The organism is Polynucleobacter sp. 78F-HAINBA (genome assembly GCF_018882325.1).
Classification (GTDB): domain Bacteria; phylum Pseudomonadota; class Gammaproteobacteria; order Burkholderiales; family Burkholderiaceae; genus Polynucleobacter.
In genome coordinates this window covers 1-54,998 of sequence record NZ_JACVOQ010000010.1, presented here as the reverse complement: position 1 = coordinate 54,998, position 54,998 = coordinate 1, and the positions used below count along the sequence as shown (strand labels likewise).

Genomic DNA, 54,998 nt, shown 5'->3' with positions numbered 1-54,998 from the left:
GAATACATCCACTACTACAACCACGATCGAATCAAACAAAAACTAAAGGGATTGAGCCCGGTGCAATACCGAACTCAATCCCTCGTGCTAACCTAACTAAACCGTCCAACTACTGGGGGTCAGTTCACATGAGGCGGGATTTTTTATGTTCTGACGCAGCTTAAATATTCTTAGCTAGCTTTGGGATTCAATCTGAAATGGGTGATTGACTGAGTGATCAGCACCAAACCAAAACCTACAAATCCAATGATGTCAGCCTCGGTTGAAGGGTAGGCAAGTGCCACGCCTGCGATCACCATAATGATGCGTTCAAAGACTTTGGTCTTCTCAATAAACCATCCTTGAAGTCCGCCAGCCAAGCAGATGATGCCAACTACTGCGGTAAATGAAACCCAGGCAATCTGAGCCCAATCCGCTTGTTCTAAAGCAGTAGTGGAGCCCATTAGCAATAAGCTCACGCCTGACTTATCGAGCACAAACATGAATGGCACCAAGATTGCTGGTGCAACGTACTTCCAAGTTTGCAGGGTGGTCTTGTATGGATTGCCTTTGCAAATAGCCGCAGCTGCAAAAGGGGAGAGTGCTGTTGGAGGGGATACCTCAGAAAGCACGGCGTAGTAAAAAATAAACATGTGCGCTGCAAATTCTGGAACGCCGAGGTTAATCAGCGCAGGTGCTGCGATCACGGCGCAAATAATGTATGACGCAGTTACTGGAACGGCAAGTCCGACAACCCAAACTACGAGGCCTGTGAAGATGGCGGTAAGCAAGAGTGAGCCGCCTGCATACTGAATCACAATAGAGCTGAATTTCAAGCCTAAACCGGTCAATGTAACAGTGCCAACAATTAAGCCGGCACCAGCACAGGTCACTGCAATCGCTAGAACGCCAGTCGAGCCAGATGCCAGAGCTTTGGTAAGGTTAGAGTTGTAGAGACCAGAGAAAATCTTCTCTTTGCCTTGGAACCACTCCCAAGGAATGATGGCAGTGTCACGACGCAGCATGCTCGAGAGCGCGGATACCACGGTCGCCCAGAACACGGACATGACTGGCGAGAAGCCAAACATCATGAAGACCACAATCGAGACTAGTGAGAAAAAGTGGAACCAATATTTCTTGGTTAACTGCCAGGCAGATTCTGCTGCTTTGAACTGGATGTTCTTCATTCCATACTTGCGTACATCAATTTCCACCATGACCAATAAGCCAAGGTAAAACAGGATGGTTGGAATGGTTGCCATTAGCAACACGTCTAAGTAAGAAATTTTCAAAAAGTCAGCGATCAAGAATGCCGCTGCTCCAAGTACAGGCGGGGAGATGATTGCACCTAAACCACCGGCAGCCAGCAAACCACCAGCCGCATTTTTTTCGTAACCGACTTTATCGAGCATCGGGGCTGCTACTGAACCAACGGTAACAGTAGTGGCTACGCCAGAACCTGATGGGCCGCCCAACAAGAATGAGGAGAGAACAATCGTTCTACCAACACCAGAAGATTTACCGCCCATAGCAGCAAAAGAGAAGTCGATAAAGAATTTGCCTGCACCAGTAAATTGGAGGAAGGCGCCAAAAATGGTGAACAGAATAATGAGGGTGGCTGATACGTCCACCGCAGTGCCATAAATACCCTCAAGCGTCATGAACATGTAGCCCACTAGACGATCAAGGTCATAGCCTTTGTGTGTCCAAGGGGCTGGTAAGTAGTTGCCAAAGAGGGCGTACGCCAAGAAAAGAGAGGTCACTACTACCAAGACCATGCCATTGGTTCTTCGGACGCTCTCTAGGATTAGCGCAATCAGGAAGACGCCAAACATGACGTCAGTTGAATTCGGGGCAGTATTGCGATCAAACAGATCATCTCCACCGCTGAGGATGTAATAGGCGACAGCTATCGACCCGACAGCAAATAGGATGTCCCACCACATGAGGCGGTTCTTAAAGCGCGCCGCAATCGGAAAGCTTAGGAAAACTAAAAACAGTACTAAGGCTACGTGGATAACACGCAGTTGCTGGGTTGGAACAATGGAGTAAGCGGCGTATAGGTGAAAGAGTGACATGCCAACCGCCACCAAGGTGATGAACTTGGCCAAGAGACCTTTGTAGTCATTGGAATCACCTTCCTCTTGCTTAATGAAGGCATCTAATTTTTCTTGTGTTTCGTTATCAATTACAGCTTGTGTCATGTCTCTACCTATTTTTTTGTATACAGCTTTTTTGTCTTGCTAATGCGGAACTATCAAAAAATTCAGGAGTGCTTGTGGGCACTCCTGATATCAGTGTGAAATTAAATTAATTTAATTTAATGTTCTTTTCTTTGAAATACTTCGCTGCACCTGGGTGATATGCGATTGGTGAGGAGCTTTGTTTTTGATTCTCAAGGGTTACGTTGATGTACTCCTTGTGAGTACGAACCAATTCAAGCTTGTTATCAAAGACAGCCTTCACAATTTTGTAGGCCTCATCATCAGGCATATTGGCGTTAACTACGAGGATGTTAGCTACACCAGCAACCTTATTGTCTTTGCCCATGCCGCTATAGGTTTCTTTTGGAATATTGGCAGCGAAATACAAATTGCCATATTTCTTGTTCATGGCGGCGACTTCAGCAGCATTATCAATCATGACGATTTTCATGCCAGGGCTATTAGCGAGGTCGGTTACAGCGGCAGTTGGCAAACCACCAACCCAGAAGAACGCATCAATTTTGCGGTCTTTTACTGCGTTGACAGATTCGGCTACGCTCAAACGCTCGCGCTTGACATCCTTATCTTTATCTAAGCCAGCAGCCTCGAGGAGGCGGAAAGCCATTACTTCAGTTGCACTACCAGGGGCGCCTGTACTAATACGCTTGCCTTTGAGATCCTTCATGGACTTAATGCCAGTGGAGTCTACTGTTACAACGTGCATGAGGTTTGGATAGAGCACCAAGAGAGTACGCAAATCGATTTTCTTGTTGGTGAATTTGCCTTCACCATCTTTGGCGTCTTTAGCAGCATCAGCCATAGAGAAGCCAACGTAAGGCTTGCCTGTGCCGATGAGGTTTAGGTTATCTACTGAGCCGCCAGTCACTTCAGCAGTTGCAGACATTCCAGGTACCTTGCTAGATAGTACTGAGGCAAGGCCACCACCCATTGGGTAATAAACACCACCAGTACCGCCGGTTGCTACTGAAATATTTTGTGCTTGCGCTGCACTAAACAACAAAGTGAGCGATAGAGCAATTACTTTAATAAGCTTCATTTTTGTCTCCTGTTATCTGTCTATTGAATTAAAGGCCTGGCATGCTGAAATTAATTTTTTGTAGCTCGCTCAACAACTTCGCTTGCTGATCTGCACTCAGTTGCATGAGTGGTGGGCGTACGCGTAACCACTCTGAATCTTTGCTGAAGTGTGCAACTGCAGTTTTCATACCGGCAATCATTTGATATTGAGCAAATACTGAGCGTACTTGATCTAGGGCGGCTTGGCGTTGATCTGCGTCAGATTCTCTCCAATGGGCCGCCAATTCAGCGATGGCCCTAGGGTTTACGTTAGCAGTAGCGGAGATGCAGCCAACGCCACCTGCACGCAGGGCACGCATTAAGAAGACTTCGCTACCGGCATATACGCGGAAACCTGATGGTGCCAAGAGTTTGATTACGGACTCTGTATAAGCCCAATCACCAGAACTATCTTTCATGCCAACAACAGTTTTTGGGTATTCCTTAGCCAGGCGCTCTAGCAGAGAAAGACTGAGGTTAATTTTGGTGACCGGTGGAATGTTGTAGATATAAATTTGCAATGCTGCATTGCCAACCTTTTGAATCACTTCGGAAAAGTAAGCAAAGAGGCCATCATCAGTAATATCTTTGTAGTAGAAAGGCGGTAGCATCAATACACCCGCGCACTTGTGGTCAATGGCATGGCGAGTCATGCTAACTGTCGCATCAATGGACGTGGCGCCCGTACCAGGCATCATGTGTGCTGGATTTAAGCCACCTTCAACCAATGCGGTTAATGTGGCCATCTTTTGACGGGCAGACATGGAATTGGCTTCTGAGTTTGTACCGAAGATCGCTTGGCCAACACCATTAGCTTCGAGCCATTGACATTGCTTTAGTAGCTTTTGCGCATCTGGGGTGCCGTCTTCTTTAAATGGAGTCAGTACAGGTGAGAGCACTGCGGGCAGCGTGGAAGGGTGTAGGGAAATGGTCACTACTTACTCCGTTTTAATTTTTTACTTCAGTCAGAAGTGGTTTTTTATTATAGAAAGCTTCTAAATTATCTATTGCTAGGTTCGTCATCAATTGTCGCGTTTCAGAAGTGGCGCTTCCAATATGCGGTGTTAGTAAGACATTATCAATATTTAAGAAGCCGACGTTTGGATTTGGTTCATTTTCAAATACATCGAGAGCTGCACCAGCAATGATTTTTTGCTGCAGTGCAACTAAAAGTGCCGCCTCATCTACTACGCTGCCTCGTGCAATATTAATAAGATAAGCTCTCGGCCCCAAGGCTTCCAAGACTTCAGCATTAATCATTTTTTCTGTTTCTGGACTAGCAGGACATGCAAGAATAAGAATGTCTGATGCCTTTGCTAAGGACTTGATATCGCTGAAATACTCGTAAGGGAGTTCTTTTCGAGTGGGGCCGGTGTAGGCTAATTTGACCTTAAATGGCTCTAAGCGTTTTGCTAGATCTTGCCCAATGCGACCCATGCCTGCAATCCCAACGCATTTCCCTGCAAGGGTGGAGGTGATGGTGAAGGGCGCCTTAGACCAAGCGGTGCTTTTGACAAAGTCCTGCGCCTCCGGAATGCGACGCAATAAGCTAAAGAGCATGCCAATGGCCAGCTCACAGACGGCATCATTCAGAACGCCCGGAGTATTGCTGGCTTTGATTCCATGGGCCTTGAGATAGTCCAAGGGGAGGTTGTCATAGCCCACGCCACAAGTCGCAACCATTTGCATGTCTGGTAGTTTCTCCAGTAGCTCTTTTGGGATTTGCGTGTTTGAGCGGGTAAGGATGGCGGTGAAGTTGCCATCGGGAAGTTTGTCCTGAGGGTCGAGTAGTTTGCTTGTGCTCAGTCGCTTATCAATCTCCAATTGCATTATTTCTGGAAATTGCCCGACCTGCAGTACCGAATTGACTGGGATCATGTCTCACTTACTTTTTTATTGGAATAATGAAAACATTGTAAGAGGATTTGTAATTCTTATCTTATCCCCTAAGGAGAAATGAAGATGTTGTTTACCCCATCCGAAACTAAAGTCGTCATTGTTGGCGGCGGCACTATGGGTGCTGATGTGGCAGCCGTTTGCGCACGCGGGGGTTGTGCTGTACAAGTCCTAGAGCCCACTACCGAGCGTCGTGCTCTATTACCAGATTACTTTGCTAACACCATGATTGATCTTGGTTATGAGCATCGCTTACATTTGCTCTCTACCGCCGGATCTTTAGAGGAGATAGATTGGCCTGAGGTGGATTTGGTTATCGAGTGCGTGCCTGAGCGTTTGGATATTAAACAAGAGTTGTTTGCCAAGCTGGAGCAATATGCAAAGCCAGAAGCGGTCTTGGCAAGTAATAGCACGAGCTTCCCGATTAGTGATATCTCAAAAGGCTTGAAAACGGCAGCACGAATGATTGGTTTGCATTTCTTCATGCCTGCGCACTTGGTGCCCTGCGTAGAAGTGGTTTATGGCCAAAAGACTTCTCCCATGGTGGGTGAAAGCCTTTCTCGATTGATGACGGCCTGCGGTATGGTGCCGGTTACTGTTAAAAAAGATTTACCAGGCTTCTTGGCAAATCGCTTGCAGCATGCCTTATCACGTGAAGCCTTTGCCATGGTCGATGCAGGGATTGCTAGCTTAGAAGATATTGATAAGGCGGTACGTTTTGGCTTTGGTTTCCGCTACATCGCTGCTGGACCTGCAATGCAGAGGGATCATGCTGGTCTAGATGTGCATGGTGCTGGTGGAGCAACGATTTATCCCACCCTGAATAACTCTCCAGATATTGCAAAATGTTTGAGCGATCGTATCGCCAGCGGGAAGTTGGGCATGAAAACCGGCGAAGGTTTTTATTCTTGGACTACAGAGACGATGAAGGCGGAGCGAGAGCGTTACCAAGAAGCTTTGCGTGAAGGCTTGAAGATCATTCAGAAGGATCTGCCAGAGATTAAATAAATCGGGAGCAATCCCATGTGGTGATTTATTCTTAAGTTATGAAAAAAATCATTCGTATCTGGGATTTGCCGATTCGCCTCTTTCATTGGTTTTTGGTTCTCGGAATTATTTTGAGTTTCGTGACCGTCAAGATTGGCGGCAATGCGATGGAGTTCCATGCGCGAGTTGGCTACTGTGTTTTGGCTTTGATTGTTTTTAGAATCTGCTGGGGTTTGATTGGCTCGCACCATGCCCGTTTTATCAATTTCGTACCAAGCCCAAAAGGCCTTCTGAATTATCTATCTGGCAAAGCTAAGGCGAGTCTTGGCCACAACCCCTTGGGCGCCTTATCTGTTCTAGCTTTACTGTTTTCGATTGGTCTTCAGGCGGTGACTGGTCTTTTCGCAAATGACGATATCGCTTTTGAGGGGCCGCTCGCAAAACATGTTTCTAATGAAACGGTTGCACTTTTAACCTCTATTCATCATCAGAATGAAAAGGTTCTGATTATTTTGATTGTTGTTCACCTCTGTGCAATTTTTTATTATCAGAAATTCAAGGGTGAGAATTTAATTAAGCCAATGTTGATGGGCGATAAAGAAATCGACCCAAGCGAGGAGGCAAAGTATCTGCCTGCTGACTTGGGTCAGGCCTCCAAGGATGGAGCTTGGCAACGCGGCCTAGCGTTATTACTGCTCAGCCTAATTGCGGTGATTCTGGGTTACTTGATAACGAACTAATTATTTTTTCTTGAAGTCATCATGGCAGCCTTTGCAGGTAGCGCTAGCTGCACCAAATGCCTTCTTAATTGCTTCTTGATCACCTGACTGCGCAGCAGTATTGAGATTCGCTACTGCGACCTGCATTTTTTCTCCAGCAGATTTAAATTTGGCATTGTCTGACCAAACGCCTGGAAGCGCATTGCCACCCTCAGTGCCTGGACCAAATGCTTGCCATGGCAGGGTGGAGAGCATTGCAACAACAGCTGCATTCTTGGCAACTTCATCTTTATTAAATGGTGCTTCGCCTTTAATAACAGCGCCAATTTTTCCAAAAGAATTCGCCATCACATTAAATACGTTCTGCCGATACTTAATTGCGTCCTCAGGTTTTTTAAATTGTGCATAGGCAATTCCACTTAGTAATAGTGTTGGTGCAAGGATGGCTAAAACAAGATGTTTGATTTTCATGAGGACTCCAATGATTTCAATAGATGGAAGATGTGATGCAGTATTGGGTCAGCATACTCTCGAATGCTGATTTTTGCCGATCTGAATTTCCTTAGAAAATCATTCTTAAGGGGCTGGTCAGCAAGAGAATCAACCACTCAAAAAAGGCCATCAAGGGGGTCATCCAAAGGCTGCCAATAATCCCAGTAAATACGAGGCCTAGAACGATAAAAAAGCCCCAAGGCTCTAACTTACCCAAGTCAATAGATTGGCGTGCTGGCAGGAGTCCCGCCAGAATCCGGCCACCATCTAGAGGTGGAAGCGGAAATAGGTTGAAAACTAGCAATCCTAAATTCCAGGTAATGCCAGCCTGTGACATGGAGATGAGGAACTTTTCATTGATGCCAAGTCCAACAAAGCCAATGAGTAGGATTAGCCAAATTAAAGCCTGAATGAAATTCGATCCAGGACCAGCTAAAGCCACCCAAATGGAGTCAATACGGGGATTGCGCAGGCGCCCAAAGTTCACAGGTACCGGTTTGGCATAGCCAACTAAAAAGGGGGACCCTGACAGAATCAACAGCAAGGGAATGAGGATTGTCCCCACGGGGTCTATATGTTTAATGGGGTTGAGGCTTACTCTACCCAGCATATAGGCCGTATTGTCGCCAAATTGACGTGCTGCATAGCCATGGGCAGCTTCATGGATGGTGATGGCAAAAATCAAGGGAATCGCATTAATCGCGACAGCTTGGATAGAATAGTCAGTAATCATGGCAATATGATATCCATAGGAGCAAAAAGTGACTGACGATAAAAAACCTGAATCAAAAACCCCGGCCAAGCCAGTAGCAGCGAAGCCAGTAGCCCGTCCACCAGCCCCAAAAGGCCCGTCCGGACCTGGCGGTAGGCCTCAGGCAGGCTTTGGAGGCGGAAAAGCCATGATGCGTAAGGCTGGCCGCGGCCGATAGTGGATAATTGCGCTACTAATTAATGTGTTTAATGAGGATTTAGCATGAACGAATGGCATAAAGAAACGAAAGACGAAATCAACAAGAAGATCATTACTTTGATCGTGATGTTGGCAGCCGCTACTAGCTTGGCTATTTTGTTTGCATTGGTTGCAGCTCATACTGGTTACGTATTCGGTTAATCTGCATTAATGACTAGCCATCGCCAACCTGCAGTATTTGCTGGCCATGGCAGTCCGATGTACGCCATCGAGCCTAATCGCTATACAGCCGCTTGGGCCAGTCTTGGTAAATCACTCAAACGCCCAGATGCAATCTTAGTCATCTCGGCTCATTGGGTAACCCGTGGAGTGTGGGTTACCGCAATGCCCAAGCCCAAAACGATTCATGACTTTGGCGGATTTCCGCAGGCCTTGTTTGATATTCAGTATCCAGCGCCTGGAAGCCCTGCGTTGGCAGACCGCGTAAAGGAATTGCTAGGTGTTCCTGTGGTGCTTGAAGAGAATGAGTGGGGCATTGATCACGGCGCCTGGTCCGTTCTCAAATATCTTTATCCAGATGCCAATGTTCCCGTAGTTCAATTGAGTCTAGATGGCTCCTTATCTGCAAATGAGCATTACGAGCTGGCTAAAAAATTGCGCCCTTTACGTGATGAGAACATTTTGATTCTGGCAAGCGGTAATGTTGTTCATAACTTGCGGACTATCCAATGGGAGGAGGGCGCGACCCCTTATCCGTGGGCCAAGGAGTTCAACGATTTCTTTGTTTCAGAAATGAAGGCCAATCACCATGAGACTCTGATTCATTGGGAGCAATTTGGTGATGCCGCTCATTTATCTATTCCAACCCCTGAGCATTATTGGCCTGCATTGTATGTGCTTGCTCAGCAAGAGCAGGGTGAGGCGCCTAAGACACAAGTGGATGGAATAGAAATGGGTTCCATTGGCATGCTTACTTTTACAATTCAATAAATATTCCTATGTCGCTATCTATCCTTGCAATCTTCTGCGGCGCAGGCCTTGGTGCATTACTGAGGGCGGGTTTTAATCTTGCTACAGTAGGCGTTACCTCCATGCTTCCTTTGGGAACTTTTATTTCCAATATGGTGGGCGGGTATCTGATTGGTATTGCGGTAGCCTTTTTTGGCAACAACCCAAATCTCTCCCCAGAGTGGAAGTTGTTTGTAATTACGGGCTTCTTGGGTGGACTCACAACCTTTTCCAGCTTTTCTGCTGAGGTTGTAGGGTTTATGCAGCGCGGCGAAGTAACTTGGGCGCTAGGCACTGCGCTTTTGCATTTGATTGGTTCGCTGTGCCTTACTTTCTTGGGTATTTTGACTTACCAAGCGCTGAAGTAAGTTTTTCAGTCAAGCCTATTCAGGCTTGATATTTCCAGCCTTAACTACTGCACTCCATTTCGCAGCCTCAGACTTAATCAGGGTAGCGAAATCAGCAGGGCTTCCGCCGCCAATTTCATTTCCTTGAGAAAGCATTAACTCTCGCAGTTGCGGATCTTTCAAAGCCTCGTTGGCTGCGGCATTCAGTTTGTCAATAATGGGCTTGGGAGTTTTAGCAGGCGCAATAAAACCCTGCCAGTTCAGTACCTCAACCTTGGGGTAGCCAACTTCGGCAAAGCTAGGCACATTCGGAAAGAGTGGCGACCGCTTCTTGCTTGTAATGGCAATGGGTCGTAATTTATCTGCTCTGATGCTGGGTACTGCCGAATACATTTGATCAAACATCATGTCTACGTTGCCTGCCATTAAATCGGTTAGCGCAGCAGAGCCGCTCTTGTATGGGACATGAATCATCTGAATGCCAGCATTCTGCATAAATAGTTCCGCCGATAATTGATGGCTACCTCCAATACCTCCTGAAGAAAAAGTAAGGGTGCCTGGCTTTGCTTTGGCTGCAGCAACAATGTCTTGAATAGATTTGTATTGCGAATTTGGGTTTACTACCAAAATGAGTGGGCCCTTTTCAATCAGAATAATCGGGCTAAGATCTGTTTCGGGGTCATAACGCAGTGTGCCAAACAGGGTTTTATTCACTGCCAGCGGGGCAAAGTTTCCCATGCCAATGGTATATCCATCTGGTGCTGCTCTCGCAACAAACTCAGTACCTATGTTTCCGCCGGCACCAGGTTTGTTATCAATCACGATCGGTTGCTTCAAAATCAAACTCATTTTCTGAGCCAGTTGCCTACTCCGAGAATCTGCGCTTCCACCGGCGCCATAGGGTACGACAACGGTAATGGGTTTATTGGGGTAGTTGATTTGTGCTTGTGGTGCAGAAATTACTATTAAAGATACACAAACAAAGATAGATTTTAAAAAGATAACTACTTTCATATGACCCCCAGGATGCCGAGAATTGCACCCATTGCGATTAAATATAAAGGATGCCAACGAGTAAAAACAGTGATTCCAATAGTTAATAGTGTCAGCGCATAGGCTGCGTAGCTGTGATTGATTTGTAAAGCAATCTGCCATGCTGAAGAGAGCACTAGGCCGATGGCTAGAGCTGCAGCTGCATATTGAATCGACTTCTTTTTATGAGCATCCTGCATGCCGAGTATCAGGCGCTGTAAGTGATAAACCAGAATTGAAGATGGCCATGAAATTGCAACAGTAGCTATTAGCGCTCCTAAAACACCATAAACATGCCAGCCAATTAAGGTGACCGTCATAAAGTTCGGACCTGGTGCAGCTTGTGCAATCGCAAAATAATCAGCAAAAGTTTGAAGGTCTATCCAATGCTCTTGATAAACCGATAATTTCAGCAAGCTTGGAAGTAAAGCATTTACGCCGCCAAAGGCAATCAAAGAAAAGGCAGAGAGTTTTAAGAATAGACTTAGCAATATGCTCATAGCTTGCGAGCCTTCTTCTGCGCCAAAAACCAGGCAAGTGGTGACGCGATGAGCACTACCCAACCAAGTCCTAGCTGGTAATAGCTGGCTGCGATTACTGTAACCAGTACCACCAGTAGCATTGCCGGAAAGCGTAACTCGTCGCGTAACATTTTGATGCCAGTGGAAGCGATTAAGCCAACCCCAACCGCAGAAATTCCTCGCAGCACTCCTTGTATCGACTCCATGTAGCTGTAATGTGTATAAAGAACAGCTAACAGCATCACAATGCAGATGGGTCCCATTGTTAAACCAAGGACTGCTGCCAATGCGCCTCTGGCACCAGCAAAGCGAGAGCCAATACACACCGCAAGATTCACAATGTTCGGGCCTGGAACAATTTGGCAGATGCCTAGAATGGCACTAAATTCTTCCGAACTTAATACCTTGTCACGTTCAACTAGAGTGCGTCGTGCCCATGGCAATACCCCACCAAAACCGGACATGCCGATTTTGCTGAAGCTGATAAATAATTGTAATGGCGTGAGCGTCTTCAAGGTAATTAAGCTTCAAATGGGTACGGCAGAGCGCGCATTTCTAACCACGCCTCTAAGGTATCAATAATTCCTTTAGAGAACTCTGCAAAAACAGGTTCAGCAACAAATCCTAAGTGGGGTGTAGTGAGAAGGTTGGGTGTGTTTCTCAGGGCGTCACTGGTTGGAAGGGGTTCAATATCAAAGACGTCAATCGCTGCTTGACCTGGTCGCCCAGCAACAAGAGCATCCTGCAAAGCATGCATGTTGATGAGGGCAGAGCGAGAGGTATTTACCAGGAGCGCATCTGGCCGCATCATTGCCAGCTCTGCAGCCCCAATCAAGCCCTTAGTGTTAGCTCCCGCTACTAGGTGGAGGCTGACAATCTTGGATGTTGTTAGGAGCTCCTCCAGGCTAACTGATTTGGCATTCTGGGCGGCGGCGCGTTCGGCTGTCATATTGGGGCTCCAGGTGACCAGCTCCATGCCAAAAGCTTTGCCGACGCGGGCAACGGAGCTGCCGATAGATCCCATGCCAATAATGCCAAGTCGCTGACCTGCAAGCATTGGGAGGACAGAGCATTCATCGCGCCAGCTACCAGAGTCCACTAATTTATTTTGACGGACTAAGTGTTTTGAAGCTCCCAAAATTAATGCCCATGTCAATTCGGTAGTAGTTTCTTTGGACGGGCCGCCTGGGGTGCAGGCAATCGGGATATTGCGGGCTATCAGAGCTGAGGCATCGAGAGTGCCATTGCGTTTGCCAGTGAATATGAATAGCTTTAGCTTTGGGAGTCGCGCAATGAGAGCTTCGTTAAAAGGTATGCGGTCTCTCACAAGCACAATCACATCGGCATCTTTCGCTGCTTCATATAACGCTTCCCCATGAAGGGGTTCGTGATAAATGGCGATATGACATCGTTGATCTACCCGAGTCCAATTGGAAAACCGGCGGAGGGCTTGCTCATAGTCGCCAAGAATGACAACGCTAGGTAAATTGGCCATGTCTCTAAAATTGTTATTTATTATTCTGCTTGAGTTTACTATCGATACCTAAGAATCTAAACAAAGGAAATGCCATGATTTTGGAGCACTGCGATATAGAAATTGACCCTAGTAAGGCTGCTGAGTTTGAGGAGGCTATTTTGCGTGGCGTGAATACCGTTATCGCCAAGGCTAAAGGATTCCGAGGGTTTAAGGTTAATCACAGCATTGAAAACCCAGCGCGCTACTTGCTATTGATTTATTGGGATAGCCTTGAGAATCACACGGTGGACTTCAGGGGATCTGATGCCTTTGCTGAATGGCGAGCCATTGTGGGACCATTTTTTGCAAAACCACCTTTTGTTGAGCATATGACTTTGGTGGGTAAATCGAGTTAAGACTTTTGTTATTTATGCAGTTTGTTTTTTTCGGATAGAGCGCTCAAGTGGGATGGAGTCTAGGTTAGGCTCCAGCGCTTCCCGCTCATCAAATACAAAGCAACTGCCGGTGTAGTGTGCAGAACCAACTTCTTCAAAGTACTTGAGGATGCCACCTTCAAGTTGATAACTATGTTGCATACCAATCTCGCGCATATAAAGACCAGATTTTTCACAGCGAATTCCGCCAGTACAAAAGCTCACTAGAGTTTTATCGGCCAACTCATCTTTGTGTGCAGTGATTGCCTCGGGAAATTCTGTAAATTTCTCGATATTGAAATGTAGTGCGTTCTCAAAAGTCCCGTACTCAACTTCGAACGCATTACGTGTATCTACCATGACTACAGGGCGCCCTAAGTCATCGATTCCCCGGTCAAGCCACTCCTGCAATTTTTTTGGCGTAATGAAATTCGCACGACCCTTTTCCGGGCGAATCGCTGGATGATTCATGCGAATGATTTCATTCTTAATTTTGATCAACATCTTTTTGAATGGCTGTGTTTCAGACCAGCTATCTTTGGCCTCGAGGGGTGCAAAGCGCGAATCCAGGCGTAACCAATCTAGAAAGCCACGCAACTCAGATTCACTTCCCGCCAGGAACATATTGATCCCTTCACCCGTCAAGAGGATAGTTCCCTTTAGGTGTCGTGCATTGCACTCATCGAGAATTTTGGTGCGCAATTCGATAAGATTGTCTAGGCTGACAAATAAATAGGCTGCAATGTTCAGAATCGGTTTCATAGCGAATATTTTGTGGCGATATGAGCATTATCGAGGAAGACGGTATTCGAGTGGTAATCTAAGCACTTATTGCTCATTTTGATTAAAACCCCCCATCAAGAGACCCATGTCTGAACGCTTAATTCCTTACCAGCCGATGGATTTGGCTGAGCCTGCTGAGCTCGTAGCGGCTATTCGCAAGAGGCGTGGTGGTCAGTTTATTAATCTAGACCGCATGCTCTTGCATAGCACCCCCATTGCTGAGGGATGGAATCATTTTGTGGGAGAGATTCGTAATAACCTCTCTCTGGATCCAAAGCTCCGCGAACTGGCTATGTGCGGGGTGGCGGTTCTCAATGGCGCGGAATATGAGTTCTTTCATCATGCACCACCATTTATCAAAGCTGGTGGTACTGAAGAGCAGGTCCAGGCATTGCGCTTAATTGGCCAATCTAGCTTCCCGAAGGCTCTTTTCTTAGATGTTGAAAACGATGCTGCAGAGTTGACTTTTCAGATGACGTGCAACATTCAGGTTGATAGCGCTTTGATGAAGCGCTTACAGGCTGCCTTGGGTAATACGGATACCGTGGAGCTGGTGACTGTAGTGGCAGCTTACAACATGGTCTCTCGTTTTTTAATTGCCTTAGATGTCAATCCAGAGGAGCATCCTCCTGAGTAAGTCATGATGCAAGATGTTTCCATTTGTTGGGAAGAGGGCGGTCAAGCCTGTTCTGCAGTTTGGCATTCCGAAAATGGCATTGCAGCCCATAAAAAAGTAGTCGCTGCTGATGACACCTTAACGGCTGATGATGCTTATCATTTAGCTTGCGAAGGCACTGCGATCCTCTGGAAAGGCGATTTCCAGAATGCCCGACAGCTATTACAGGCTTTGGTTCGACGAATAGATAAACCTTCGAAAAAATCTAAGCGTAAGGGCAAGAGGGTAGATAAGTCGGATGATCCTACTCCCAAGAAAACAGCAAAAGATATCTTTAATCAACATCGGCTCATTCAGTCTCAACGAGCCCGAATACTGGGCATGTTGTTAATCCAATGCAACCCAGACCACACGATTTCATTGCGCCGTGCACCAGATATTTCGCGGGCATGTGTAGAAGCCTATGGCGCCGTAAGTCATTCTTATGTAGTTTCTTTGCGTGAACTCTTGGGCGTAGTTAGCGCTCATGAGTGGCGCAAGAATGGATTGCCTATTCTGGCTGATGAACATGGCGATCCGGTGTTTGTTCACCCCCATTACGGCGTTTTCTCACCCGTTCGTGGCGAGTACATTGAACTGGTCTGTAACACTCCATTACCTAAGGCTTTAGATGCTGAATCAATAGCCTTTGATATTGGTGTTGGCACTGGAGTGCTCTCTATTATTTTGGCGATGCGTGACGTGCAGAAGATTGTTGCCACCGATCAAGATGATCGAGCGCTCGCTTGCGCCAAAGAAAATATCGCACAACTAAATCTGGGTTCGCAAATAGAAATTGTGAGAGCCAATTTATTCCCATCAGGAAAAGCCGCCTTGATTGTGTGCAATCCACCTTGGGTACCTGCAAGACCTAGCTCCACTTTAGAGCATGCGGTTTACGATCCAGAGAGTCAAATGCTCAAAGGATTTTTGGCTGGATTAAAAGACCATTTGTTGCCTGAGGGTGAGGCATGGTTGATTCTGTCTGACTTGGCTGAGCATCTGGAGCTGCGAACTCGACAAGAGTTACTCTCGTGGATTGAGGCTGCGGGGCTGATTGTTCTTGGCCGTATCGATACCAAGCCAAAGCATCCAAAGTCAGGGGATGAGACTGATTTAATTTACTTTGCCAGGGCTGCAGAAACTACCTCACTCTGGCGATTGAGCGTCAAGTAAACAGCGCACGAAATCAAAAATTATTTAGCAAATAACTGACTTGGATCTTCAAACGCTTTGAACTCCAAGGCGTTGCCAGCAGGATCTAGGAAGAACATCGTGGCTTGTTCACCAACTTTGCCTTTAAATCGTATCTGTGGCTCGATAATGAATTTGATGCCACTCTTACTTAGGCGGTCTGCTAATGCGTGCCAATCCGGCATTGTCAGAACCACCCCAAAATGTTTTACGGGAACTTGATGTCCGTCAACCTCATTTGAGGCGGTATTGCCGCATTCTTGAGGTGCAAGATGGGCGACCAATTGGTGCCCAAAGAAATCAAAGTCAATCCATTCATCTGAGCTACGACCCTCAGCGCAACCTAAGGTACTGCCGTAAAAGGTACGGGCTGCCTCTAAGTTATCTACGGGAAATGCAAGATGAAAAGGTTGAATAGTTGACATGGTGGTCCTTGGTATTAATGTGGTGCCGAGCTTAGTGCACTCAAATGTGTGCGACAGCAAAGTTTAGTATATTTAAATCATAAAAATAAAGCTGTTTACGGAGACAAAAATGATTACGTATCAATTCGGTAAATTATGCCGTTCCATTGCCCAGGGCGCCCTCATTCTTGGATTTTCTGCTGCAGTGCATGCAGCTTATCCAGATAGACCTATTAAGCTGATTGTTCCTTATCCTCCAGGTGGGGCAACTGATGTGATTGGGCGCATTCTCGCGAAGAATCTTGGCGAATCCTTAGGGCAACAAGTTGTAGTTGAAAATCGCGGCGGTGCTGGTGGCAACATTGGTGCAGAGGCTGTTGCTAAGGCAAATCCAGATGGCTATACCTTATTGATGGGTGCTGTGACATCGCATTCAACTATGGCCACTCTTGAAAAGGGTAAGTTGCGCTACGACCTCCTGAAGGATTTCACTCCAGTCATGATTGTTGGCTCAGTACCTTTGGTGGTGGTTGTTAATCCCAATGTCCCAGTCAGAACTTTGAAGGGTTTGGTTGATTATGCAAAAGCTAATCCAGATAAATTAAATTACGCCTCTTCTGGCGCGGGTGCGCCTCAAAGGATGGGCGCAGAGATTTTCCAAAAAGAGGCTGGCATCAAAATCACGCATGTGCCATATAAGGGTAGTGGCCCAGCCATGACCGATTTGGTAGCGGGCCAGGTCAATATGATGGTGGAAACGGTTCCGGCAGCGTTGCCATTCATTACTGCCGGCCAATTGCGTCCTTTGGCGGTGACAACGGCCAAGCGCATCTCGATGTTGCCAGATGTTCCTACTACTGCTGAGTCGGGTATGCCGGCTTTAGAGGTGAGTTCCACCTTCGGAGTTTTAGCCCCGGTTGGTACACCGACGCCGATCATTGACCAACTCAATAGCGCTATCGCTAAACTCTTGGTAAACCCAGAGGTTAAAGAGGCTTTTTTAAAGCAGGGCGTCTATGCTGCAGCGCCTACAAAACCCAAGCAATCTGCAGAGTTGTTGGCTGGAGAAGTAAAACGCTGGGAAAAAGTGATTAAAGAAGCGGATATCAAAGCTGAGTAGTAATTTCTATTTATTTTTTTTATTTAAAGAATTATTTATGACAAGCAATGCGAACAAAGAGAAAAAGCAGTCCACAGAGAGTGGTTTGCGTAAGGGCTTAACGAGCTACGGCGACAAAGGCTTCTCTTTGTTTTTGCGTAAAGCATTTATCAAGGGTGCAGGCTATACCAATAGTGCATTAGATCGCCCTGTGATTGGCATCATTAATACCGGTAGCGCATATAACCCGTGTCACGGCAATATGCCGCAACTGATTGAGGCTGTAAAGCGTGGCGTGATGCTTGCTGGTGGTTTACCGATGGACTTTCCAACAATCTCTATTCATGAGAGTTTTGCTGCTCCGACCAGCATGTATTTGCGTAACCTGATGTCGATGGATACCGAGGAGATGTTGCGGGCTCAGCCGATGGATGCTGTAGTCATGATTGGTGGTTGCGATAAAACAGTGCCAGCGCAAATGATGGGTGCTGCTTCTGCAGGTCTTCCAGCCATTCAGTTGATCACCGGTTCAATGTTGACCGGCTCTCATCGTAGCGAGCGTGTGGGTGCCTGCACGGACTGCCGCCGCTATTGGGGAAAATTCCGTGCTGGAGAAATTGATGAAGTTGAAAAAGATGAAGTCAACGATCAATTGGTAGCGAGCGTGGGCACTTGCTCAGTGATGGGTACGGCAAGTACGATGGCTTGTATCTCTGAGGCATTAGGCATGACAGTCCCGGGTGGCGCTACTCCACCAGCGGTGACTGCCGATCGTATTCGGATTGCCGAAGAGACTGGTACTCGTGCTGTGCAAATGGCAAAAGACGGCCTAACAATTGACAAGGTATTAACAGCTGATGCTTTTGAAAACGCGATGCGTGTTTTATTGGCGATTGGTGGATCTACAAACGGCATCGTGCATTTAGCTGCTATCGCTGGACGTATGGGTCTAGAGATTGATTTAGATGCGCTCGATAAGATGGGTGATGAGACCCCAGTACTAGTGGACTTGAAGCCTTCTGGTGATCATTACATGGAGAACTTCCATGATGCCGGCGGTATGACGACATTGCTACGTGAGCTTAAGCCTTTACTAAAGCTAGATGCGATGACAGTAACCGGTCGTACTTTAGGCGAAGAGATTGATGCAGCCCCGCCAAGCTTTAAGCAAGATGTCGTGCGCAAGTTTGATAACCCAATTTATCCACGTGGCAGTATTGCGGTTCTGCATGGCAACCTGGCTCCTGGCGGCGCGATCATTAAACAATCTGCTGCTAATGAGAAGCTCATGGAGCATGAGGGTCGCGCTGTTGTCTTTGAAAATAGCGAGGATCTAGCTAATCGTATTGATAGTCCAGACTTAGATGTGACAGCTGATGACATTTTGGTGCTCAAGAATATTAGCCCCAAAGGTGCGCCCGGTATGCCTGAAGCAGGATACATTCCGATTCCGATGAAGCTGGCTCGTGCTGGGGTAAAAGATATTGTGCGGATTTCTGATGGACGTATGAGCGGCACTGCATTTGGAACGATCGTCTTGCATGTGACTCCCGAGGCTGCAGTAGGTGGGCCACTTGCGCATGTGCAGAACGGTGATCGCATTCGCCTCAGTGTGAAGAATCGCGAGATTAGTTTATTAGTTTCAGATGAAGAATTGGCTAAGCGTGCAAAAGACAATCCAGTGATAGAGCCTACTGCAGAGCGCGGTTACCTCAAGCTTTTCTTAGATACAGTGACACAAGCAGATAAAGGTGTCGACTTTGATTTTTTGAGGGCGGTGAAGATGGTTGGTAAAACACCGAAGCGTTGATGCAATCAATGTGAAGTAAGAAATAGACGGAAAGAAAAACGCCACCTCAGAAGGTGGCGTTTGACTGTTACGTACTTCAAAATGGTGGAACCGGCGGGAATCGAACCCGCGTCCGCAAATCCTCTACAACAAGTTCTACATACTTAGTCATATCATTTAATTTAGCTAGCTAGTCACAGACTGACATGTTCCACGCTGGCGATTCACTAAGTTTTCGAACCATTCCCCGTGACATGAAATGATCTTATCTCTTGTAAATGACCCTGATCTAGCTTGCGCTAGCTGACCCAAGAGAGAATCAGTTCAGGGGCAACCGCAATTAAGCGGCTAGTGCGAAACGTTCGTCGTTTGCAGTTATTACATTCCCATTGATTTACGAGATAACGGGTCCTCGGTATGCCCTTGATGCTTTGTAACCCACGTCGAAACCATGTCGGTCCCAGAATGCATGCATTGGAAATTCTATTTTAAGGCTCCTTGCCTTAAATTGCTGAATATCTTGCAGATTGCAAATTAAGCCCTACTGCGGGAAGATGATTTCTAGTAATTCTTGGGGGTGGCGCACAAGATAGTCAGCACCCCAGGCTTCTGGAGGCTCTTCGCAGCCACAATAGCCATAAGCCGCTGCAATCGTCTTCATGCCTGCTGCCTTGCCTGCCACGATGTCTCTGATGTCGTCACCAATGTATACAGAGCTAGCTGGGTCAACATTGGCAAGCCTGGCAGCATGCAAGATGGGTTCTGGATGTGGTTTTGAGTATGGAGTGGTATCACCGGATACAGTCGATGCTGCTCTTTGGCGCAGACCCATCAAATCAGTAAGGGGATTCGTAAAGCGCTCACTCTTGTTGGTCACAATGCCCCAAGGAAGCTTGGCGCCATCCAGTTGGTCCAATAAGTGCTCTACGCCATCAAAAAGCACGCTGTTGACCAGCAAAGCTTTCTCGTAGTTTGTAAAAAACTCATCTCGCAAGGGAATGAAGTCAGGGTGGTCGGGGGCAATTCCAAAAGCTCCGCCAATGAGGCCACGAGCTCCGGCAGAGGCGCAAGGGCGCAAGACCTCATATTGCTTAGGCGCGAGATTTCTGGCGATGAGGAGCTGATTGGCAGCTGCTACGAGGTCTGGGGCAGTATCGGCTAGGGTGCCATCTAGGTCAAAAAAGATACCCTTGTAAGGGCTTGCTAACCCGTTACTCATTTGCGCACAACAATCATGTAGTTCACATCAACATCTTCACCAAGGCTATAGACCTGCGTGATGGGGTTGTAGCTCATACCCTTCATGCTGATCATTTCTAGATCTGCTTGGCGTGTAAATGCGACCAATTCTGAAGGTTTGATGAATTTGGCATATTCATGCGTACCCTTGGGCAGTAATCGCAAGATGTATTCCGCACCAATAATGGCAAATAAGTAGGACTTAGGGCTGCGATTGAGGGTGCTGAAAAAGAGGATGCCGCCCGGCTTACAGAGCTTGGCGCAGGCTCGAACTACTGAGGCAGGGTCTGGAACGTGTTCTAGCATTTCCATGCAGGTCACGACGTCATACTGCTCTGGCTCTTCTTCGGCTAGCGCTTCCGCAGATATAGAGCGGTATTTGAGGGTAGCGCCTACCTCGAGGGCATGCAATTCAGCAACCTTAAGGGCTTTTTCAGATAAATCAATGCCGCAGGTATCGGCGCCAGACTGCGCAATAGATTCCGCCAGGATTCCACCGCCACAACCAACATCTAGAACCTTTTTGCTCTCTAGACCTACAAAGGATTTGATCCAATTAAGGCGCAAAGGGTTGATTGCATGCAAAGGCTTGAATTCGCTATGGGGATCCCACCAGCGATGGGCTAGGGCACTAAATTTGGCGATTTCAGATTGATCGACGTTCATAGAGATAAAGGCGTGAGAGGCTTACTGAGATAGATGAATTACGAATATAGCGGAAATAAAAAAGCCCGGCAGAACCGGGCTTTTTTACAAGTAAAAAGAATTACTTAACTGCAGCTGTACCAACAACTTCGATGTCAGTGCGGCGGTTCTTAGCGCGGCCTTCAGCAGTTGCATTAGATGCAACTGGATTGCTCTTGCCTTTTGATTCTGTGTAAATACGGCTACCGTCAACACCTTTGCTTACCAAGTAAGCTTTAACGGACTGAGCACGACGTTGGCCGAGAGCCATGTTGTAAGCATCAGTACCAACGCTATCAGTGTTACCAACAGCAATAATTACTTCTAATTTGATCTTGCTTAAGTCTTTAGCGATTTTGTCTAAAGTTGCTTTACCTTCTGCCTTCAATGTTGCTTTGTCGAAGTCATAGAGTGTGTCAGCTTGCAAAGTGATCTTGCTTTGGCTTACACCAGAAGCTTTTTTGGCTGTTAAATAACCATCGCAACCAGGAGCTGCAGTTGCAGGTGTCCAGCTGTTGTCACGCCAGCACAATGTGCCGTCGCCGTTTTTCCAATTCAAGCCAGCGCTGTTTTCCCAGTTATCAGAAGCCATTGCTGCAGATGCAGAAACAGTAACAACAGAAGCTAACAACACTTTTAGGGTTTTGTTCATTTTTAGTCCTCAAAAATCTCTTTTTTAATTAAAGTCAAACTTAAATGTAATTCGCCCTACTTTGAAGCAAAAAACCGCAAAGCGACACATCTCAATTTCGTACAAACTGACAGAATCTTAGCATAGGGGCTATCAGTCATCAAAATGATATTATTTCTAAATGGAACAAGCCGCTAAAGAAACACTACCAATATCCCTAGAAGACGAAATGCGGCGGTCCTATTTGGACTACGCAATGAGCGTCATTGTCGGCAGAGCCCTGCCAGACGTACGTGACGGCCTCAAACCGGTTCACCGCCGGGTCTTATTCGCGATGTATGAATTAAACAACGATTGGAACCGTGCTTACAAAAAATCTGCCCGTATAGTTGGCGATGTGATCGGTAAATACCATCCGCATGGCGATTCTGCGGTGTATGACACCATTGTTCGTATGGCCCAGGACTTCTCGCTGCGCTATATGCTGGTTGATGGACAGGGTAACTTTGGCTCCGTAGACGGCGATAACGCTGCTGCAATGCGATATACCGAGATTCGCCTTCGTAAGATCGCCCACGAGCTTTTGGCCGATTTGGACAAGGAAACCGTGGATTTCGGGCCAAACTACGATGGTAGCGAGAAAGAACCCCTGATTCTTCCTGCAAAAGTGCCTAATTTGCTGATTAATGGCAGCTCAGGTATTGCGGTTGGTATGGCTACCAATATCCCTCCCCATAACCTGGATGAGGTGATTACGGCCTGTTTACACGTCTTGCACAACCCAGAATGCACGATTGATGAGCTGATTGAGATCATTCCGGCCCCAGATTTCCCGACCGCCGGCATCATTTACGGGGTTCAAGGGGTTCGCGAAGGCTATCGCACCGGCCGTGGCCGTGTGGTGATGCGTGCCAAGACCCACTTTGAAGACCTTGATAAGGGTGCACGTCAGGCCATCATCGTTGACGAATTGCCATACCAAGTAAATAAAAAGAACTTACTCGAGCGCATTGCTGAGTTGGTGAATGAGAAAAAAGTAGAAGGCATCTCTGATCTGCGTGATGAATCTGATAAGTCAGGCATGCGCGTAGTGATCGAGCTCAAGCGTGGTGAAGTGCCTGAAGTCGTTCTGAATAATTTGTACAAGAGCACTCAACTGCAAGATAACTTCGGTATGAATATGGTGGCATTGGTGGATAACCAGCCGCGCCTATTGAATCTGAAGCAAATGCTCGAGTACTTCTTGCAGCATCGTCGTGAAGTAGTTACACGTCGTACGATTTTTGAATTACGCAAAGCGCGTGAACGTGGTCATGTCTTAGAAGGCTTGGCAGTTGCCTTGGCAAACATTGATGAATTTATTGCCATCATTAAAGCTGCTGCAAACCCAGTGATTGCTAAGTCAGAATTGATGAGCAAGGCATGGGATTCTTCCATGGTTCGCGAGATGTTAGCGCGTGCTGAGACAGATACTCCGGGCGGTCGCAACGCTTATCGCCCTGAAGGTTTATTGCCTGAGTACGGCATGCAGTCTACCGGCCTCTATCGTCTGTCTGATAGCCAAGCGCAAGAAATTTTGCAGATGCGTTTGCAACGTTTGACTGGCCTTGAGCAAGACAAAATCGTCAACGAGTACAAAGATGTCATGGCAGAGATTTCTGACTTGCTCGACTTACTGGCTAAGCCAGAGCGTGTCACTCAAGTCATTGAGTCTGAATTGAAAGAAGTGCAGGCTGAGTTTGGTATTGCCGGTGGTGATACAGGTCGTCGTTCATTCATTGAAATGAATGCAACTGAGTTGTTCACAGAAGATTTGATCACTCCGCAAGATATGGTGGTCACACTTTCTAACACTGGTTATATGAAGAGCCAGCCTCTGAGTGAATACCGCGCGCAAAAACGTGGTGGTCGTGGCAAACAAGCTGCCGCTACGAAAAATGAAGATTGGATTGAAACACTCTTCGTTGCGAATACGCATGACATCATTTTGTGCTTCTCCGATCGTGGCCGTATGTACTGGCTCAAAGTGTGGGAGGTTCCACAAGGTAGCCGCAATTCACGTGGCAAGCCGATCGTCAATATGTTCCCATTGATTGAAGGTGAAAAGATTACTGTGATTCTCCCGATTAAGGGATATCAAGATGATCATTACGTCTTTATGGCTACCAGCTTGGGCACTGTGAAGAAGACGCGCTTGTCTGACTTCTCTAATCCACGTAAGGCCGGAATTATTGCCGTTGATTTGAATGAAAACGACTTCTTAGTTGGCGCAGCCATTACTGACGGTCAGCATGATGTGATGTTGTTCTCTGACGCTGGTAAAGCGGTTCGCTTTGATGAGAACGATGTTCGTCCAATGGGTCGTACAGCACGCGGTGTGCGCGGTATGAACTTGGGTGAAGGTCATCAAGTGATTGCCATGTTAGTTGCCCCGGCTGAAGCTGCCGAGGGTGCTGAAGCGGTTGTCGTTGATGCGAATGGCCTGGCTATTCCAAGTAGCGTATTGACTGCAACAGAAAATGGTTTTGGTAAACGCACTCCGATTGGTGAATACACTCGTCATGGTCGTGGAACTAAAGGCATGATCGCCATTCAGACAACTGAACGAAACGGAAAAGTAGTTGCTGCTGCTTTGGTATCTCCTGAGGATCAAATTATGTTGATCACAACTGGCGGTATCTTGGTTCGCACACGTGTTTCAGAGATTCGTGAGATGGGGCGCGCAACACAAGGCGTCACATTGATCAACGTTGATGAAGGCACACGCTTGTCTGGCTTGCAGCGTATTGCTGAAAGCGATTCTGATGATGAGAATGATTTGGATGACGGTGAAGATGTTGAGGGTGGGGATGTTTCCGCTGACCCAGCAATTGACGCCAATTCTGATGAAGCTGGCGATGCCTAATTGGCATTCATACAAGGTTAATTAATTCATCATGACGTTTGACCGCCGCATTTTCAATTTCGCTGCGGGGCCTGCTACCTTGCCTGAAGAGGTGTTACAGCAGGCTGCTGCGGAGATGTTGAATTGGCAAGGCTTGGGCGCCAGCGTCATGGAAGTAAGTCATCGTGGCAAAGAGTTTATGGCTCTTTATGAGGAAGTGCTGCAAGATTTGCGCACGCTCATGGGTATTCCAGATTCTTATGAAATATTGATGCTTCAAGGTGGTGGCTTAGGTCAAAACGCCGCTATTCCAATGAATCTGATGCCTTTAGCTAAGAATGGTCCCAAGGCAGATTTTTTAGTTACCGGTGTTTGGTCTGAGAAGTCATTTAAAGAAGCTGAAAAATATGGTGTGGCTCATTTAGCTGCATCTTCAGCATCTGAAAAATTCAATACGATTCCAGATCGCTCTACTTGGCAACTATCCGATGATGCTGCTTACGTTCATTACTGTGCCAATGAAACCATTGGCGGTGTGGAGTTTCCGGATGTGCCTGATGTGAATGGCAAAACTTTGGTTGCTGACATCTCTAGCAATATTCTTTCGAAAGAGATGGATGTTAGCAAGTGCGGCGTTTGGTTTGGCGGTGCGCAAAAAAATATTGGACCGTCTGGCGTAACGATTGTGATTGTGCGCAAAGATCTGATGGGTCACAGCATGAAGATCACCCCATCTATTTGGGACTGGTCAAAGCAGGCATCAACTGACTCGATGTTGAATACTCCCCCAACCTTTTCAATCTATATGGCTGGATTAGGGTTTAAGTGGTTGCTAAAACAAGGCGGCGTAAAGGCAATCGAAAAGCGCAATCAAGAAAAAGCGGGTTTGATCTACAACTTCTTGGATCAAAGTAGTTTGTATGAGAATCGCGTTACAAAAGAATATCGCTCCAGAATGAATGTCACCTTCTTCCTGAAGGATGAGAATTTGAATGCTCAGTTTTTAGAGCAATCTAATGCAGCAGGCTTGGTTGCCTTGCGTGGGCATAAGGCGGCCGGTGGTATGCGCGCCAGTATTTATAACGCAATGCCGATTGAAGGCGTTAAGGCCTTAGTGGAATTTATGCGTGACTTTGAAAGGCGTGCCTAATGAGCTCTAAAGATCAGAGTACCGAAGAACAGCGCCTTGCGCCAATCCGCGACAAGATCGATGCACTCGATGCGCAGATTTTGGATTTGTTATCCCAGCGTGCAAAAGCAGCTCAAGAAGTTGGTCATATCAAGGGTGGTTTTTCATCACCGGTATTTAGGCCAGAGCGTGAGCGTCAAGTTGTCGCACGTCTCCAGGAACTCAGCAAGGGCCCGCTATTAGCGGATGGCATCGCCGCAATTTGGCGTGAAGTGATGTCAGCTTGTCGTGCCTTGGAGGCTCGTCAGACGATTGCGTATCTCGGGCCAGTAGGAACATTTTCAGAGCAAGCAGCGCAAACCTATTTTGGTCACTCGATTGCTGGTTTGCCTTGCAATAGTCTTGATGAAGTATTTAAGGCGGTAGAGAAGGGTGCGGCGCAGTTTGGCGTTGTTCCAGTGGAAAATTCTAGCGAGGGTGCTATCTCACGCACTTTAGATTTGCTCTTGGATTCTCCAATGCGCATCAGCGGTGAAGTGGTGCTGCCTATACGTCACCATCTCTTAACCAAGAGTGGAAATTTGGATGGCGTCACAACCGTTTGTGCGCATGCTCAGGCTTTAGCGCAATGTCAGCAATGGTTGAGTGTGCATGCCCCTCAATTAAAGCGTCAGGCAGTCAGTAGCAACGCTGAGGCAGCTCGCATGGCCTCGATTGATCCAACGCTTGCAGCAATTGCTGGTGATCCTGCTCAAGAGGCTTACGGATTGCAGGCAGTAGCCGCGCAGATTCAGGATGATCCACATAACCGTACACGTTTTGTCGTGGTTGGAACTTACGAGTGCCAACCAACTGGCAAAGATCAAACCTCATTGGTGTTATCTGTGGACAACCAGCCAGGTGCAGTGCATCGCTTGCTAGAGCCCTTGGCTAAGCATGGTGTATCCATGAATCGTTTTGAATCCCGCCCAGCTCGTAAAGGCACTTGGGAGTATCACTTCTATATTGATGTTGCTGGTCACGCTGAAGATGCAAAAGTAGCCAAAGCATTAGATGAATTAAAAACAACAGCCGCTTTTTATAAAAATCTCGGTTCTTATCCCCACTCAGCATGAGTTCTAAGTCCAATATTGGTTTAAAGCATATTCATGCGATAGCGCCCTATGTCGGTGGTCGACCTATTAGTGAGGTTGCGCGCGAATACGGCCTTGATGAAAACAAGATTGTGAAGTTGGCCTCCAATGAGAATCCATTGGGCATGCCAAAGTCAGCGCAAGATGCGATGCTTAAGGCGGCGGCAGACTTGGGTCGTTACCCAGACTCCAATGGTTTTGAATTAAAGAATGTTCTATCGGCACGCCTGGGTGTGCCAACGGATTGGATTACCTTGGGTAATGGCAGTAACGATATTTTGGAGTTAGCTGCCCGCGCAGTGGCTCAAGCTGGTGACGAAGTAATTTTTTCTAAACATGCCTTTGCTGTTTATCCATTGGCCACTCAGGCTGTCGGTGCTAAAGCGGTTGAAGTAGCTGCAACTGAAATGTATGGCCATGATTTGCCTGCGATGCTGCAAGCGGTAAAAGCTGCAGGTGATAAAGCCAAGTTGGTATTTGTGGCGAACCCAAATAATCCTACTGGTAGTTACCTGACCGCAAAAGAAATTGAAGATTTCTTAAATGCTGTGCCTGCTCATGTGGTGGTGGTATTGGATGAGGCCTATAACGAATACCTAGCTGCCGATCAACGCTATGATGCGATTGCTTGGGTGAAACGTTTCCCTAATATGATTTTGTCACGCAGCTTTTCTAAAGCATACGGTTTAGCAGGTTTACGTATTGGCTACGGGGTAGCTCAACCCGCTTTGACCGATTTACTGAATCGCATCCGCCAGCCATTTAATGTGAATAGCCTTGCGCAAGCTGCAGCGATCGCAGCGTTTCAGGATTCTGCATTCTTGCAACAAGGCTTTGAACTCAATCGTGCTGGTTTTGCTCAATTAACTCAAGCCTTTGATGCACTGGGCCTGACTTATCTCCCATCGGCCGGAAACTTTGTGCTGGTGAAGGTGGGTGAAGATGATGGCGCTGGCGCTCGCATTAATTTGGAGCTCCTCAAGCGCGGCATTATTGTTCGCCCAGTTGGAAATTATGGCCTGCCACAATGGTTGCGTATTTCAATTGGCTTGCCTGAAGAAAATGCAGCCTTTATTGCTGCACTTAAAGATATTTTGGCAAAGCAGTAATTCAACCGTAAACAGACAAATTTCATCAGGTAATGGCAATCATCAATCCCTCCAGTAATTACGGTACCGTTACCATTGTGGGCGTTGGCTTGATCGGCGCTTCTTTAGGCTTGGCCCTTAAAAAAGCAGGCGTGGTCAATAAGGTCTTGGGCGTTGGTCGTAGTGCTGCAAATTTAGATCAAGCGCTCAAGATGGGCGCAATTGATGCTGTGGTGGATTTAGTCGAAGCAGCAAAACAATCCGATGTGATTGTGTTGTGTGTGCCGGTGGCGCAGATGCGCGCTGCTTTTGAAGTGATTGAGCCGCATTTAGAGCCTCGGACCATGCTGACGGATGCTGGCAGCACTAAAGGTGATGTGATTTTGGCTGCCAAGGAAGTCCTGGGTAAAAAAGCCTGCCAGTTTGTGCCAGCCCATCCGATTGCAGGTGGCGCACAACATGGGGCAAGTGCAGCGAAAGCTGATCTCTTTGAGGGCAAGCAAACCATTCTTTGTCCGCTACAAGAAAACTCTCCGCAAGACACCGATTTAATTGAAGGCTTTTGGCAGTCCGTTGGTTCTATTGTGAAAAAGATTTCTTGTGTGCAACATGATGCGATCTACGCAGCCGTTTCTCATTTGCCGCATATTCTGTCTTACGCTTTGATGGCAAGCGTAGTGAATTCCGAAGATGCTGATCAAAAACTAAGTCATGTTGGTGCTGGCTTTAAGGATTTCACGCGCATCGCTGCCTCGAGTCCAGAGATGTGGCGTGATATTTGCTTGGGTAATCGCACCGCAGTTCTCAAAGAACTTGATCAATATTTATTGATCGTCAATCACATGCGTAAATTGATTGCTGATAATGATGGTGCGGGTTTAGAGAAATTATTTAACAAGGCCAGTAAAGCACGTCAAGATTTGGATGTGCTTTGATGAGTGGTTTGCCTAATATCAACATTGGACCATTCAAGCGAGCGCAAGGCTCGATTGTTTTGCCTGGATCAAAAAGCATTTCCAATCGCGCTTTGTTATTGGCGGCCTTGTCTTCAGGCACGACAACTCTTAAAAATCTACTGGATGCTGACGATACCCAGGTGATGCGTAATGCGCTTCGTCAATTGGGCTTATCGGTAACTGATCAAGCTGACAAAGTTTGTGTAGTTGAGGGTTGTGGTGGTAAGTTCCCAATTCAGAATGCAGACCTCTTCATGGGTAATGCAGGTACAGCGATTCGTCCCTTAACGGCGGCTTTAGCAATGCAGGGCGGTAACTACCGCTTGTCTGGTGTGCCCCGCATGCATGAGCGTCCTATTAGAGATCTAGTGGATGGCTTGCGACAAGTTGGCGCAAAGATCGATTACGAATTGCAAGAAGGTTATCCACCCATCAAGATTCTTGCTGCTGATATTGAAATCAACGATGTTGTAAAGGTGCGCGGCGATGTTTCTAGTCAGTTCTTAACTGCCTTATTGATGGCTTTGCCTTTAGTGGCAAAAGAGCCTGTCAGGATCGAAGTGATTGGTGAATTAATTTCTCGCCCTTACATCGATATCACGCTCAAATTAATGGCTCGCTTCGGTGTCAAAGTTGCTTGCCCTGATGCGCAGTCGTTTGTCATTCCTGCCAAGACTTCTGATGCGGTATATCAAAGTCCTGGTGCCTTATCGGTTGAGGGTGATGCATCCTCCGCTTCTTACTTCTTAGCGCTTGGTGCGATTGGTGGTGGACCGGTGCGCGTCTTAGGTGTGGGTAGTGAGAGTATTCAGGGTGACGTTGCTTTTGCCGATGCACTCGCATTAATGGGCGCAAAGATTTCTTCTGGTGAAGATTGGATTGAAGTTGCCGGCGTGAAGCATGCGAATGGCAAGCTCAAGGGCATCACAATTGATTGCACAGAAATTCCGGATGCAGCGATGACGCTCGCTGTTGCTGCATTGTTTTCTGAGGGCCCGACCCGCTTAAACAATATTGCCAGTTGGCGCGTGAAAGAAACCGATCGTATTGCAGCGATGGCAAAAGAATTGAAGAAAGTTGGCGCTATTGTTGAAGAGGGTGCGGATTACATCGTGGTGCAAGCCCCTCAATCACTTGCTGATTGGAAGTCTCCTGCTGAAGGTATTGATACATACGATGACCATCGCATGGCGATGTGTTTTTCCTTGGCAGCTTTTGGTCCTAATGCGCTTCAGATCAATGATCCCAATTGCGTTGCTAAAACCTTCCCAACTTACTTTGCTGAATTTGCAAAGATCGTTTCCTAAAAGTCTTTTTTGATGAATCTACCTCCAGTCATCGCCATTGATGGACCTACCGCCTCGGGCAAGGGGACGGTTGCCTCCTTGGTAGCTGAAAAGCTGGGTTTTCATTACCTGGATAGTGGAGCCTTGTATCGACTGGTTGCCTTGGGTAGTCAAAAAGCATCCATTGACCCCCAAAATGGCCCAGAACTGGGTATTTTGGCTAAAAAACTGGTGATTTCCTTCAAAAATGGCCAAATTTTGCTCAATTCTGAAGATGTGACTGAGGCCATTCGCACTGAAAGTATCGGTTTGCGTGCTTCAGCAATCGCAGTGCATCCAGAGGTAAGACAGGCTTTAGTGGGTGTTCAGCATGGTTTTAGGGTTGTTCCAGGCTTGGTTGCTGATGGGCGCGATATGGCAAGCGTCATATTTCCGGATGCAGTTCTGAAGGTTTTTCTCACTGCAACAGCTGAAGCTAGGGCCGAGCGTCGGTATAAGCAATTGATAGCTAAGGGAATTTCTGCTAAACTAGGCGACTTGCTGCAGGATTTACAAGAGCGCGATGCCAGAGACAGTAGTCGAGGTGCCGCACCTTTGTTGGTTGCAGACGGCGCCAAAGTGCTTGAAACATCAGAATTATCGATAGATCAAGCAGTTAAGACGGTTTTGGATTGGTATCAATCAAAAATAGCTTAATTTTTGGTGGGCAGTAGAAGTTGTTTTGGCGTCTTAAGAAACTCTACAACGCGATTTTCTAATTTAGCGTGTTTCTTGGGGCTTTTTTAACCTAACCCGTCAGGCCTTCTGGCGGCACAAAGTGAATATATAAATGTCTGAATCATTTGCAGAACTATTTGAAGAATCATTAACCCGATCGAATATGAAGACCGGCCAAGTTATTTCGGCTGAAGTACTTCGCATCGACCATAACTTCGTCGTTGTTAACGCTGGATTGAAATCCGAAGCGTTTATTCCTGTTGAAGAATTCCATAACGACGCTGGCGAGATTGAAGTAGCTCCTGGCGATTTCGTTTCTGTTGCTATTGACGCTCTTGAGAACGGCTATGGCGACACAATCCTTTCCCGTGACAAAGCTAAGCGCTTGGCATCATGGATGAACTTGGAAAAAGCTCTCGAGCAAGCTGAAATCGTTACCGGTACTGTTACTGGTAAGGTTAAAGGCGGCTTGACAGTAATGGTTAACGGTATCCGCGCATTCTTGCCTGGATCACTCGTTGATACACGCCCAATCAAAGACACCAGCCCTTACGAAGGTAAGACGATGGAGTTCAAGGTTATCAAGCTTGACCGTAAGCGTAACAACGTAGTGTTGTCACGTCGTGCTGTTGTTGAAGCTAGCCAAGGTGAAGAGCGCGCGAAGTTGATGTCTAACCTCAAAGAAGGTAGCGTTGTTCAGGGTATCGTTAAGAACATCACTGACTACGGCGCATTCGTGGACCTCGGTGGTATCGATGGCCTCTTGCACATTACCGATTTGGCATGGCGTCGTGTGCGTCACCCAAGCGAGATGTTGACTGTTGGTCAAGAAGTTACAGCAAAGATTTTGAAGTTCGATCAAGAGAAGAACCGTGTTTCACTTGGCGTGAAACAACTTGGTGATGATCCATGGGTTGGTATCGCTCGTCGTTACCCACCAAACACCCGTTTATTCGGTAAGGTAACTAACCTGACTGACTACGGCGCGTTCGTTGAAATCGAATCTGGTATCGAAGGTTTGGTACACGTTTCTGAAATGGACTGGACTAACAAGAACGTTGCTCCAAGCAAGGCTACTGCATTAGGAACCGAAGTTGAAGTAATGGTTCTGGATATTGATGAAGACAAGCGTCGTATTAGCTTGGGCATCAAGCAGTGCAAAGCCAATCCATGGGAAGAGTTCTCACGTGGCCAACAAAAAGGCGACAAGCTGACTGGCGCAATCAAGTCTATTACTGACTTTGGTGTGTTCATTGGTTTGCCTGGCGGTATCGACGGTTTAGTTCACCTCTCAGACCTTTCATGGAATGAGCCAGGAGAAGAAGCTGTTAAGAAATACAAAAAAGGCGACGAAGTTGAAGCTACTGTATTGGCTATTGATGTTGAGAAAGAGCGTATCTCTCTCGGTATCAAGCAATTGTCTGGTGACCCATTCAATAACTACACATCCGTAAGCGACAAGGGTAGCCTTGTAACTGGCACTGTGAAGGCTGTTGATGCTAAGGGCGCAACCATTCACTTGGCTGATGAAGTTGAGGCTTACTTGCGTGCTTCTGAGATCTCAACAGATCGCGTTGAAGATGCACGCAATGTATTGAAAGAAGGTGACACTGTTACTGCAATGATCATTAATATTGATCGCAAGTCCCGTGCAATCAATCTTTCAATCAAAGCTAAAGACAGCTCTGACCAACAAGACGCTATGAGCAAACTCCAGGGTGATGCGCAGTCCGGCACAACCAACTTGGGTGCTTTGTTAAAAGCGAAGTTGGACAATCAAGGCTAAATCAATATCGCCGCTTTCCACTAGGAGAGCGGCGGTTTTTTATTGATAGATCATGTCAGATCAAGAGCAACAAGCAATTACTCGCTCCGAACTCGTGGAGAGCTTGGCGGAACAGTTTCCCCAGCTACTACCTAGAGATGTGGAGTTGGCAGTAAAAACATTGCTAGACACCATGACTCACGCTTTAGCCGAAGGCAAGCGGATTGAGTTACGCGGTGTTGGCAGCTTTGTTTTGCATCACCGTCCTGCGCGTACTGGTCGTAACCCAAAATCTGGTGAGAAAGTATTGATCCCGGAAAAACGGGTGCCCCATTTCAAGCCTGGTAAAGAATTACGTGAGCGCGTGGATTACAAGCCTCTGAAGCAGGTGAGCCCTAAAGAGGGTTCTGGTGCCTAGTCACATAGCGCATATCCAGTGGTCCATTCGGACCATTTTTTTATTGATGTTCTGCTCAGCATGATTCAGATCGCAACCTCCTGGCTACTGTTATTACCAGTCATGTTTGGCATTGGCTGGTTGGCTTCGCGCTGGGATTTGCGTCTTGAGAATCGCATGGATGAGCGCGAGCGTATGCGTCAGCAACGCTCGACATTTAAAGGCTTAAGCCTTTTATTAAATGAACAGCCGGATCAGGCGATTGAAACCTTGGTCAAGATTGCTCAGCTCGATCCCGAAACAATTGAACTTCATTTTGCTTTAGGTAATTTATTCCGTCGCCGTGGTGAGACTGAGCGTGCAATTCGAGTTCACCAGCACCTGGCTAATCGTGATGACTTAAAGCCACGCGATCGAGATCATGCTGCTTATGAGTTGGGCCGTGATTTTCTGCGTGCCGGATTATTGGACCGCGCCGAAGCATCATTAAATCGTGTTGGTGAAGGTAAGTTCGCTGCTCCTGCAAAAGAGAGTTTGCTCGAGATGTATCAGATCGAGCGAGACTGGAAGAAAGCCATCGTTGCCGCAAGCGAGCTTGAGGGCTTGCAAGGAAAATCCCACCATACTGAAATTGCCCAATTTCATTGTGAGTTAGGTCAAGAAGCATTGCGTCGCAAGGATTTGCCAGAGGTAGAGCAATCCGTTCAATTGGCATTGCAAGCAGTTCCGCATCATGCGCGTGCGCTGATTTTGCAAGGGGATTATCTGATTGCAATGGATCGTCCAGCGCAAGCCATTGAGGTATGGGCTGTGATTACTAAAACACATCCTGCTTATATGCATTTACTCGCAGATCGTTGGATGGCGGCGCATGCTACGCTGAATAAAGCGGATGAAGGCTTAAGCGCGCTCTGCGAATTATTAAAAACACAAGCTTCTGGTGAGTTGCTCGATATTGTTCAAAAGCACATGACTCAAATTCGTGGAGCTCAAGCTGCTGAAGTGATGTTAGTTGAAGTGATGCAGCATTCACCAAGCTTGAGCGCGCTTTCTAAGTTGGCTGAGACCCGTTTGGCTTTAGCGGAAAGCAATGGCACGCCTGAGCGAGTATCGGATTTACAGGCAACACTCAGTTTATTGAAGCAGCGCACAACCAGCTTGGCCCGCTATACCTGTGGCAATTGTGGTTTCCGTGCGAGACGTTTTTACTGGCAGTGCCCAGGCTGCAATCATTGGGAGGCATACTCCCCAAGACGCAGTGAGGGAGCCGTTCCTAGCGGCCCTTCAATGTAATCTGAATTACTTGGAGATATTATGAAAGTCACCATCATCGGCAGCGGTTACGTTGGTCTTGTTACCGGCGCCTGTTTAGCGGAGCAGGGTAATAACGTCTTTTGCGTTGACGTAGATCCCAAAAAGATTGAGATTCTCAATTCTGGTGGCGTACCCATTTATGAGCCAGGCCTCAAAGAGATGATTGAGCGCAATCACGCCGCTGGCCGTTTGCAGTTCTCTACCGATATTGCCGCTTCTGTTGCGCATGGCGACATTCAATTTATCGCTGTTGGCACTCCTCCCGATGAAGATGGCTCGGCTGATCTTCAGTACGTTGTAGCGGCTGCTCGTAATATTGGTCGTCATATGACCACCCCTAAAGTCATTGTCGATAAGTCGACTGTGCCAGTGGGCACCGCTGATAAGGTTGGCGCTGCTATTGCTGAAGAACTTCAAAAGAGAGGTCTCTCGCCAGAGCTGTGCTCAGTAGTTTCTAATCCTGAGTTCCTTAAAGAGGGCGCGGCGGTAGAAGACTTTATGCGCCCAGATCGCATTGTGATCGGTACGCAAAACTCACCAGCTGGCTTGCGTGCTAAAGAGCAAATGCGCAAACTCTACGCGCCATTTAATCGGCACCATGAGCGCACCTATTACATGGATGTGAAAAGCGCTGAGTTAACTAAATACGCCGCAAATGCCATGTTGGCCACCCGCATCTCCTTTATGAACGAGCTAGCCAATCTGGCTGACTTGGTTGGGGCTGATATTGAAGCGGTACGCCAGGGTATTGGTTCGGACTCTCGTATTGGTTATGGATTTTTGTACTCCGGTACTGGTTATGGTGGTTCTTGCTTTCCGAAGGATGTTTCCGCTTTATCCAAAACAGCTATTGAACATGGCAGAGATCTAAAGATCCTTGATGCCGTTGAAGCGGTGAACGAAGCCCAAAAATACATCTTGGTAGAAAAGATTGAAAAACGCTTTGGTGCTGACCTTAAGGGCAGGAAGTTCGCCCTTTGGGGTTTAGCCTTCAAGCCGAACACAGACGATATGCGCGAAGCCCCAAGTCGTGTGATTATTCAAGAGCTGGTTAAGCGTGGAGCTCAGATCGTGGCTCACGACCCAGTAGCGATGCCAGAAACCAAACACTGCCTTGAGGCGGACTTCAAAGGTAACCCAGAAGGCCTTAAACAAGTGACTTTGGTAGATGACCCAATGGCAGCAACTCAAGATGCCGATGCCTTAGTGATCGTCACTGAGTGGAAGGCTTTCCGCAGTCCGGATTTTGACCTTCTGAAAGCCAAACTGAAGAACCCCATCATCTTTGATGGCCGTAATCTGTATGAGCCACAAGCTATGCAAGAATTAGGCATTGAGTACCAAGGTATTGGTCGTCATAATTAATTACAAGTAAAAAGTATCAATTAGAGAGATTAGTTACATCGTGGAAAAAGCTAACCGAGAACAATTTTCTAAAGCCCGCTTACTAGTGGTGGGTGATGTCATGCTTGATCGCTATTGGTTTGGTGATACGAATCGGATTTCTCCTGAGGCACCGGTGCCAGTTGTTCAAGTTGGCAAAATTGATGAGCGTTTAGGTGGCGCTGCCAACGTGGCTCGCAACGTAGCGGCTCTCGGTGCCAAGACAACGATCTTGGGTGTGATTGGTGATGATGAGCCGGGTAATCGCGTTAACGAATTGTTGAAGTCAAGTGGGGTCGATAGCCAGCTTGAAATCGATAGAAAAGTTCCGACTACTGTGAAGTTGCGTGTGATTGCAAGACAGCAGCAATTAATTCGTTTGGATTTTGAAGAGGCCCCTAGTGAGGCTGCTTTGGCGCATAAGCTAGAGCGCTATGAGAAGTTGGTAGGCGACGCTGATGTGGTGATTTTGTCTGATTACGGCAAAGGCGCCTTAGGCCAAGTAGCTTTGATGATTGAGCAAGCACGCACTCAAAAGAAAATGATCCTGGTTGACCCTAAGGGTGATGATTACGCTAAATATCGTGGTGCCACTGTGCTCACACCAAACCGTAGTGAGTTGCGTCAGGTAGTTGGTCAGTGGACTAGCGAAGAAGATCTCACAAAGAGGGCGCAGGATCTCAGAAAATCTTTAGACCTTGAGGCACTACTCCTAACGCGCTCTGAAGAGGGTATGAGTTTATTTACCGATGCTGGAGTGAGTCACGTTAAGGCGCAGGCACGTGAAGTGTTTGATGTTTCTGGTGCGGGTGATACGGTTATTGGCACGCTCGCAGTGGCCTTAGCAGCCGGCTGGCCACTTGAAAGAGCGATGGCTTTGGCAAACCGAGCTGGTGGCATAGTGGTAGGTAAGTTAGGTACAGCCACCGTTACTTCTGAGGAATTGCAATGACGATTATCGTAACCGGCGCCGCTGGATTTATTGGCGCCAATATTGTTCAGGCGCTTAATGCGCGTGGTGAGAAAAATATTATTGCGGTCGATGATTTACGTCCCGCTGATAAGTACCGCAATCTTGCGGACTTAGACATCATTGATTACCTTGATAAAGATGAATTTCTAGAAGCATTTAGAAGTGGTCGATTTGGTAAGGTGAGGGCAGTGTTTCATGAAGGCGCTTGCTCCGATACGATGGAAACTGACGGCATCTTCATGATGGCGAATAATTTCCGCTACACCATGGACTTGCTTGATATCTGTACAGAGCAAAAAGTGCAGTTACTCTACGCCTCTTCAGCTGCTACTTATGGTGGTTCTGATGTATTTGTAGAGAGCCGCGAGCATGAGAAGCCGTTAAATATTTATGGTTACTCGAAGTTCTTATTTGATCAAGTAATGCGTAAGCGTTTTGCTGAAAAATCCAATGCTGCTCAAGTGGTCGGATTTAGGTACTTCAATGTCTATGGCCCACGTGAATCCCACAAAGGTCGCATGGCCTCCGTGGCTTTTCATCAATACCACCAGTACAAGGCCAATGGCAAAGTTAAGCTCTTTGGTGAATATGGTGGCTACGGAGCTGGCGAGCAAAGTCGTGACTTTGTCTCAGTAGAAGACGTAGTAAAAGTGAATTTGTATTTCTTGGATCACCCAGAAATCAGCGGTATCTTTAATTTGGGTAGTGGCCGTGCGCAACCATTTAATGATGTTGCTCATGCAGTGGCCAATGCCATGCGTAAAATCGATCATGCCAATCCAGCTAGCCTAGAAGAACTAGTTAAAGAAAAGGCAATTGAATACATTCCGTTCCCAGATGCGCTCAAAGGTAAGTACCAGTGCTTTACGCAAGCAGATTTAACCAAGCTACGCGCCGCTGGATACTCAGAGCCCTTCCTGAATGTGGACCAGGGCGTCAGTCGTTATATTGCCTGGCTATCGGCCAATGCAGATTTCTTGGCAAGCCCGCTATAAGTAGTTGAAAACAGTCAACCGACTGAATCTTTACTCGTTGTAACTGATCCACTTGCACTTTGTGTGAGTGGATTTTTTATTAACCGATGGAGATTAAATGAATCAATTATTAAAGTCTTTGGTATTTTCAGTATTTGTAGCTGTCTCAGGATTGGCTGCCGCTTCACCAATCAACGTCAATACCGCAACTCAGTCTGAGTTAGAGAGTATTAAAGGAATCGGACCATCAAAAGCAAAAACAATTATTGCTGAGCGTTTGGATGGCGGACATTTTCAGGATGCTAATGATTTGCAAAAGCGAGTGCGCGGCATCGGCATGAAATCCGTAGAAAAGATGGTGGATAACGGTTTAACCATTGAGGCACCCAGCTCTTTTCGTGAACCTCACGGCAGGACTAATAAAGAGGGCTCCAAGGCTAGCAGACGTGGCTCACGCAGTCAAAGTGGTTCGCGCCATCCTTCGGATCGTCCGGAACCAAGTCGCCGAAATTAAACCCTTTTACGTCTAAGCTAGCTTATGGCTAAAATGGTTTCATGAGCACACCTTCTTACTTAACTATTTCACAGACTGTGGGTAATACACCCCTGGTTCGTTTGCAACGCATTTCTGGCGCAGAAAATGATTCCAAAAATAATCTGATCTTAGGAAAGTTGGAGGGTAATAATCCAGCGGGGTCGGTGAAAGACCGGCCTGCGCTGTCGATGATCCTGCGCGCCCAAGAGCGTGGCGAAATTCAACCTGGTGACACTCTCATTGAGGCTACCAGCGGCAATACTGGCATTGCTTTGGCGATGACTGCTGCGATGTTGGGCTATAAGATGGTTTTGGTCATGCCTGAGAATCAGAGTATTGAGCGTCGACAAAGTATGGCTGCTTATGGTGCCGAATTAATTTTGACGGCGGCTTCTGGTGGCATGGAATTTGCCCGTGACTATGCGCTGCAATTACAAAAAGAGGGTCGCGGTAGATTGCTTGATCAATTCGCGAATCCGGATAACCCACGCGCTCACATCGAAACTACTGGTCCAGAAATCTGGCGTGATACGGATGGTCAAGTGACCCATTTCATCTCAGCGATGGGAACCACCGGAACAATCACTGGAGTTTCTACCTACCTGAAGTCCATGAATCCCAATATCCAAATTATTGGCGCTCAACCGGAGGAAGGTTCACAAATTCCGGGTATCCGTAAATGGGCTCCAGAGTACCTGCCGAAGATTTATCAAGGTGATAAGGTTGATCGCATTGAGTATGTGAGCCAAGCAGATGCTGAAGAGATGGCTCGTCGCCTTGCTGCTGAAGAGGGTATTTTCTGTGGGATTTCAGCTGGTGGCGCTTTAGTTGTTGCCTTGCGTATCGCTCGCCAGGTAGAGAATGCAACGATTGTATTTATCGTCTGCGACCGTGGTGATCGCTATCTGTCCACCGGAGTGTTTCCGGCGTAAGATATTTAGCTGGAAGTTGATTAAGTCTGCTTTTGTTTTTTCTTGCTAGCAGTCTTCTTGGGCTTGGACTTAACCGCGTCACCTGACTTTACTTCTGGCTTCGCTTTAGTTGAAGCTACAGGCACCACACTTTGGTTCTTGTATCCCAGTGCTTCTGCAAACTCAGCAACACTTTGTGCGTAAAAGTAGCTGCGGTTGTACTGCACAATTGTCAGGAAATTATTTAAACCAACTACATAACGAACCTGATCGTTGCCATCTTTATCGGGGTAGGGAAGGTCGACAATGAGCGCCTTGCTTTGTAGCTCAACTCCACCTGCTTGAAGATCGCCTTGATCTTTGCTCAAGATGCCTTTTGCGATGAGTTCTTGAACTGAGTATTTCAGCTGAGGTTCACCGTCAGCTAGGGCTCTTGCCTCACTAATGGATCCCTCCTGCACAGGGAAGTAAATCGGCATTCCCGGTTGCCATCCATGTTTTCTCATAAAGTTAGCCACACTAGCAATCGCATCCTTAGAGCTCTGCTTGAGGTCAATATGCCCATCGCCATCACCATCTACTGCAAAGCTGCGAATGCTACTTGGCATGAACTGGGGTAAGCCAATGGCGCCCGCATAAGAGCTGTTCTGATTTAAACAGGCATTAAAGCGAGTTTGGTTCAATCCTTGCTTGCTATTGTTGGCGGGCAAGTTGCCGCCACCCTCGGTCCAGCACATGAGGATGAGTTCCTTAAGCTGGTCTTTAAAGAGTTGCTCTCGGCTGGCTTTGTTGGGAGTATCTGGATAGCTGAAGGCCAATGTAGAAAGTACATCCTTTACCCGGAAATTTCCAGTTTGACGGCCATAAATGGTTTCAATCCCAATAATGGATACGATGATTTCGGCTGGAACCCCTGATTCTTGTTCAACCTTGGTCAAGTAGGCCTGGTTTTGCTCCCAAAAGGCCTTGCCGGCCTTGATGCGAACCGGTTCAATGAAACGCTTGCGATAGGCCACCCAATTCTTTTTAAAGGTGCCCGATGGGGGTAACACCAATTTGCGTATGGACGGAATCGTTTTAGCATCTGAGAAGCCTGATTCAAGGCTTGCCTGAGGGATTCCCTGGGTTTGGGCAATTTGAGTGATTAATTGATTGAGGTTTTGGCTAAAACGGGCTTCTATGGCGGCATCCTCAGACTGGTTTACGATAGTCTCTGTAGGGCTAACTTGCTGGATGGGAGTGCTTGAGCAAGCGCCAAGCAGTAGTGCTATGAACAGTATTGAAGCAAGGTAGGAGACGCGAAAATTCATGGATAAAAAAATGGGTTTTTGAAGGGTTGGCAGGTTTTATTAGATTATAAAAATTATAGTTTTGCTATTGAGGATTTCTAGTAATGACAACAGGATACATAACTCATCCAGATTTTTTAAAACATGAGATGGGTAGTCATCATCCCGAGTGCCCAGAGCGCATTCAGGCAATCAATGATCAACTCATTCGTAGTGGCATCGATCGCTTTCTGCACCATCTCGATGCGCCGCTAGCAACTGAAGATCAGTTGGAGTTGGTTCATAGCCCAGATCATATTGCCTTTGTTAAAGAGCGCTCACCAGCGAGTGGTTATTTCATGCTCGATGGCGATACCATTATGAACCCGCACACTTGGAGCGCTGCGCTACGTGCAGCGGGTGCCGCTATCGCAGGTGTTGATGCGGTGATGAAGGGCGAGGTTGAAAATGTGTTTTGTGCAGTTCGCCCTCCTGGTCACCATGCAGAGCCAACCCGCTCTATGGGATTTTGTGTGTTTGATAACGTCGCAGTAGCTGCGCGCTATGCGATGGAGACATACGACATCGAACGTGTAGCCATCATCGATTTTGATGTGCATCACGGTAATGGCACTGAAGCAGCGTTTTTTAATGACCCCAATGTCCTCATGTGTAGCTTCTTCCAGCATCCGTTTTATCCATATAGCGGTTTAGACGGGGCAAACAACATGGTGAATGTCCCTTTGCCAGCTTCAACTCGAGGAGATGTAGTGCGCTCGATAGTAGAAGAGCAATGGTTGCCACGTCTGAGAGATTTTGAGCCAGAGCTCATCATCATCTCTGCAGGCTTTGATGCTCACCGTGAGGATGATTTAGGGCAAATGGGCTTGGTAGAAGACGACTATGCTTGGATTACCAAGCAGCTTAAGGTGATTGCAAACCAATACGCGCAAGGCCGCATTGTCAGCTGCTTGGAGGGTGGTTACAACCTTTCCGCTTTGGGTCGTAGCGTAGTGGCTCATGTCAAGGCGCTTGCTGACATTTAAATGTCATCGAAATTTAGATTAAAAAAAGAGCAATATTCAAGGAACGCATGACTAATATTTTTGAGCAGGGTTTAGATCGTAACCCAGCGAACTTCACTCCGATCACTCCACTATTATTTCTTGAACGATCAGCTGAAGTCTATCCGGATCGCTTGGCAATCATTCATGGCAAATTGCGTCAGACTTGGAGTCAGACTTATGAGCGTTGCCGTCGCTTTGCAAGCGCTTTGCAAAAGCATGGTATTGGCCTAGGCGATACAGTTGCTGTGATGTTGCCCAATACGCCGCCCATGGTTGAGGCGCATTTTGGTATTCCGATGGCAGGGGCGGTATTAAATGCCTTGAATACACGTCTTGATCCGGAGTCAGTTGCTTTTATGTTGAATCACGGCGAAGCAAAAGTCGTGATTGTGGATCCAGAATTTTCTGGGGTGATGAAAAAAGCTCTCGAGATCGCCAAGAAAGAAAGTGGGCGCGAGTTTTTAGTAATTGATGTTGAGGAAAAAGAATTTGATGTTCCTGGCGAAAAGCTTGGCAAGCTTACTTATGAAAAATTCCTATCTGAAGGAGACCCTCAATTTGCATGGCAAGTCCCTGCGGATGAATGGCAAGCGATTTGCCTGAATTACACCTCGGGAACAACCGGCAATCCGAAGGGCGTGGTGTATCACCATCGCGGCGCAGCGATTAATGCTGTTTCTAATATCTTGGATTGGGATATCAACAAGCACCCCATTTATCTTTGGACGCTTCCAATGTTCCATTGCAATGGCTGGTGTTTCCCATGGACAGTGGCTGCACGTGCCGGCATTAACGTCTGCCTACGTCGCGTGGATGCACAACATATTTTTGCTGCTATCAAAGAACACGCTGTCACGCATTACTGCGCCGCCCCGATTGTGCATAACCTATTAGTGAACGCCCCTGATGAATTAAAAGAGGGAGTGCCTGCTGGCGTGAAGGGCTTAATTGCTGGTGCTGCACCGCCAGCTTCGATCATTGAGGGCATGGAAAAGCTTGGATTTGATTTGACACACGTCTACGGCTTAACTGAAGTCTATGGTCCGGCAGCGGTTTGTGTAAAGCAGGATGAGTGGAATGAAGTGGATATTGGTGAGAGAGCTCGCCTTAATGCCCGCCAAGGTGTTCGTTATCACATGCAACAAGCGATCGCCGTTCTCGACCCTGAAACCCTTGAACCCGTTCCCGCTGATGGCGAGACGATGGGTGAGATCATGTTTAAGGGCAATATCGCCATGAAGGGTTACCTCAAGAATGAGAAGGCAACCAAAGAGGCCTTCGAGGGAGGTTGGTTTCATTCAGGCGACTTAGCGGTGATGAACCCTGATGGCTATGTCAAGATGAAAGATCGCAGCAAAGACATCATCATTTCTGGCGGTGAAAATATTTCTTCCGTAGAGGTTGAGGATGTTCTCTATCGCCACCCTGCAGTAATAGCCGCGGCGGTTGTTGCGAAGCCTGATCCTAAGTGGGGTGAAACTCCTTGTGCCTTTTTAGAAATTAAGCCTGGCATGGAAGTGACGCCGGCTGACATCATTGCCCATTGCAAGCAACATTTGGCTGGATTTAAGGTTCCAAGGGCGATTGTTTTCTGCGAGCTGCCAAAGACCTCTACTGGCAAGATTCAGAAGTTTGAATTGCGCAAGCAGGCGGGATCCGCTTCAGCAATCGACGTCTAGCCTTAGTAGGGCTTAGACGGGTATAATAGAAAAGTTACTCAAAAATAGAGAATCCAGCATGAAAATCTTAGTGGCAGTAAAACGCGTTGTTGATTACAACGTCAAAATTCGGGTGAAATCAGATAACTCTGGTGTTGATCTGGCAAACGTCAAAATGAGCATGAACCCATTTGATGAGATTGCAGTTGAGGAAGCAGTTCGACTAAAAGAGGCTGGTGTAGCAACTGAGGTAGTAGTCGTTTCTGCTGGCCCAACGCAATGTCAAGAAACGCTGCGTACTGCATTGGCGATTGGTGCAGATCGCGCTATCTTGGTGGAAACCGATGCTGAATTACAGCCTTTAGCAGTTGCAAAAATTCTTAAGGCGCTCTCTGAAAAAGAACAAGCGCAGATCGTGATCTTGGGTAAACAGGCAATTGATGACGATAGCAATCAGACTGGCCAGATGTTGGCGAGCTTGATGGATATTCCACAAGCAACCTTTGCCTCTAAAGTGGTCGTTGCAGACGGTAAGGCGAGCGTAACTCGCGAGGTAGATGGCGGCTTAGAAACTATTGCCATTACTTTGCCTGCAGTCATTACAACTGACTTGCGTTTGAATGAGCCACGTTATGTGACTTTGCCAAACATCATGAAAGCCAAGAAGAAGACTTTGGAAATTGTGAAGCCTGAAGAGCTGGGTGTTGACATTGCTCCACGCCTTAAAACTATCAAAGTAGAAGAGCCGCCAAAGCGCTCTGCTGGTGTAATGGTGGCTGATGTAGCGGCTTTGGTAGATAAACTTAAAAATGAAGCGAAGGTGATTTAAATGGCCGCACTCGTTATTGCTGAACACGACAATCAATCTTTAAAGGCAGCTACGCTCAATGCGGTAGCTGCAGCCCTCCAATGCTCCCCTGAGGTGGATGTATTGGTAGCTGGTAGTGGTGCTGATGCCGCTGCTTCTGCCGCAGCCCAAATTGCTGGAGTACGCAAAGTAATTCAGGTGGATGCCCCGACCTTAGCTGATCAATTAGCTGAACCACTAGCTGCTCAGATTCTCTCTATTGCTAATGGTTACAGCCACATCTTGGCGCCAGCAACTGCCAATGGTAAGAACGTATTGCCACGTGTTGCCGCTAAGTTAGATGTAGCGCAGTTATCGGATATCACCAAGGTTGTCTCACCTGATACTTTTGAGCGGCCGATTTATGCGGGCAATGCGATTGCTACTGTGCAGTCTGGCGATCCAGTTAAGGTGATTACGGTCCGTACTACTGGATTTGATCCGGTCGCTGCAAGCGGTGGATCAGCTGCAGTAGAAAAGCAAGCGGCTACTGAAGTTTCTGGTAAATCTTCTTTCGTGGGTCGTGAACTTACTAAGTCAGATCGTCCCGAGCTCACTGCTGCCAAAATTATCGTATCCGGTGGTCGTGGTTTAGGTTCTGGCGAGAAGTATCAAGAGATTGTTGTGCCTTTGGCTGACAAACTTGGCGCTGCACTTGGTGCATCACGTGCTGCAGTAGATGCTGGCTATGTTCCGAATGACTATCAGGTCGGCCAGACTGGCAAGATCGTTGCTCCACAGTTATATGTCGCAGTAGGTATCTCTGGTGCGATTCAGCATTTAGCGGGCATGAAAGACTCTAAGGTAATCGTAGCGATTAACAAAGATCCTGAAGCGCCAATCTTTAGTGTTGCTGATTACGGTTTGGTTGCGGATTTAAATACCGCCGTTCCTGAATTGACTAACTTACTCGGTTAAGGCGATTCAAGATATCTTTTTAACCATCTTCACCTCTGATTTATAGGAATACTTATGCCGTATGTAGCCCCAGTTAAAGACATGCTATTTGTGATGAACGAACTAGCGGGGCTATCTGAGGTTGTTTCTTATCCCTCCTACGCTGAGGCCGGTGCTGATGTGGATTTGGCGCCAGCGATTCTGGAGGAGTCTGCCAAATTTAATCAAGACGTTGTAGCACCATTGAACTGGCCTAGCGATCAAAGTCCTAGTTCACTAAAGGATGGAGTTGTAACAACTGCGCCAGGCTTTAAAGGGGCTTTCGAACAATTTGCTGCAGCAGGTTGGCAGGGTGTTGTGCACCCTGCGGAGTTTGGTGGTCAAGGTTTGCCTAAACTCATTGCTACTGCCTGCTTTGAGATGGTGCATTCAGCTAGCTTGTCATTTGCTTTGTGTCCGACGCTGACCGATGGTGCAATTGAGGCCTTATTAACTGCAGCAAGCCCTGAGTTACAAGAGCGCTATGTGCCTAAGATGATCTCTGGGGAGTGGACTGGATCCATGTGCCTCACTGAGCCTCAAGCAGGCTCCGATTTATCGATGGTTCGTTCTCGTGCCGTGCCGGATGCTGATGGCACATACAAAATTTTCGGTACCAAGATCTACATCACCTATGGTGAGCACGACATGGCAAAGAATATTGTCCATCTCGTATTGGCAAGAACGCCAGATGCGCCAGAAGGGGTGAAGGGCATCTCTTTATTCGTAGTGCCGAAGTTCTTGGTGAATGCGGATGGTTCACTAGGCGAGCGTAACGATGTTCATTGTGTTTCAATTGAGCACAAGCTTGGCATTAAGGCCAGCCCAACTGCGGTCTTGCAATTTGGTGATCATGGTGGCGCAGTCGGCTACTTAGTTGGCGAAGAAAATCGCGGCCTTGAATATATGTTCGTCATGATGAACGCAGCTCGATTTGCAGTAGGTATGCAAGGTATTGCGGTTGCAGAGCGCGCATATCAAAAGGCAGTCCAGTATGCGAAAGACCGAGTTCAGAGTCGCGATCTGGCCGGCTCTCCAGGCCCTGTAGCAATCATTCATCAGCCTGATGTAAAGCGCATGCTGATGACTATGCGTGGCTACATTGAAGCTTCTAGAGCTTTGGCGTATTACGCCGCAGCTGCATACGATGCGCAGCATGCATCTCCTGATGAGGCGGCTCGCAAGCAGAACCAAGCGGTATATGAATTCCTGGTCCCGATTGTGAAAGGCTTCTCAACTGAGATGTCGATTGAGGTTGCCAGTTTAGGCGTGCAGGTTCATGGTGGCATGGGCTTCATTGAGGAGACAGGTGCAGCACAACACTATCGTGATGCCCGTATTCTGACAATCTATGAAGGCACCACAGCGATTCAGGCAAATGATCTGATTGGCAGAAAAACAGTACGTGATGGCGGTGCAACTGCAAAGCTGTTCTCAGAAAAAATTCAGCAAACTGAAAAGGATCTCGCAAGCAGTGGGACCGCAGATGCAAAAGCAGTGTTGAAGCAATTAACGCCAGCTCGCTTAGCTTTTGAATCCGCTGTTGTATATATCGTGGCGAATGCTAAGACGGATATCAAAGCAGTCTATGCAGGCAGTTTTGCTTACTTGCGTTTATGTGGTTTGGTATTGGGCGCCTGGCAAATGGCACGCGCTTTATTGGCTGCGCAGGAGTTGCGTGCCGGTGACCCTAATTTCTATGATGCCAAGATTGCTACTGCACGCTTCTTTGCAGAAAATCTATTGCCACAATCGCAAGCTCTGGCAACTTCGATCTTAGAGAGCGGTCATTCCATTAATGCACTAACGGCGGAGCAGTTTTAAGATTTAAAAAACTGCCACCGCCATCCAAAAAGCTATCCGCATTACTGGGATAGCTTTCTTGCTTCTTGGAGTTGGGAAATGAAGAATTGTTCAAATGCAATTGCCAAGAAGGTCATCATGACGCCTGCACCAAATACCAAAGAAAAAATCACTGTCAGCACAACAGGCCAACCAGATTGAGTTGCTCGGCTAGGTTCTAAACCTGGATTAAATTGGGCATCCCATTTTTCATCAGCCCGTAAGCCATAAGCGATGGTGGTTAACCAGCTTGCCTCAAGGGTGATGAAGCCGAAGGTGATGAGAACCCAGCCCGGTGCGGAGTGGAAGTGCGTATCTTTGAGGATCAACCAGCCGGCGATTCCACCAACGAATGAAAATAGTTGGGCCCATCCCCAGAAGGATTTAAATCCTTGTAAATAAAAACAGTTCAAGCCAGTCCCGGGAAAAAATAATCCGAGTGAGCAGAATAGGAGTTTGTATTTTTTCATGCGGACTTTCAGTGATGAACTTGTATTGCAATGGTGAGATATTTTATTTTGATAAATTATTTTTTTGTATGAAGCTTAAAACTTCACGATCCGCGCCAATCATTAAGAGTTGATCACCATTGCGCACAATCGAGCGGTAATCATTTAATTCATAGAGAAAGTCATTCTCTAGCTCCATGCGTTGTGGTGTGCAGGCCATCTTTGTGGCGGCTATTTGATCCAATGTAAAGCCCCGGGCATCTTCAGTAATGCGAGCGGTAAAGCGATTGCAGCCTGTAGATCCGTTCACACGCTCACCATTGGCATCAAAGATGATTTGGATTGGGTTGCTATTGTCGCCCTGAGGGATTTGTCGGGCACGAACCTCACCTTTGGCATTGGGTGCGAGATTCCAGCGTACTAACTCCCATTTGGTATTTCTGAATTCACTGCTTGGAGGGCTAGTTTTGGCATTGCAGGGTGGAATGACATTGGCGCAGGCGGTCAAGAAACCTAAGCCAAGGCAAGAAAGAATGAGAAAAAAGCGCTTTATAGGGCCTCTTGAGGGGCTAAAAATGGCAGTTTTCATGGTGGTATTTCTGTAAGTTATTGTTTTTAATAATTATTTTATGAACTGCTGGATTCTATTCTACTGTTGAAGCTAAAAGGGTGCCCGCTTAAATAGGTGGATCAAGTAGGGGTTTTCGTCTAGAATATGAGGTTTTCCGCTATACCGTGCATTTGTTTTGTTAATTTGCTCAGTTAGTTGGAGCCCAAGATTTTGTAGTAATTTCATTGGGTTGTAATCAACCTGTTTTCATTTTAGATTTTAAGGAATAAGTATGGTCGTCATTCGACTGGCACGCGGCGGTTCAAAGAAGCGCCCTTTTTATAGCATCGTGGCTACAGACAAGCGCAATCGTCGCGACTCGAACTTTATCGAGCGTATTGGTTACTTCAATCCACAGGCAGCAGCGACAGAGCAAGCAATGCGTATTGCTCAAGATCGTTTGACCTATTGGACTGGTGTTGGCGCGCAGATCTCTCCAACAGTAGTTCGTTTGATCAAAAACAATCCTGCGGTCTAAAGACTTCAAATCCAAAGACTTTTTCTTAGCGATGAAGTCTTTGGTAGCAGAATTTACTTGTAGTGTTATTTGGGGAGTTGAGGTGGCTTCAATATGAATACACCTTCCCTAGATGATTTGATTGAGCTCGGTGCAGTTCAGGATGCTCAAGGCTTACAGGGTCAGATTAAGGTTCGCCCTCATTCTTCCGATCCAGTAGCGCTCTTATCTAGCAAAGAACTTTGGTTATCTCTCATTCCTCGTCGGAGTGCGGGTGTCGCTGCGTCTCATGAGCAGGCATCATTAAAGCTGTACAAGGTGAAGCAGGCCAAGATGCATAGCGGTACCGTAGTGATTGCTTTAGATGGCATCACTGATCGTGACCAGGCTGAGGCTTTAAAAGGTGCTCGCATCTTAGTTGCACGCGAAGTATTTCCAAAAGCAGAGAGCGATAGTTATTACTGGGTTGATCTGATTGGTTGCAAGGCAATTAATCTTCAAGGCGAGAGTCTTGGTGAGGTAATTGACATCAACGATAACGGCGCCCACGGAATCATTGCCCTTGGCGATCCAGAAACCAAAATAGTAAAACAGTTGGTGCCTTTCGTAAAAGAAGCGGTCCAAAACGTTGACTTGCCGAACAGGCTCATTACTTTGGATTGGCAAGCCGACTGGTAGTTGGCGCCAAATGCAAAACAGTAATTGATCTTCCATTTCTAATATGCGCTTTGATGTAGTCACCTTATTTCCTGAAATGTTCCCTGCTTTAACGCAGTGGGGTATTACTGGACGCGCTTGTGAGCAAGGTCTTGCCAGTGTCAATCTCTGGAATCCCCGTGACTATTGTTCCGATCCCCGTAAGACTGTAGATGATCGCGCCTATGGCGGTGGCCCTGGTATGGTCATGATGGCAAAACCATTGGAAGACACGGTATCTGCTGTTAAAGCAGCTCATCAAGCCCAAAATGTCGCTTCTGGACCAATTTGTCTACTTGCCCCCCAAGGAGAGGTCTTTTCTCAGAAGATAGCGACAGATATCCTCAATTACGGTAATTTAACCTTTATTTGCGGTCGATATGAGGCTGTTGACCAGCGTTTTATCGATCGAAATGTCGATTTACAACTTTCAATGGGTGATTTTGTGGTTTCTGGGGGTGAATTACCCGCTATGACCATGATGGATGCGGTTATTCGCCTTATTCCAGGGGCCTTAGGCGATGGAGAATCTGCCATCCAGGATAGCTTTATTAATGGTCTTTTGGACTATCCACACTACACCCGCCCTGAAATATATGAAAATTTATCCGTCCCGGACGTGCTTTTGGGCGGACATCACGCTAAAATAGCGGATTGGCGTCGGCAGAAGTCTTTAGAGCTGACGCTAAGGCTTAGACCTGATTTAATTAAATCAGCAAGAGCTAATGGGTTGCTAAGTAAAGAAGATGAGCAATTTCTTCGAACGCTGTAAGTAATTATGGTTTTCAATGAAGTGTTTGTGTTTTGATTTAGTGAAATGGTTTTAACTGCATCCTCTGTCTGGTCCGTTGATGAAAGTCTCGGGATTAAACGCTGACAAGATGTTTAAGGATTAATAATGAATTTGATCGAAAAAATTGAGCAAGAAGAAATTGCTCGCTTAAGTGCTAACAAAGTACTCCCTACTTTCGCTCCTGGCGACACAGTAGTTGTTGGCGTAAACGTAGTTGAAGGTACACGTAAGCGTACCCAGGCCTTTGAAGGCGTTGTGATTGCTAAGCGCAATCGCGGACTGAATTCTAGCTTTATCGTTCGCAAGATTTCATCTGGCGAAGGTGTAGAGCGTACATTCCAAACTTACTCACCATTGATCGCTAGCATTGAAGTGAAACGTCGCGGTGATGTACGTCGTGCCAAGTTGTACTACTTGCGCGATCGTTCAGGTAAGTCTGCACGTATTAAAGAAAAACTTCCTGCACGCAAAGTTAAAGCAGTTGCTGAGACTGTAGCGGAATAAGGTTTGCTTTAATCCAAAAAGAAGGCGGCCTAGGTCGCCTTTTTTATTGCCCTAAAATAAGCAAATGACTCAGAATCAGAAACCCCAAGAGCAAAAATTGAGTGCAGCCACTCCATTGAGCTTTGATGCGCAGGCGATTCCGATTCATGGAGTCTGCGCAGATCAACCCAGGGTAGTTGACCATCATTTGCATCCAGTGAATCTGAAAAGTCGTTTTCAGAATCCACCTGCTTGGCAGCCAGAGATCACCGATGAAAATCGACAGGTCATTGCGGCAGGCATTATTCAAAATCGCCAAGCCGCTGGAAAAATAACTCAGGCAGCAGTGCTCATCCCTTTACTGTTGAAAGCCGATGGACTGTCAGTGCTGCTAACCCAAAGGACCGATCATTTACACGACCATGCTGGTCAAATTAGCTTTCCGGGCGGACGGATGGATCCGGGTGATTCCAGTCCTAATGACACCGCTTTACGAGAAAGTGAAGAGGAAATCGGCTTGGATAGGCAGGGGGTGGAAATCATTGGCCATTTGCCTCAGTATTTAACGGTTTCGGGCTATAGTGTGACGCCAGTTGTTGGATTGGTAAAACCTCAGGCAGAATATGCCTTAGATGCTTTTGAAGTCGCGGATGTTTTTGAAGTGCCTTTACATTTTTTAATGGACCCTGCAAATCATCAAGTGCGAGTCTGGGAGAGTGATCAGGGTAGTCGTCGGTTTTATTCAATGCCCTATGAAAATCGTTTTATCTGGGGTGCTACTGCGGGTATGTTGCGTAACCTTTATCATTTATTAAAAGTATGACTTTCTTTTCTATTCTCTTCGCCCTCATTGCTGAGCAATATCGCCCAGTAACTTCGACTCATTGGATCGCGCGCATGAGCGCTCGATGGTTAGATTGGGTCGCCGGTGAATTCGGTGGCAAGACCGAAGAAGGTGTGAGCCCAGTGGGTGCTCGTATGGCGTGCTTGGTAGCTTTCATTCTGCCAACATTTTTAGTATTTGTACTCTATGTTGTGTTCATGGTGACCTTCCCAATTTTGGGATTCTTGTGGAATGTGTTAATTGCGTATCTATTTTTTGGCTTTCGCCAATTTAGCCACTCTTTCACGCTAGTGCATGAGGCGATTGCAAATCACGATTTGCCGGCAGCACGCTTGGCGCTCGCTGAATGGTATGGTCCTGAATTAGATGCCTCTAATCTCACAGAGACTGAAGTGATTTCTCTTGCACTAGAGCGCGCCATCATTGGTTCGCATCACCATGTATTTGGTGTGCTGTTCTGGTTCTTAATGCCAATGGGTCCAGCGGGCGTGGTCTTGTATCGCCTGGCTGATACAGCTGCTCAGCGCTGGTCAGAAAAAGGCGACTTCAATTTAAGCGAAGCAGCGCGTCATTTCTTCTACGTATTGGATTGGGTTCCTGCACGCATCACAGCGATGGGCTTTGCGATTGTCGGTAATTTTGAGGGCGCTGTTTATGCATGGCGTCACCTCACTGGCAAATGGTCTGACTCTTTATCAGCAGTAATCTTGGCATCCGGTAGTGGCGCCTTAGGTGTTCGATTGGGTGAGCCTATGAGCGAGCCTGATAGCGATGAAGCATTGCGTATGGCTGAAGCTGGTGAGCCCGTTGTTTACGAAGTAGGCCTTGAGCCGAATGAGCGCACGATGCGCTCTGCAATTGGTTTGGTGTGGCGTTTAGTTATCGCTTGGATGGCTTTATTGCTAATGCTGACCATCGCTCTTTGGCTTGGCTAATTCCCTGAATCTGCGTATCGGCAGTTTTTGAGTCGGACCGCAATTGCCTAAATAGCGCCAGTCTTTCTGGCGCTATTTCGTTTCTGTCTACAGCTTCTCGTATCGCGCAATCCGGCTCAGATTGGTGAGCGCAGTTATGAAAACGACACTTACCTAGTAAGTCATGAAACTCCCTAAAGGCATGCTCTAGTTCGCTAACTGACATGTGCGCCAAGCCAAACTCCTGAAAGCCTGGAGAATCGATTAAAGCACCCAATTTGCCATTGGCATCACGTCCCCAAGCCTCAGGTAACTCAAAGTAGCGGCAAGCAGTTGTGGTGTGTTTACCGGTATCTAGGCGAACTGAGTACTCTTGAGTAATCGCCGCTGCGTTTGGAACCCAGGCATTGAGTAGGCTCGATTTGCCCATGCCAGATTGACCTACAAACACCGACACTTTGCCGCAGATAGCGGGGCGTAATGCTTCGATGGAGGCTTCGTCAAACTTGGCGGATACCTCTGTTACGGGATAGCCCATGCGCGCATAGGGCGCAATGATCTTGCGAGCGTGCTCTAAGTTATCTTTGAGATCACATTTGTTCAAGAGGATATGTAAACCAATTTGATTGGTCTCTGCAGCAACAACCGCTCTTCCTAAAAGATCGGGCGAGAAGGCGGGTTGCGTAGCCAGCACAACTAATATTTGATCGACATTTGAGGCGATCAACTTACTCTTAAAAGCATCGGATCGATAGAGTAAATTTTCTCGTGGTTCGATACGAACAATGCGCGCCTGATCCGCCGATGTCATCTCTAACAGCATACGATCACCTACTGCACCAATATGCTGCTTCGCTGGAGTGCTTACCTGAATTAATTCTCCCACAGGGGATTCATTTCCACGCTCATCTTTGACTAAGCGTTGCGCTAAATAATGCCTTCCGTAGGAGGCAGTGAGTAGCGCGTGAAATTGTTCCATTAACTAAATATGTTCCAGGTTACTCAGTTAAAACGTTTGAGATTAGCAATGCGCAATGGAGCAGGAGGATGCGAGCTATAGAACGCGGTGTAGATTGGATCTGGCGTTAAGGTCGATGCGTTGTCTTGATAGAGCTTAACTAGGGCAGAGATCAAATCACTTGCAGAAGATTTATCTGCAGCAAAACCATCTGCTTCATATTCATGTTTACGTGATGCCAAGCTCGACAGCGGAGTCAGGAAAAAGCTAAAGACGGGCGATACCAACATGAAGAGCGCTAAGGCCAGGCCACCGTTATAGCCATTGGGGTTGGGCATCACACCAAGATCACTATAGAACCAAGGCTGAGTGCTGATCCAGCCTAGGAGTGCGAATGTCGCAAAACTCAAGGCAAATGACACTAGTAAGCGTTTGCGGATATGGTTGCACTTGTAGTGACCCAGTTCATGAGCGAGAACAGCTTCTACTTCGCCAGGGTTCAGTTTCTCAATCAAGGTATCAAAAAAGACGATGCGCTTGGCTTTACCCATACCGGCAAAAAATGCATTGCCGTGCGCACTGCGTTTGCTGCCATCCATGACAAAGAGACCTTGGCTTGCAAAATCACAACGCGTCAACAGAGCTTCAATTTGCGTCTTGAGAGCCCCTTCTTCTAGTGCTTCAAACTTATTAAAGATAGGCGCGATAAAGGTCGGAAATATCCACTGCATCAGCAAGCTAAAGGCAGTAAGAACACCCCACGCCCATAGCCACCAGAAGTCACCTGCTTGAGCCATTAAGCTGAGAATGACCCAGAGGAGTGGAACGCCAATTGCGCCACCAACACCTAGGCCCTTAAACATGTCGCTAAAAAAGAGCTTGGCATTCATGCGGTTGAAACCAAAGCGCTCTTCTAGGTAAAACTGTTTGTACCAGGAGAAGGGTAGGTCAATAATTCCGGAGATCAAGACAATGGATATCAATAGGGCCATTTGCTGTGCAATGCCCTCTCCCAATAACTGCAGAAGAGAGAAATTCAAAATCTGTAAGCCGCCCAAGAGTGTGAAGCCGATCAACACAAGTGCGCTGAAGCCATTCTCTAAAATACCGAGGCGTAGTTTGGCAATCGTGTAGTCGGCAGCTTTTTGGTGTTCAGCTAAGGAGATCTGAGAGGCGAACTCAGCGGGCACCACATCACGGTTAAGTGCAACGTGACGAATTTGGCGTTGGGATAACCAGTGGCGTAGACCAAAGCTGGCGATGAAGGCGATTAGAAAAACAATTGTGAATGTCATGAGATGATTATAGATATGAGTGAAAAAACAAGTACCCCTGCACCAAAGGCTGCGCCGGCTAATGAACACCTAATTTGGGTGGATATGGAAATGTCGGGCCTAGACCCTGAAAAAGAGCGTATTTTGGAAATTGCTGTGATCGTGACTGATGCACACCTCAATACGATTGCTACTGCCCCTGTTTGGGTGGTTCACCAAGAGGATGCCTTATTAGATACTATGGATGCCTGGAATAAGGGTACCCATGGACGCTCTGGTCTCATTGACAAGGTCAAGGCATCGACAACTGATGAGGCTACTGCCGAAGCTGAATGCATTGCCTTCCTGAAGAAATACATCAAACCTGGAATTGCGCCAATGTGTGGCAATACGATTGGTCAAGATCGACGCTTCATGGCCAAATACATGCCTAAGCTTGAGGCATTTTTCCATTATCGGAATATCGATGTTTCTACCCTCAAGGAGCTCTGCAAACGTTGGCACCCTGAGTTGGTAAAGGGCTTTACCAAAAAGCAGGCTCATACCGCCTTGGCAGACATTGAGGAATCTATTGAGGAACTCAAGTACTACCGAGAAAAGTTCATCGTACCTTTGCCGGAGTAATTTGGCATTTAAAGGTGAGTAATGAGTAATAAAAAAGGGCCTATTAATTGAACTGACCCACAAAAGTTGGACAGTTTTATTAGGTTAGCACGAGGGATTGAGTTCGGTATTGCACCGGACTTAATCCCTTTAGTTTTTGTTTGATCCGATCATGGTTGTAGTAGTCGATATATTCCTTTAGCTCTGTTTTAAATGATTGAACATCGTCAAACTTCTTTTGATAGAAGAACTCAGTTTTCATAATCCCAAACCAGTTTTCCATGACGGCGTTATCCAGGCAGTTGCCTTTTCTA

At 47.0% G+C, this 54,998-nt stretch carries 59 protein-coding genes, 1 other RNA gene and 1 pseudogene; 39 read left to right on the top strand and 22 right to left on the bottom strand.

Annotated elements, in window-relative coordinates; translation table 11 throughout:
- Positions 1-96, top strand: a 96-nt coding sequence (locus ICN11_RS09565; protein ID WP_216123889.1) for an IS3 family transposase, incomplete at its 5' end; no start/stop codon positions are given.
- 74 nt (positions 97-170) lie between these two features.
- Here the strand turns inward: ICN11_RS09565 and ICN11_RS09560 are convergent.
- From ICN11_RS09560 to ICN11_RS09545, 4 genes are all read right to left on the bottom strand, one after another.
- Entirely contained in the window at positions 171-2,183 is a 2,013-nt protein-coding gene (locus ICN11_RS09560) for a TRAP transporter fused permease subunit (protein ID WP_216230194.1), read from the bottom strand.
- A 106-nt stretch (positions 2,184-2,289) separates the two neighbouring features.
- Positions 2,290-3,240: a TAXI family TRAP transporter solute-binding subunit gene (locus ICN11_RS09555; RefSeq protein ID WP_216230193.1), complete on the bottom strand. Its 951-nt coding sequence runs from the start codon at positions 3,238-3,240 to the stop codon at positions 2,290-2,292.
- Positions 3,241-3,268: 28 nt separating this feature from the next.
- A complete protein-coding gene (locus tag ICN11_RS09550; RefSeq protein WP_216230192.1) occupies positions 3,269-4,195 on the bottom strand; it encodes a dihydrodipicolinate synthase family protein in 927 nt (308 codons plus the stop codon).
- A gap of 13 nt (positions 4,196-4,208) precedes the next feature.
- Complete coding sequence (locus ICN11_RS09545; RefSeq protein ID WP_216230191.1) at positions 4,209-5,138, bottom strand: 2-hydroxyacid dehydrogenase; 930 nt, start codon at positions 5,136-5,138, stop codon at positions 4,209-4,211.
- 84 nt (positions 5,139-5,222) lie between these two features.
- On the opposite strand from ICN11_RS09545, the gene ICN11_RS09540 reads away from it, so the two are divergent.
- Together ICN11_RS09540 and ICN11_RS09535 are read left to right on the top strand one after the other, a co-directional pair.
- Positions 5,223-6,164: a 3-hydroxyacyl-CoA dehydrogenase family protein gene (locus ICN11_RS09540; RefSeq protein ID WP_216230190.1), complete on the top strand. Its 942-nt coding sequence runs from the start codon at positions 5,223-5,225 to the stop codon at positions 6,162-6,164.
- A 38-nt stretch (positions 6,165-6,202) separates the two neighbouring features.
- Entirely contained in the window at positions 6,203-6,883 is a 681-nt protein-coding gene (locus ICN11_RS09535) for a cytochrome b/b6 domain-containing protein (RefSeq protein WP_216230189.1), read from the top strand.
- Here ICN11_RS09535 and ICN11_RS09530 read toward each other — a convergent pair whose 3' ends face one another.
- Positions 6,884-7,333 (bottom strand): cytochrome c, encoded by a 450-nt coding sequence (locus ICN11_RS09530; RefSeq protein WP_216230188.1) that lies wholly within the window; start codon positions 7,331-7,333, stop codon positions 6,884-6,886.
- Between the two features lie 91 nt (positions 7,334-7,424).
- Complete coding sequence (locus tag ICN11_RS09525) at positions 7,425-8,087, bottom strand: site-2 protease family protein (protein WP_216230187.1); 663 nt, start codon at positions 8,085-8,087, stop codon at positions 7,425-7,427.
- Positions 8,088-8,115: 28 nt separating this feature from the next.
- Here ICN11_RS09525 and ICN11_RS09520 point away from each other — a divergent pair, with 28 nt between their 5' ends.
- Genes ICN11_RS09520 through crcB form a run of 4 tightly spaced genes read left to right on the top strand, consistent with a single transcriptional unit; the run spans position 8,116 to position 9,640 of the window.
- Positions 8,116-8,283: a hypothetical protein gene (locus ICN11_RS09520; RefSeq protein WP_015421675.1), complete on the top strand. Its 168-nt coding sequence runs from the start codon at positions 8,116-8,118 to the stop codon at positions 8,281-8,283.
- 44 nt (positions 8,284-8,327) lie between these two features.
- Complete coding sequence (locus ICN11_RS09515) at positions 8,328-8,465, top strand: hypothetical protein (RefSeq protein WP_173960827.1); 138 nt, start codon at positions 8,328-8,330, stop codon at positions 8,463-8,465.
- Positions 8,466-8,474: 9 nt separating this feature from the next.
- On the top strand, positions 8,475-9,254 hold the full coding sequence (gene ygiD, locus ICN11_RS09510) for a 4,5-DOPA dioxygenase extradiol (protein ID WP_216230186.1): 780 nt from the start codon (positions 8,475-8,477) through the stop codon (positions 9,252-9,254).
- A gap of 8 nt (positions 9,255-9,262) precedes the next feature.
- A complete protein-coding gene (gene crcB / locus ICN11_RS09505) occupies positions 9,263-9,640 on the top strand; it encodes a fluoride efflux transporter CrcB (RefSeq protein WP_216230185.1) in 378 nt (125 codons plus the stop codon).
- A 15-nt stretch (positions 9,641-9,655) separates the two neighbouring features.
- On the opposite strand, the gene ICN11_RS09500 is transcribed toward crcB, so the two are convergent.
- From ICN11_RS09500 to ICN11_RS09485, 4 genes are read right to left on the bottom strand one after another with little or no spacing between them, the layout of a single operon-like run.
- The gene (locus ICN11_RS09500; RefSeq protein WP_216230184.1) at positions 9,656-10,633 is read right to left on the bottom strand and encodes a tripartite tricarboxylate transporter substrate binding protein; all 978 of its coding nucleotides are present in this window, start codon (positions 10,631-10,633) and stop codon (positions 9,656-9,658) included.
- Positions 10,630-11,151, bottom strand: a complete 522-nt coding sequence (locus ICN11_RS09495; RefSeq protein ID WP_216230183.1) for a chromate transporter — start codon at positions 11,149-11,151, stop codon at positions 10,630-10,632. The genes ICN11_RS09500 and ICN11_RS09495 overlap by 4 nt, the downstream gene beginning before the upstream one ends.
- Positions 11,148-11,687 carry a chromate transporter gene (locus ICN11_RS09490; protein ID WP_216230182.1) on the bottom strand — a complete coding sequence of 180 codons (540 nt, stop codon included), beginning with the start codon at positions 11,685-11,687 and terminating at the stop codon, positions 11,148-11,150. The genes ICN11_RS09495 and ICN11_RS09490 overlap by 4 nt, the downstream gene beginning before the upstream one ends.
- Positions 11,688-11,692: 5 nt before the next feature.
- A complete protein-coding gene (locus tag ICN11_RS09485; protein ID WP_216230181.1) occupies positions 11,693-12,667 on the bottom strand; it encodes a D-2-hydroxyacid dehydrogenase family protein in 975 nt (324 codons plus the stop codon).
- Positions 12,668-12,741: 74 nt separating this feature from the next.
- Here ICN11_RS09485 and ICN11_RS09480 point away from each other — a divergent pair, with 74 nt between their 5' ends.
- Positions 12,742-13,044 carry an antibiotic biosynthesis monooxygenase gene (locus tag ICN11_RS09480; RefSeq protein ID WP_216230180.1) on the top strand — a complete coding sequence of 101 codons (303 nt, stop codon included), beginning with the start codon at positions 12,742-12,744 and terminating at the stop codon, positions 13,042-13,044.
- 12 nt (positions 13,045-13,056) lie between these two features.
- Here the strand turns inward: ICN11_RS09480 and ICN11_RS09475 are convergent, their stop codons facing one another.
- The gene (locus ICN11_RS09475) at positions 13,057-13,824 is read right to left on the bottom strand and encodes a sulfurtransferase (RefSeq protein ID WP_216230179.1); all 768 of its coding nucleotides are present in this window, start codon (positions 13,822-13,824) and stop codon (positions 13,057-13,059) included.
- Positions 13,825-13,930: 106 nt separating this feature from the next.
- Between ICN11_RS09475 and ICN11_RS09470 the strand changes: the two genes are divergently transcribed.
- Positions 13,931-14,482 (top strand): carboxymuconolactone decarboxylase family protein, encoded by a 552-nt coding sequence (locus ICN11_RS09470; protein ID WP_216230178.1) that lies wholly within the window; start codon positions 13,931-13,933, stop codon positions 14,480-14,482.
- Between the two features lie 3 nt (positions 14,483-14,485).
- Complete coding sequence (locus ICN11_RS09465) at positions 14,486-15,676, top strand: class I SAM-dependent methyltransferase (RefSeq protein WP_216230177.1); 1,191 nt, start codon at positions 14,486-14,488, stop codon at positions 15,674-15,676.
- A gap of 20 nt (positions 15,677-15,696) precedes the next feature.
- Here ICN11_RS09465 and ICN11_RS09460 read toward each other — a convergent pair whose 3' ends face one another.
- The gene (locus tag ICN11_RS09460) at positions 15,697-16,119 is read right to left on the bottom strand and encodes a VOC family protein (protein WP_216230176.1); all 423 of its coding nucleotides are present in this window, start codon (positions 16,117-16,119) and stop codon (positions 15,697-15,699) included.
- Between the two features lie 109 nt (positions 16,120-16,228).
- Here ICN11_RS09460 and ICN11_RS09455 point away from each other — a divergent pair, with 109 nt between their 5' ends.
- Both ICN11_RS09455 and ICN11_RS09450 read left to right on the top strand, forming a co-directional pair.
- Positions 16,229-17,218 carry a tripartite tricarboxylate transporter substrate binding protein gene (locus tag ICN11_RS09455; RefSeq protein WP_216230175.1) on the top strand — a complete coding sequence of 330 codons (990 nt, stop codon included), beginning with the start codon at positions 16,229-16,231 and terminating at the stop codon, positions 17,216-17,218.
- 37 nt (positions 17,219-17,255) lie between these two features.
- The gene (locus ICN11_RS09450) at positions 17,256-19,007 is read left to right on the top strand and encodes an IlvD/Edd family dehydratase (RefSeq protein ID WP_216230174.1); all 1,752 of its coding nucleotides are present in this window, start codon (positions 17,256-17,258) and stop codon (positions 19,005-19,007) included.
- 82 nt (positions 19,008-19,089) lie between these two features.
- On the opposite strand, the gene ssrA is transcribed toward ICN11_RS09450, so the two are convergent.
- The 4 genes from ssrA to ompA all read right to left on the bottom strand — a co-directional run bounded on the left by ssrA (position 19,090) and on the right by ompA (position 21,561).
- Positions 19,090-19,448, bottom strand: a transfer-messenger RNA (tmRNA) gene (gene ssrA, locus ICN11_RS09445).
- Between the two features lie 79 nt (positions 19,449-19,527).
- Positions 19,528-20,205 carry an HAD family hydrolase gene (locus tag ICN11_RS09440; protein ID WP_216230173.1) on the bottom strand — a complete coding sequence of 226 codons (678 nt, stop codon included), beginning with the start codon at positions 20,203-20,205 and terminating at the stop codon, positions 19,528-19,530.
- Positions 20,202-20,891, bottom strand: a complete 690-nt coding sequence (ubiG, locus tag ICN11_RS09435; protein WP_216230172.1) for a bifunctional 2-polyprenyl-6-hydroxyphenol methylase/3-demethylubiquinol 3-O-methyltransferase UbiG — start codon at positions 20,889-20,891, stop codon at positions 20,202-20,204. The genes ICN11_RS09440 and ubiG overlap by 4 nt, the downstream gene beginning before the upstream one ends.
- Positions 20,892-20,991: 100 nt before the next feature.
- Positions 20,992-21,561 (bottom strand): outer membrane protein OmpA, encoded by a 570-nt coding sequence (gene ompA / locus ICN11_RS09430; RefSeq protein WP_216230171.1) that lies wholly within the window; start codon positions 21,559-21,561, stop codon positions 20,992-20,994.
- A gap of 160 nt (positions 21,562-21,721) precedes the next feature.
- Between ompA and gyrA the strand changes: the two genes are divergently transcribed.
- From gyrA to cysM, 15 genes and pseudogenes are all read left to right on the top strand, one after another.
- Positions 21,722-24,445: a DNA gyrase subunit A gene (gene gyrA / locus ICN11_RS09425; protein WP_216230170.1), complete on the top strand. Its 2,724-nt coding sequence runs from the start codon at positions 21,722-21,724 to the stop codon at positions 24,443-24,445.
- Positions 24,446-24,476: 31 nt separating this feature from the next.
- Positions 24,477-25,574, top strand: coding sequence for a 3-phosphoserine/phosphohydroxythreonine transaminase (gene serC / locus ICN11_RS09420; protein WP_216230169.1), 1,098 nt, complete (start codon positions 24,477-24,479; stop codon positions 25,572-25,574).
- On the top strand, positions 25,574-26,668 hold the full coding sequence (pheA, locus tag ICN11_RS09415) for a prephenate dehydratase (RefSeq protein ID WP_216230168.1): 1,095 nt from the start codon (positions 25,574-25,576) through the stop codon (positions 26,666-26,668). Before serC ends, pheA begins: the two co-directional genes overlap by 1 nt.
- A complete protein-coding gene (hisC, locus tag ICN11_RS09410) occupies positions 26,665-27,795 on the top strand; it encodes a histidinol-phosphate transaminase (RefSeq protein ID WP_216230167.1) in 1,131 nt (376 codons plus the stop codon). Before pheA ends, hisC begins: the two co-directional genes overlap by 4 nt.
- Before the next feature lie 32 nt (positions 27,796-27,827).
- Positions 27,828-28,709 (top strand): prephenate dehydrogenase/arogenate dehydrogenase family protein, encoded by an 882-nt coding sequence (locus tag ICN11_RS09405; protein WP_216230166.1) that lies wholly within the window; start codon positions 27,828-27,830, stop codon positions 28,707-28,709.
- A gap of 8 nt (positions 28,710-28,717) precedes the next feature.
- Positions 28,718-30,037, top strand: coding sequence for a 3-phosphoshikimate 1-carboxyvinyltransferase (gene aroA / locus ICN11_RS09400; RefSeq protein ID WP_216230196.1), 1,320 nt, complete (start codon positions 28,718-28,720; stop codon positions 30,035-30,037).
- Positions 30,038-30,049: 12 nt separating this feature from the next.
- Entirely contained in the window at positions 30,050-30,712 is a 663-nt protein-coding gene (cmk, locus tag ICN11_RS09395; protein ID WP_216230165.1) for a (d)CMP kinase, read from the top strand.
- A 133-nt stretch (positions 30,713-30,845) separates the two neighbouring features.
- The gene (rpsA, locus tag ICN11_RS09390) at positions 30,846-32,519 is read left to right on the top strand and encodes a 30S ribosomal protein S1 (protein ID WP_215301598.1); all 1,674 of its coding nucleotides are present in this window, start codon (positions 30,846-30,848) and stop codon (positions 32,517-32,519) included.
- 52 nt (positions 32,520-32,571) lie between these two features.
- Positions 32,572-32,868: pseudogene (locus tag ICN11_RS09385) on the top strand (integration host factor subunit beta); the annotation flags it as partial.
- Positions 32,869-32,976: 108 nt separating this feature from the next.
- Entirely contained in the window at positions 32,977-34,188 is a 1,212-nt protein-coding gene (gene lapB / locus ICN11_RS09380; protein ID WP_216230164.1) for a lipopolysaccharide assembly protein LapB, read from the top strand.
- A 21-nt stretch (positions 34,189-34,209) separates the two neighbouring features.
- Positions 34,210-35,574 carry a UDP-glucose/GDP-mannose dehydrogenase family protein gene (locus ICN11_RS09375; RefSeq protein WP_216230163.1) on the top strand — a complete coding sequence of 455 codons (1,365 nt, stop codon included), beginning with the start codon at positions 34,210-34,212 and terminating at the stop codon, positions 35,572-35,574.
- A gap of 40 nt (positions 35,575-35,614) precedes the next feature.
- The gene (gene rfaE1 / locus ICN11_RS09370) at positions 35,615-36,544 is read left to right on the top strand and encodes a D-glycero-beta-D-manno-heptose-7-phosphate kinase (RefSeq protein ID WP_216230162.1); all 930 of its coding nucleotides are present in this window, start codon (positions 35,615-35,617) and stop codon (positions 36,542-36,544) included.
- Complete coding sequence (gene rfaD / locus ICN11_RS09365) at positions 36,541-37,560, top strand: ADP-glyceromanno-heptose 6-epimerase (RefSeq protein ID WP_216230161.1); 1,020 nt, start codon at positions 36,541-36,543, stop codon at positions 37,558-37,560. Before rfaE1 ends, rfaD begins: the two co-directional genes overlap by 4 nt.
- A 97-nt stretch (positions 37,561-37,657) precedes the next feature.
- Positions 37,658-38,053 carry a helix-hairpin-helix domain-containing protein gene (locus ICN11_RS09360; RefSeq protein WP_216230160.1) on the top strand — a complete coding sequence of 132 codons (396 nt, stop codon included), beginning with the start codon at positions 37,658-37,660 and terminating at the stop codon, positions 38,051-38,053.
- Between the two features lie 41 nt (positions 38,054-38,094).
- Entirely contained in the window at positions 38,095-39,006 is a 912-nt protein-coding gene (gene cysM, locus ICN11_RS09355; RefSeq protein WP_216230159.1) for a cysteine synthase CysM, read from the top strand.
- A 20-nt stretch (positions 39,007-39,026) separates the two neighbouring features.
- Here cysM and mltB read toward each other — a convergent pair whose 3' ends face one another.
- Positions 39,027-40,295: a lytic murein transglycosylase B gene (gene mltB, locus ICN11_RS09350; RefSeq protein ID WP_216230158.1), complete on the bottom strand. Its 1,269-nt coding sequence runs from the start codon at positions 40,293-40,295 to the stop codon at positions 39,027-39,029.
- An 83-nt stretch (positions 40,296-40,378) separates the two neighbouring features.
- Between mltB and ICN11_RS09345 the strand changes: the two genes are divergently transcribed.
- From ICN11_RS09345 to ICN11_RS09325, 5 genes are read left to right on the top strand one after another with little or no spacing between them, the layout of a single operon-like run.
- Positions 40,379-41,299, top strand: coding sequence for a histone deacetylase family protein (locus tag ICN11_RS09345; RefSeq protein WP_216230157.1), 921 nt, complete (start codon positions 40,379-40,381; stop codon positions 41,297-41,299).
- Between the two features lie 47 nt (positions 41,300-41,346).
- Positions 41,347-42,999 carry an acyl-CoA synthetase gene (locus ICN11_RS09340; RefSeq protein WP_216230156.1) on the top strand — a complete coding sequence of 551 codons (1,653 nt, stop codon included), beginning with the start codon at positions 41,347-41,349 and terminating at the stop codon, positions 42,997-42,999.
- Between the two features lie 58 nt (positions 43,000-43,057).
- The gene (locus ICN11_RS09335) at positions 43,058-43,807 is read left to right on the top strand and encodes an electron transfer flavoprotein subunit beta/FixA family protein (protein ID WP_216230155.1); all 750 of its coding nucleotides are present in this window, start codon (positions 43,058-43,060) and stop codon (positions 43,805-43,807) included.
- On the top strand, positions 43,808-44,743 hold the full coding sequence (locus ICN11_RS09330) for an electron transfer flavoprotein subunit alpha/FixB family protein (RefSeq protein WP_216230154.1): 936 nt from the start codon (positions 43,808-43,810) through the stop codon (positions 44,741-44,743).
- Between the two features lie 54 nt (positions 44,744-44,797).
- A complete protein-coding gene (locus tag ICN11_RS09325) occupies positions 44,798-46,585 on the top strand; it encodes an acyl-CoA dehydrogenase (RefSeq protein ID WP_216230153.1) in 1,788 nt (595 codons plus the stop codon).
- 41 nt (positions 46,586-46,626) lie between these two features.
- Here ICN11_RS09325 and ICN11_RS09320 read toward each other — a convergent pair whose 3' ends face one another.
- Together ICN11_RS09320 and ICN11_RS09315 are read right to left on the bottom strand one after the other, a co-directional pair.
- Complete coding sequence (locus tag ICN11_RS09320; protein WP_216230152.1) at positions 46,627-47,073, bottom strand: hypothetical protein; 447 nt, start codon at positions 47,071-47,073, stop codon at positions 46,627-46,629.
- 43 nt (positions 47,074-47,116) lie between these two features.
- Complete coding sequence (locus ICN11_RS09315; RefSeq protein ID WP_216863183.1) at positions 47,117-47,641, bottom strand: META domain-containing protein; 525 nt, start codon at positions 47,639-47,641, stop codon at positions 47,117-47,119.
- Positions 47,642-47,894: 253 nt separating this feature from the next.
- On the opposite strand from ICN11_RS09315, the gene rpsP reads away from it, so the two are divergent.
- The 6 genes from rpsP (at position 47,895) to ICN11_RS09285 (ending at position 51,870) form a co-directional block, all read left to right on the top strand.
- On the top strand, positions 47,895-48,140 hold the full coding sequence (gene rpsP, locus ICN11_RS09310; RefSeq protein WP_011902362.1) for a 30S ribosomal protein S16: 246 nt from the start codon (positions 47,895-47,897) through the stop codon (positions 48,138-48,140).
- A 93-nt stretch (positions 48,141-48,233) separates the two neighbouring features.
- Positions 48,234-48,797 (top strand): ribosome maturation factor RimM, encoded by a 564-nt coding sequence (gene rimM, locus ICN11_RS09305; RefSeq protein ID WP_216230151.1) that lies wholly within the window; start codon positions 48,234-48,236, stop codon positions 48,795-48,797.
- 43 nt (positions 48,798-48,840) lie between these two features.
- The gene (trmD, locus tag ICN11_RS09300; protein WP_216230150.1) at positions 48,841-49,587 is read left to right on the top strand and encodes a tRNA (guanosine(37)-N1)-methyltransferase TrmD; all 747 of its coding nucleotides are present in this window, start codon (positions 48,841-48,843) and stop codon (positions 49,585-49,587) included.
- 126 nt (positions 49,588-49,713) lie between these two features.
- Positions 49,714-50,112 (top strand): 50S ribosomal protein L19, encoded by a 399-nt coding sequence (gene rplS / locus ICN11_RS09295; protein WP_215375214.1) that lies wholly within the window; start codon positions 49,714-49,716, stop codon positions 50,110-50,112.
- A gap of 64 nt (positions 50,113-50,176) precedes the next feature.
- On the top strand, positions 50,177-50,914 hold the full coding sequence (locus ICN11_RS09290) for a CoA pyrophosphatase (protein ID WP_216230149.1): 738 nt from the start codon (positions 50,177-50,179) through the stop codon (positions 50,912-50,914).
- A complete protein-coding gene (locus ICN11_RS09285; protein WP_216230148.1) occupies positions 50,911-51,870 on the top strand; it encodes a CobD/CbiB family protein in 960 nt (319 codons plus the stop codon). Before ICN11_RS09290 ends, ICN11_RS09285 begins: the two co-directional genes overlap by 4 nt.
- On the opposite strand, the gene rsgA is transcribed toward ICN11_RS09285, so the two are convergent.
- Positions 51,815-52,828 carry a ribosome small subunit-dependent GTPase A gene (gene rsgA / locus ICN11_RS09280; RefSeq protein WP_216230147.1) on the bottom strand — a complete coding sequence of 338 codons (1,014 nt, stop codon included), beginning with the start codon at positions 52,826-52,828 and terminating at the stop codon, positions 51,815-51,817. The two genes, ICN11_RS09285 and rsgA, sit on opposite strands and share 56 nt — an antisense overlap.
- A gap of 23 nt (positions 52,829-52,851) precedes the next feature.
- The gene (locus ICN11_RS09275) at positions 52,852-54,102 is read right to left on the bottom strand and encodes a M48 family metallopeptidase (RefSeq protein WP_216230146.1); all 1,251 of its coding nucleotides are present in this window, start codon (positions 54,100-54,102) and stop codon (positions 52,852-52,854) included.
- 15 nt (positions 54,103-54,117) lie between these two features.
- Here ICN11_RS09275 and orn point away from each other — a divergent pair, with 15 nt between their 5' ends.
- Positions 54,118-54,705 (top strand): oligoribonuclease, encoded by a 588-nt coding sequence (gene orn, locus ICN11_RS09270; RefSeq protein ID WP_216230145.1) that lies wholly within the window; start codon positions 54,118-54,120, stop codon positions 54,703-54,705.
- A gap of 79 nt (positions 54,706-54,784) precedes the next feature.
- Here the strand turns inward: orn and ICN11_RS09265 are convergent.
- A partial coding sequence (locus tag ICN11_RS09265; protein ID WP_216230144.1) for an IS3 family transposase occupies positions 54,785-54,998 on the bottom strand: 214 nt, incomplete at its 5' end.

Bases quoted from the DNA above. Each gene is read 5' to 3' on its own strand.
- ICN11_RS09560 (WP_216230194.1), bottom strand. From the start codon at position 2,183: ATGACACAAGCTGTAATTGATAACGAAACACAAGAAAAATTAGATGCC.
- ICN11_RS09555 (WP_216230193.1), bottom strand. From the start codon at position 3,240: ATGAAGCTTATTAAAGTAATTGCTCTATCGCTCACTTTGTTGTTTAGT.
- ICN11_RS09545 (WP_216230191.1), bottom strand. From the start codon at position 5,138: ATGATCCCAGTCAATTCGGTACTGCAGGTCGGGCAATTTCCAGAAATA.
- ICN11_RS09540 (WP_216230190.1), top strand. From the start codon at position 5,223: ATGTTGTTTACCCCATCCGAAACTAAAGTCGTCATTGTTGGCGGCGGC.
- ICN11_RS09535 (WP_216230189.1), top strand. From the start codon at position 6,203: ATGAAAAAAATCATTCGTATCTGGGATTTGCCGATTCGCCTCTTTCAT.
- ICN11_RS09530 (WP_216230188.1), bottom strand. From the start codon at position 7,333: ATGAAAATCAAACATCTTGTTTTAGCCATCCTTGCACCAACACTATTA.
- ICN11_RS09525 (WP_216230187.1), bottom strand. From the start codon at position 8,087: ATGATTACTGACTATTCTATCCAAGCTGTCGCGATTAATGCGATTCCC.
- ICN11_RS09515 (WP_173960827.1), top strand. From the start codon at position 8,328: ATGAACGAATGGCATAAAGAAACGAAAGACGAAATCAACAAGAAGATC.
- ygiD (WP_216230186.1), top strand. From the start codon at position 8,475: ATGACTAGCCATCGCCAACCTGCAGTATTTGCTGGCCATGGCAGTCCG.
- crcB (WP_216230185.1), top strand. From the start codon at position 9,263: ATGTCGCTATCTATCCTTGCAATCTTCTGCGGCGCAGGCCTTGGTGCA.
- ICN11_RS09500 (WP_216230184.1), bottom strand. From the start codon at position 10,633: ATGAAAGTAGTTATCTTTTTAAAATCTATCTTTGTTTGTGTATCTTTA.
- ICN11_RS09495 (WP_216230183.1), bottom strand. From the start codon at position 11,151: ATGAGCATATTGCTAAGTCTATTCTTAAAACTCTCTGCCTTTTCTTTG.
- ICN11_RS09485 (WP_216230181.1), bottom strand. From the start codon at position 12,667: ATGGCCAATTTACCTAGCGTTGTCATTCTTGGCGACTATGAGCAAGCC.
- ICN11_RS09480 (WP_216230180.1), top strand. From the start codon at position 12,742: ATGATTTTGGAGCACTGCGATATAGAAATTGACCCTAGTAAGGCTGCT.
- ICN11_RS09475 (WP_216230179.1), bottom strand. From the start codon at position 13,824: ATGAAACCGATTCTGAACATTGCAGCCTATTTATTTGTCAGCCTAGAC.
- ICN11_RS09470 (WP_216230178.1), top strand. From the start codon at position 13,931: ATGTCTGAACGCTTAATTCCTTACCAGCCGATGGATTTGGCTGAGCCT.
- ICN11_RS09465 (WP_216230177.1), top strand. From the start codon at position 14,486: ATGATGCAAGATGTTTCCATTTGTTGGGAAGAGGGCGGTCAAGCCTGT.
- ICN11_RS09460 (WP_216230176.1), bottom strand. From the start codon at position 16,119: ATGTCAACTATTCAACCTTTTCATCTTGCATTTCCCGTAGATAACTTA.
- ICN11_RS09455 (WP_216230175.1), top strand. From the start codon at position 16,229: ATGATTACGTATCAATTCGGTAAATTATGCCGTTCCATTGCCCAGGGC.
- ICN11_RS09450 (WP_216230174.1), top strand. From the start codon at position 17,256: ATGACAAGCAATGCGAACAAAGAGAAAAAGCAGTCCACAGAGAGTGGT.
- ICN11_RS09440 (WP_216230173.1), bottom strand. From the start codon at position 20,205: ATGAGTAACGGGTTAGCAAGCCCTTACAAGGGTATCTTTTTTGACCTA.
- ubiG (WP_216230172.1), bottom strand. From the start codon at position 20,891: ATGAACGTCGATCAATCTGAAATCGCCAAATTTAGTGCCCTAGCCCAT.
- ompA (WP_216230171.1), bottom strand. From the start codon at position 21,561: ATGAACAAAACCCTAAAAGTGTTGTTAGCTTCTGTTGTTACTGTTTCT.
- gyrA (WP_216230170.1), top strand. From the start codon at position 21,722: ATGGAACAAGCCGCTAAAGAAACACTACCAATATCCCTAGAAGACGAA.
- serC (WP_216230169.1), top strand. From the start codon at position 24,477: ATGACGTTTGACCGCCGCATTTTCAATTTCGCTGCGGGGCCTGCTACC.
- pheA (WP_216230168.1), top strand. From the start codon at position 25,574: ATGAGCTCTAAAGATCAGAGTACCGAAGAACAGCGCCTTGCGCCAATC.
- hisC (WP_216230167.1), top strand. From the start codon at position 26,665: ATGAGTTCTAAGTCCAATATTGGTTTAAAGCATATTCATGCGATAGCG.
- ICN11_RS09405 (WP_216230166.1), top strand. From the start codon at position 27,828: ATGGCAATCATCAATCCCTCCAGTAATTACGGTACCGTTACCATTGTG.
- cmk (WP_216230165.1), top strand. From the start codon at position 30,050: ATGAATCTACCTCCAGTCATCGCCATTGATGGACCTACCGCCTCGGGC.
- rpsA (WP_215301598.1), top strand. From the start codon at position 30,846: ATGTCTGAATCATTTGCAGAACTATTTGAAGAATCATTAACCCGATCG.
- lapB (WP_216230164.1), top strand. From the start codon at position 32,977: ATGATTCAGATCGCAACCTCCTGGCTACTGTTATTACCAGTCATGTTT.
- ICN11_RS09375 (WP_216230163.1), top strand. From the start codon at position 34,210: ATGAAAGTCACCATCATCGGCAGCGGTTACGTTGGTCTTGTTACCGGC.
- rfaD (WP_216230161.1), top strand. From the start codon at position 36,541: ATGACGATTATCGTAACCGGCGCCGCTGGATTTATTGGCGCCAATATT.
- ICN11_RS09360 (WP_216230160.1), top strand. From the start codon at position 37,658: ATGAATCAATTATTAAAGTCTTTGGTATTTTCAGTATTTGTAGCTGTC.
- cysM (WP_216230159.1), top strand. From the start codon at position 38,095: ATGAGCACACCTTCTTACTTAACTATTTCACAGACTGTGGGTAATACA.
- mltB (WP_216230158.1), bottom strand. From the start codon at position 40,295: ATGAATTTTCGCGTCTCCTACCTTGCTTCAATACTGTTCATAGCACTA.
- ICN11_RS09345 (WP_216230157.1), top strand. From the start codon at position 40,379: ATGACAACAGGATACATAACTCATCCAGATTTTTTAAAACATGAGATG.
- ICN11_RS09340 (WP_216230156.1), top strand. From the start codon at position 41,347: ATGACTAATATTTTTGAGCAGGGTTTAGATCGTAACCCAGCGAACTTC.
- ICN11_RS09335 (WP_216230155.1), top strand. From the start codon at position 43,058: ATGAAAATCTTAGTGGCAGTAAAACGCGTTGTTGATTACAACGTCAAA.
- ICN11_RS09330 (WP_216230154.1), top strand. From the start codon at position 43,808: ATGGCCGCACTCGTTATTGCTGAACACGACAATCAATCTTTAAAGGCA.
- ICN11_RS09325 (WP_216230153.1), top strand. From the start codon at position 44,798: ATGCCGTATGTAGCCCCAGTTAAAGACATGCTATTTGTGATGAACGAA.
- ICN11_RS09320 (WP_216230152.1), bottom strand. From the start codon at position 47,073: ATGAAAAAATACAAACTCCTATTCTGCTCACTCGGATTATTTTTTCCC.
- ICN11_RS09315 (WP_216863183.1), bottom strand. From the start codon at position 47,641: ATGAAAACTGCCATTTTTAGCCCCTCAAGAGGCCCTATAAAGCGCTTT.
- rpsP (WP_011902362.1), top strand. From the start codon at position 47,895: ATGGTCGTCATTCGACTGGCACGCGGCGGTTCAAAGAAGCGCCCTTTT.
- rimM (WP_216230151.1), top strand. From the start codon at position 48,234: ATGAATACACCTTCCCTAGATGATTTGATTGAGCTCGGTGCAGTTCAG.
- trmD (WP_216230150.1), top strand. From the start codon at position 48,841: ATGCGCTTTGATGTAGTCACCTTATTTCCTGAAATGTTCCCTGCTTTA.
- rplS (WP_215375214.1), top strand. From the start codon at position 49,714: ATGAATTTGATCGAAAAAATTGAGCAAGAAGAAATTGCTCGCTTAAGT.
- ICN11_RS09290 (WP_216230149.1), top strand. From the start codon at position 50,177: ATGACTCAGAATCAGAAACCCCAAGAGCAAAAATTGAGTGCAGCCACT.
- ICN11_RS09285 (WP_216230148.1), top strand. From the start codon at position 50,911: ATGACTTTCTTTTCTATTCTCTTCGCCCTCATTGCTGAGCAATATCGC.
- rsgA (WP_216230147.1), bottom strand. From the start codon at position 52,828: ATGGAACAATTTCACGCGCTACTCACTGCCTCCTACGGAAGGCATTAT.
- ICN11_RS09275 (WP_216230146.1), bottom strand. From the start codon at position 54,102: ATGACATTCACAATTGTTTTTCTAATCGCCTTCATCGCCAGCTTTGGT.
- orn (WP_216230145.1), top strand. From the start codon at position 54,118: ATGAGTGAAAAAACAAGTACCCCTGCACCAAAGGCTGCGCCGGCTAAT.